The sequence below is a fragment of the Capnocytophaga genosp. AHN8471 genome, from assembly GCF_016806945.1.
Taxonomy (GTDB): Bacteria; Bacteroidota; Bacteroidia; order Flavobacteriales; family Flavobacteriaceae; genus Capnocytophaga; species Capnocytophaga periodontitidis.
Genome location: NZ_JAESPJ010000010.1, coordinates 1 through 57,671 on the forward strand (window position 1 = coordinate 1; position 57,671 = coordinate 57,671).

The window sequence follows — 57,671 nt, forward strand, 5'->3', positions numbered from 1 at the left end:
TAATTAAAATATTTGATATGTAACACTCCTTTTTCTTTATCAAGGTTGCTTTTTGATAGCAATATATATTCTTTTCCAACATATATGTAGAGTTTTTGATATTTACCTTTGTAATAATACTTAACTATGTTGATTTTATTTTTCACTACAAGGTTACCCTCTTCAAAGAAAGCTTTGTAATACTCGTCTTTATTTACAATAACTTTATACTTTCCTCTTAAAGGTTCTTTTGTACGTTTATCTATTCTTATATAATCGTACATAATACTCCCATAGCGTTTAGTAGGAATAAGTCTCTTAACAATCTCTATATCTTTATTGTCTATTTTATTTATAAATAACTGACTATATAGATTCTGAGATATAAAAAAAGTAAATACTATTAAACCGAGTGTTTTTGTTGTCTTATTCATTATCAATTGGTTTTAAATCAGAGTCTTTTATCATTGTTTCCCATTGCTAACAAGCGAAACTAAAAATCTTTTAGAAACGCTTTTATATCTTTCTCTTTTATTAATGGTATGAATATTTTAAGAAATTTTTTTGTACTTTGTTTATCTTTTTCTCTTATAAGAATAGGCTCTTTTTCATCTATATCACTATAATTAAAATATTTGATATGTAACACTCCTTTTTCTTTATCAAGGTTGCTTTTTGATAGCAACGTATATTCTCTTCCAACATATATATATAGTTTCCATAATTTTCCTTTGCAATAATACTTAACTATATTAATATCATTTTTGATTCGAATATTACCCTCTTCAAAGAAGGTTTTGTAATACTCATCTTTATTTACAATAACTTTATACTTTCCTCTTAAAGGTTCTTTTGTACGTTTATCTATTCTTATATAATCGTACATAATACTCCCATAGCGTTTAGTAGGAATAAGTCTCTTAACAATCTCTATATCTTTATTGTCTATTTTATTTATAAATAACTGACTATATAGATTCTGAGATATAAAAAAAGTAAATACTATTAAACCGAGTGTTTTTGTTGTCTTATTCATTATCATTTTGTTTTAAATCAGAGTCTTTTATCATTGAAGCTGTTTAAACTTTTTTAGAGAAGTAAAAGTTCCCGAAAATTAGTAATTTTGTGTTTGAGAAAAAAAGAACACTAAAATTCAGGAACTTTGGGCAAAGATACAATAAATCATTGGATTATTCCCTTTTTAAGTGTAGGAAAAAGAGGATTTAAAAGTAATTTTGATTTAGCTTCAATATTTTTATTGATTCTCAAGAGGTTAAAAACAGGGGTGCAATGGAGAGAACTTCCAATAGGCGCATTTGTGCCTCGTAGGGGTCTTGTTTGCTCTTTCCTACGAGCTCAGCTTTAAGGCTTTCAATTTCCTCTTTAAGGCGGTCTTGCTCGGCGGTTTTATCGTCCTCATAGAAGCTACTGAGCGAACAATGAATATCGCGATACTGCTGCATAGAGGAAGCAATCGCATTGTCCCCTGATGCGCTCCCCCTGCTACCTGCAAGGCTGTTAGGATATGCCTCAGCGGGGAGCGGTTGGGCAGCGGTGGTAAAGTTAGTAGTGGCGGCTTAAAAAGAAAAACAGCAAGCGCGGGGCTTACTGTTTTTTAATTGATTTGGTATTCTTAGGAGAATTATACTGATAATTTATTTTTCAGTTGGGCTATACCAGCGAATGGGCATATCCCAATAGAAAGATTTAAAGACTTCTTGCATTTTCACTAAATTAAAATAACCATCGTCCTCTTTTTTAAACGCAAAGAGGTAACCTGAGTAACGAGGTCCATCAAAAGAAAATTCAAAATAGAAAAAATTATTTCTATAGAGTGCGTTTGTATCCTCATCAATATAGTTAATGCATTTTCCTCTACATTTAACAATAACTTGAACATCATTTGCTAACCAACTGTTTTCTTTTTTTAGAAACGAGATGAGAACATTTTCTGTAAGGTCTCCATCTTTATCTTTAAGGAAGTCAGAGTGGAGTACGACATTTGCTCTTAACTTATTATTATACTTTGACAGCACAAATGTTTTATAAAAACCATTTTCTTTGGGGAAATTTCTCAAGTGTTCTTTAGACAATTTCTGAGCAAAAGATAACGTGCTTATTAGAATGAAACAAAAACTAATTATTTTTGTGAAATTTATCATATCCTATAGCTTCCTTAACTTTGAAGCTGTTTAAACTTTTTCCTATAATAAAATAAAAATTCCCGAAAATTAGTAATTTTGTGTTTGAAAAAAAAGAACACCAAAATTCAGGAACTTTGGGCAAAGATACAATAAATAAATGGATTATTTCCTTTTTAAGTGTAGGAAAAAGAGGATTTAAAAGTAATTTTGATTTAGCTTCAATATTTTTATTGATTCTCAAAAGGTTAAAAACAGGGGTGCAATGGAGAGAACTTCCAATTGAGGTCTATTTTGAAAAAGGAGAAATCTCTTGGCAAAATGTCTATTACTACTTCAACAAATGGAGTAAAGACGGTAGCTTTCAGCATCCCCGAAATGGAAAGCAACCAGATGTTTATTTTGATGGAGAATTGTACAAAAATAGGTTTAAAATTGAACAAGCAAATGGTTGGCTTGACGGATATAAAGGTTTGATAATGAGATATGAGTATCTTGATGTAACTTGGATTGGAATGCTCTTATTAGGGTTTATATCCAAGTTCCTCAAAAAAAGTTTAAACACGTTTTATATTTAAAAACAACCTATATATCTTGAAAAAATCACTTTTGCGGATTGCCCCTTCCCTTCGGGAGGGGGAACGAGGGTAGGCTTTCAAACACAATATTTACATTAAAAACAGATTTATAACAAAAAATCCCTCTTACGGATTGCCTCCCCTCCTTGGGAGAGGGGGAACGGGGGTGAGGACTCCAAATAAAAAAACGTCAATATGAAAAAACAAAAACCTAAAAACCTAACAGAATGTATCCAAATGCTGGATAAGAACCTCAAAAAGGAGGATAAGGAGTATATAAAAACGCTTACCGAAGATGAATTCTTTATGGAAAGTCATTTTACTTTAGGAATGGGCATCCGCAATGAGTGGATTCGCAGTGGAAATCCTGAACTTGTGACCTTTTTTTTAGACCAAGGCGTTAAACATCCCGATGATATGTCGGCTATGATACTTACAAGCTATTATAGACATTTAATAAATTCTAATGATTAATGTTTAATGATTAATTGAGTGATGATACATAGTAACATTGAAATCGTATTAGGAGATATCACTAAGATTTCCGTAGATGCCATTGTGAATGCAGCCAACACGTCTCTACTTGGTGGAGGCGGTGTGGATGGAGCTATTCATAGAGCAGGAGGCAAAGCACTCACTGAAGAATGTGAGAAGATAAGGAATAAACAAGGAGGTTGCAAGGTAGGTAGCGCAGTTATTACTACTGCCGGCAATTTGCCTGCTAAATATGTTATTCACACAGTAGGTCCGGTGTGGAATGGGGGAACACATAATGAAGAAAACCTACTGGCACAAGTTTACATTAGTTGTTTGGAGTTGGCTTTAGAGCATCAAGTAGCTACTATTTCATTTCCTAATATAAGTACTGGGAGGTATAGATTTCCGAAGGAAAAAGCAGCTCAAATAGCACTTCATACAATAGCTCATTTCTTGCAAAAAACGGATAAAATCAAGCAGGTGAAGATAGTTTGTTTTGATCAAGAAAACTACGATATTTATACAAACATACAGAAGGTTTAACAACTCACAAGATAATTAAAAGTCAAAACAATGAACACAAACAAGCAAGAAAAATATGATGAAATAACCGATTTTCACAAGGGCTTTGCTTGTGTAAGGCAAGGTGACAAATGGGGTTACATCAATGAGAAAGGAGAAGAGATGATTCCGTTTATCTATGAAGATACTACCTACTTTCATAAAGATTATGTAGCCGTAAAGAAAGACGGCAAATGGGGCTTTATCAACCAAAAAGGCGAACAAATTATTCCTTTTCTCTATGACGATGCTTCTTATTTTACCGAGGGACTTGCCTTGGTAAAGAAAGGTGCTAAATATGGCTATATCAATGACAAAAACGAAACCGTCTTCCCTTTTATTTATGACGATGGCGCTCTCTTTGAGAATGGTAAAGCGTGGGTACAGATAGGTAACAAACAATTTGAGATTAGTCAATAATTGTGTCTCTACCCCCTCCGCTGATGCGAGCTTATAGCTCGTGCCTGTCACAAAGTCTTAAAATAATCAAAATCAGACCTTATTTTATTCAATTGCTTTCTTTTTTTCTCAAAAATCCTTACTTTTGCCTTTTAAAATTAAAAATATGTATTATACGTTTAGACTATTTATTTTTCTACTTATATTAGTATCTTGTAATACTTCATCACATAGAAAAACGGATTGGGAAGATCAGAATCTTCACGGACAAGTAAAAAGCATAATTGTAACACAATATAAAGTCTATGATTCTATAAAGAATGATGATGGAACTCCTTATATGGATCAAGAAAGATTATCTGTTAGCTCTTTTAACAATAAAGGATTCTTAACAGAATTTACTGACTCTATATCTAACAAGCAAAAAAGTAGGTCGGTTTATTCTTATCTGAAAGATAATATTGTAGAAATTGTTTCGTATAGAGTAGGTAGGAGAACAAGTAAAAATACTTTGAAATACAATGATAAAGGAGAGGTAATAGATGAGGAGATGCTTGTATATGTATTAGTAAATGAAAAAGATAGTTCTTATATCAAAGAGAGAAGTTATAAATTGGTAAATAAATATGATAAAAGAGGGAATAAAATCCGTAAAGAGGAACTAAGTTCAGAGGTTGAGGGGTTAGTAAAAGGTTTTACAGAATTTAAATATGATGAAAAGGGGGATATTATTGAAATTGTTAGTGATTATGAGGAGTATGAGATGAAAAGAAAATTTAAAAGCAATGATAAAAGAGACGTATTATCACTAAAGTTATATGATTTAGAAGATAATTTAATGTCGGAATACCTAATTACGAATTATGTATATGATAAAAATCATAATTGGATATCGAGAAAAATAGAAGTAAGGGATAAAAATAATAATTATAAAGAAACACAAATAGAAAAAAGAATCATTAGCTATTACAAATAAGAGATGTTAAACAGAATTTACCAATATATCACCACTCATAAACTCGCAACCTTCTCATTCTTCACCGCTTGGGCGCTCATTGCTATTTATGGCTTGAGTCAGTTGCGATTTGAAGAGGATATCACCAAAGTACTCCCTCAAAACGACAAAACGAACCTCACTTCCAAGGTACTTAAGCAACTCAATTTCGCCGATAAAATCTCGGTAATGGTAACAGCCGAAAAAGGCGGAACACTCACCGATATGCAGGCAGTTGCCGAAAATCTGCAAGATACGCTCAATGCTTCTATGACGAAGTATATCAAAAGTATTCAGGGGATTATAAACGAAGAAGAGATAGACGAGACTTGGCAGTTTGTAAACGACCACCTACCTCTTTTTCTAAACGATGAAGATTACGCTTATTTAGAACGCCGTTTAGTCCCCGATAGCCTCAAATCAATGGTGGAGAGTCAGTACAAAACGATGCTCACGCCTGCGGGTATGGTGGCACAACAGTTTATCCGCAAAGACCCCTTTGGTCTCACTTTTCGCGGTTTGCGCAAACTTCAAGAACTCAATACAGGCAACGATTTTAAGATTGCCAATGGGTTCCTCACTACTAACGACGAGCAACATATACTCTTCTTTATCAACCCTAAATTCGATGGTAACGACAGCGAGCACAATGCTGCTTTTGTCGCAGATTTAGATGAACTGCAAGACCATCTCAACGCCCAGTATCAAGGAAAAGTGCGTGTAGATTTCTTTGGGGCTCCCTTTATCTCGGTGAGCAATGCTTCTCAAATCAAAACCGATATCCTCACTACGGTACTCATTTCACTATCAGCACTTTATTTATTGCTTGTCTTCTTTTATCGAAGTGTTTATATCCCATTTATCGCGTTTATCCCTTCTGCTTTTGGGGTGCTTTCAGCTTTGGCGACACTCTATGTGCTCAAAGGCAGTATTTCGGCAATTTCTATCAGTTTAGGAGCGGTACTCTTGGGGGTTACAATCGATTATTCACTGCATATTCTCACACATTACAAGGTAGCTAAAAACACCGTCGAGTTGTACCGTGCTGTAACCGTGCCTATATTGCTCAGCAGTATCACTACCGCCATATCATTCCTCTGTTTGCTCTTTGTGCATTCGGAGGTGATGCAAGATTTAGGGATATTTGCTTTCGTGGGCATAATGGTATCAGCCATATTGTCGTTGGTGCTCGTGCCTCATTTCTATCGTGGCAATCGCACTATCGAGGTGCGCAAAACCTTTTTAGATCGCATAGGGGCTTATCCATTTCATCACAACAAGTGGGTAGTTGGAGCTTGCTTACTGCTGATAGCGGTGAGTTGTTTTACTTTTCATAATGTCCGTTTCAATGGCGATATTGCTAATATCAACTATATCAACGAACGTTATAAAGCAGCAGAGCATCAATTAGAGAACATCACCGATAGCGAATACAAATCACTCTATGCTGCTGCTTATGGCAACTCGTTAGAGGAAGCCTTAGAGCGCAATTATACACTATATCAGCAGTTACAAAGTTATAAAGCACACGATAGTATCAAGCAATTCAGTTCTATTGGGGGGATTGTATTGCCTAAAAAAGAACAAGAAGCGCGTTTACAACGATGGAAAGATTTTTGGAATGCCGAAAGACAGCAATTTCTAAAACAACAACTGATAGGAAAAGGGAATGAGGTTGGTTTTAAAGAAGAAACTTACGCACCTTTCTACCAAAGTATAGCAGGTGATTTTAAAGTGATAAACAACCTCGATGCTTATAAAGCGCTTTCAGCCATTCCGTTAGAAGATTTTATTACTGAAAAAGGGGGCTTTTATACTATTGCCAATCTCGTAAAGCTCACTCCCGCCGAGCGAGACTCTTTTATTCATTCAATAGAAAAACGCACGCCTACTGTTGTTATCGACCGCAAGAACCTAAGTGAAACGTTTTTAGGCAAACTCAAAGACGATATATTGTTGTTAGTAAACTATTCGTCTATCGCTATTTTCCTCATACTGCTTTTGTTTTTTAGGCGTGTAGAATTGGTGTTACTCACTCTTATTCCTATTGGGGTTACAGGGGTAGTTACTTCTGCTCTGATGAACTTTTTTGGCATAGAGTTCAATGTGTTTAGTATGATTGTCTGCACTTTGGTATTAGGACATTCAGTAGATTTTAGTATTTTTATGACTTGTGCGCTGCAAAAAGACTATACCGATGGTAAAAATGAACTTCCTGTGTACAAAGTCTCAGTGCTTTTAGCGTCTATTACTACTTTTTTGGCTATCGGTACGCTTATTTTCGCCAAACACCCCGCCTTAAAATCAATTGCATCGGTATCAGTAATAGGTATTTTCACTGCTTTGGCAATAACTTTCGTATTTTACCCTACGATATTTAAGTTTTGTATCTTCCGCCGTTCTGATAAGGGTCGTTCTCCGGTGAGTTTGCGTCTTTTGCTGCAATCCATACTGCTAACTACCTATTATGCACTATCGTCTATTATTCTCTCCAATATAGGTTGGCTACTTGCCAAAATAACTCCTAAACGTACTATGTGGCTCAGACGTTTAGCAGCTTCGCTCACTACTTCAGTGCTTTATGCCAATCCTTTTGTGCGCAAAAAGGTAGAGAATCCACACCATATACAGCTTACAACTTCTTCAGTTGTGATTGCCAATCATACCTCGTGGCTTGATACTTTGGCAATAGGGCTCTTCACACATCGCATCAGCTATATGGTAAATGATTGGGTGTATAAATCGGTAGTATTTGGACGTTATGTACAGTCAATGGGCTTTTTTCCAGCCTCTGAAGGTATAGAAAAAGGAATGCCCTTATTCGAAAAGAACTTGAAAAACGGTATTTCAGTAATGATTTTTCCAGAGGGTAAACGCTCTGATACTAACCAAATACACCGCTTTCACAAAGGTGCTTTCCTGATAGCCGAACATTTCCAAACGCCTCTCGTGCCCGTGTATATTCACGGTTGTTCGGAAGTGCAACCCAAAGGAGATGTGATTATCTACGATGGTGCTATTACGGTAGTAGTAGGCGACCCTATAACACCTGATGATGAGCGTTTTGGCAACACTCCACGCGAAAGAGCCAAACAGATAGGTGCTTTCTATCGCCAGCAATTCCTCGCTTTACGCAAACGATTGGAAGGAGTGGATTACCTAAAGAAGAAACTGTTTTTAAACTATTTATACAAGGAAAATTACGTAGTGCGCGCTGTAAAAGAAGATTATAGAAAGCATCGCGAACACTATCACGAACTCGTGCATTCACTACCCGAAAAAGCCCGTATTTTGCATATCGCCGATGATTATGGTCAGTTAGATTTCTTGCTATTGCTCACTTATCCTGAACGTGAAATCGTATCTGTCATCGCCGATGACGAGAAGCGCGCCATTGCACAACACAGTTACCTCACCAAAATCCGCAAAATACGATACATAAAGTCAATTGACGATGAGCAATTGACAAAGGACAATTTTGATTTTACAATAAATAATTTATATCTTTGCCCTATCAAACACTAAAAACTGAATATTATGCCATATACAATCACAATCACCAATGATAGCCCACAAGCCTTAGACTTTGTGAGATTTATAAAAAATCTTGATTTTGTAAAGGTAACTAAAACAAGAGAAGTACAAAAAACTGCAATTGAACAACCTTTACAGCTTACTACAAAGGAAAAGAAATTACAAAAGAAAATTAGTAGAGGACTAAAAGAACTCGAAGATTTTCGTGCAGGTAAAGTTGAATTACAAGAATTAGACGACTTTTTAGATGAAATATAAGTTTTTTTTAACCAAAGAATTTAAGAAAGACTTTAAAACTCTTTTAAAAAAGTACAAAAGTCTTGCAAAAGATATTAAAGAACTACAAAAAGAGTTCAAAACCAACCCTAATATTGGTGAATCATTAGGTGATGGATTAAGGAAAATACGCCTTAATATTACCTCAAAACGCGCAGGCAAAAGTGGGGGAGGTCGTGTTATTAGTCACGAACTTATTATAAATATAGGAACAGAAGAAGAGACAAAATCCATTGCTTTTATTGCCTTATATGATAAATCAGACTATGAAACTGCTGATACAGATCTTTTAAAGAAAATGGTAAAAGAAATACAAGGCAATATTCCTGCTCCTACTGCTCCTATTAAAAATAAAACTTCCCCAAAGGAAAAATAAACAATCAAACATACCTCTTACCTCATATCTCTTACCTGAACCAACACACTGTCAATTGTTGGTTTTTCAGCTATCACCACATCTTTCCAATAGTGTTGAGCAGCTTCGGCAGTAGTATCCCCTATGCAAAACGCTTTTTCTTCGCCTGCAGGATTACACGAGTGATAACTCTCCACCCCCGACGGACTGAAAAATAGTATCCCGTCTACTTTTTTGTGAATAGTGATAGGTGTTAGTTCTGTTTGATAAGCTGTAATTTCTTCTACATTAGGCAAGTACTTTGCAAAGAACTGTGGGAGCGTTTCTAATCGATGTGTACCCGCAAAAAAAGCAATGCGATGCATTTTTTCAAAATCTTTTAAATTAGCTGAAAGATATTTCGTTAAATCGGTAGCGTAATGGAAAGAACAGCGCACCGTAAAACCGCTTTTTTCAAGTAGTTGTGCGGTACGTTCGCCTACACATAGCACAACACAATCTTTTAAGGTAGTAGCCAAAGGATGCTGCAAAACACTCCTCACCGCATTTTGGCTCGTGAAGATTAAGAGATTATAAGGAAGAGTGAGTTTAGTCGGTAGCAAATTCACACTTACAAAATTGTGTTCAATGAGCTGTATATCAAGTCCTGAAAGCACAGATTGCTGCATTTCAGTTAATATTTTTGTAGAGACAAAGGTTTTCATTTTCTTCTAAGGCTTTAAAATAAAAAAACTCGGCGCACAAGCGCCGAGTTTGGTAATGTTAAAGAGGGGTGCCTTCACTGGTTTTGAATCGATACTCTAAGTAAGTATAGGCATCGCGTGGTAGGATTTTTATCCATCGTTTGTATTTCAAAAACCATTTAAAACGGATAGAGCTAAAGAGCCCTTTGGTTAAATAAGCCGCTATAAAAGGGTGAGCGTTCAGCACAATGCGCCCTTTATAGGCATCCTCCTTAATAATGCTTTCAAGTTCTATGTTGATTTTATCAACCAGAACGATAGGCGCTTCTATTTCGCCTTCTTTGCTTGGGTTCTCTTCTTTTGTTTTGATGTTGAGTTCTTGGCGCACGCGTTGGCGAGTAATTTGTATCAAGCCAAACTTGCTCGGAGGCAATATTTTGTGTTTAGCGCGGTCTTCAGCCATTTCGTTGCGCAGGTGGTCAAATAGGATACGGCGGTTTTCACTATTGCCCATATCGATGAAATCTACAACGATAATACCTCCCATATCTCGCAATCGCAATTGTCGTGCAATTTCGGTAGCGGCAATGAGGTTTACCGATAGTGCAGTGGTCTCTTGATCGTTATTCTTGTTAGAATGGTTACCACTGTTCACATCTATCACGTGTAGAGCTTCGGTGTGTTCTATCACTAAGTAAGCCCCTTTAGGCATTGATACGGTACGACCAAAAGCCGTTTTTATTTGTCGTTCGATATGGAACTTCTCAAATATAGGCACCGATGAGCGGTAGAGTTTTACGATATTCTCTTTTTCAGGAGCAATCTCTTGTACATATTTTTTTATTTGTTCGTAGAGATGCTCGTTATCCACGTGTATACCTGTGAATGTATCGTTGAACATATCGCGAAGTATAGCACCTGTTTTGCTCACTTCACTCATCACCTTTGAGGGGTAAACCGCTTTTTGTATTTTTCTACACATCAAAACCCAACGGTTGAAGAGACCTTGCAAATCCTTGTCGAGTTCCGCTACTTTTTTACCTTCTGCCACAGTGCGTACTATCACACCAAAGCCTTTAGGTTTAATGCCTTGCAAGAGTTTTCTCAAGCGTTCTTTCTCGGCTTTACCTTCTATTTTTTGTGAGATAGAAATACGGTCGGAGAAAGGCACCAGTACGAGGTAGCGCCCCGCGATAGAAAGTTCAGAGCTGATGCGTGGTCCTTTAGTTGAGATAGGTTCTTTTACTATCTGCACTAATATAGGCTGGTTAGGCTTGAGGGTATCGGCTATCGACCCATTTTTGTTGATGTCTGGTTCTAAGGGGAAATCTTTTAGTGAAAAGTCTTTTAGTTTTCCCGAGAGTATCCATTTGAGAAACTTTTGTAAGGAAGCCAATTGAGGTCCCAAGTCGTGATAATGCAAAAAAGCATCCTTTTCGTGCCCTACATTCACAAAGGCTGCATTAAGCCCTTGTATAGGTTTGCGCACTTTGGCTAGCATTATATCACCTACTCCTAATCCATTGGTATCTTCTTCTTTGTGAAGTTCTATGAGCCTACCATCTCTGAGCAAAGCAAAATCTACGTAAGAGGAACCAGAACGAATAATTAATTCTTTGTCCACTTTGTTGGATTTTTTTAGTTAATAATTAATAAATCAAGGTACGATTTGTCTGTTAAAAAGAAAAAGTAGTATTACACTACTTTTTCTTTTTGTGACGATTAGCTCTCGCTCTTTTTTTGCGTTTGTGGTTAGCCACTTTATGTCTTTTTCTTTTTTTTCCGCTTGGCATAACTTTATTATTTTATGTGTTAATTATTCAGTTACTTAAACTAATACAGGGTGTATTACTTTTTAACTTTCACTTTTGCTTTCACCCCTTCTACAAATACTTTTGCTGGCTTAAAGGCAGGAATGTTGTGTGCAGGGATTTTGATAGTAGTGTTTTTTGAGATGTTACGACCTGTTTTTTCAGCTCTTGTTTTGATAATGAAGCTACCAAAACCTCTCAAATACACATTTTGTCCACTTTCTAATGAGCTAATTACCTCATCCATAAAGTTCTCAACGGTAAGTTGTACGTCGTTTCTGTCAAGACCCAATTTGTCGGAAATCTTTGATACAATTTCTGCTTTTGTCATCTTTAATATGTTTTTGTATGAATATTCTTTTTTCTTTTCAGGCGGCAAAGATACAAATTAAATCTTTAATAAACACTATGTTACATTAAAAAAAATAGTATTTATTTTTCTATTTTCTTTCAAAAATAAACTAATACGCTAATTATCAATTATTTATCTTTTTTTTCTAATGCCTCTTACCTCTTATCTCTTATCTGTTTCCTGAAACCTGACACCTGACACCTCTTCCACTTCTTCCCAAAACTCTGGATACGATTTGCTTACCACCTCTTTGTTTTCTATCACTATAGGGGTTTTGAGCATCAAAGGAGCGAAAGCCATTGCCATACGGTGGTCGTTATAAGTCGCAATACTCACCCCCTCACGCAAGTGTTTACAAGAAGCTAAATGCAAACTCTCATCAGTGATATTCACTGTCGCACCGAGTTTTGTCATTTCGTTTTGTAGTGCCTGTAGTCGGTCGGTTTCTTTAATCTTAAGTGTGTGTAATCCGTTGAGGTGTGCTTCTAATCCCAATCCTAAAGCAGTAACAGCTATGGTTTGTGCGATGTCGGGAGTATCGTTCAGCTGAAATTCTAAACGAGTAGAGTAGGGGAGGGTAGTTTTTTCAATGTGCATTGTACTACCTTTAAAAGTAGTGCTTACGCCAAAATGTTTATAGAGTTGTGGTAACGCGCTATCACCCTGCAAACTATCTTCTTTGAAGTGTGTGAGCGTGAGCTGTGTTCCTATAGGTGAGAGTGCCACAAACGAAAACCAATAAGAAGCCGACGACCAATCCGATTCTACTTCCCATATATTGTTTTTTAAAGGTTTATTTATGTGTGAAGCTACTTTCAGCACATTGCCTTCCCATTGTACAACTTCTTCACCCAAACAGTATTGCAGGAAACTCACGGTCATTTTCAGATAAGGTACCGAGGTAAGTTCACCTTCTAGAATCAGCGTAAGTCCATTCGGCAATGAAGGTGCGATGAGCAATAAGGCAGAAAGAAACTGACTGCTCACATCACCGCGAATACGCACTTCTTTTTTGCTAAGTGCTACACCTTTAATATATAAGGGCGGAAATCCATTGCGTTCTCCATAGCAAATATCAGCCCCTAAACGCTGCAGTGCTTCCACTAATAAGTGAATAGGGCGCTCTTTCATCCTTGCCGAGCCAGTGAGTAATACCTCGCGCCCTACTTGGGTAGCAAAATAAGCCGTGAGAAAGCGCATTGCTGTACCTGCGTGGTGAATATCAATAGTTCCCTCTTTTGATTGTAACGCGCGCTGTAAGAGAAGGGTATCATCGGCGGTAGAGAGGTTTTTTATCTGTAATTCGGGGAAGAATGCTTGTAGCAAAAGCGCTCTATTGCTCTCCGATTTTGAGCCCGAGAGCTGTAACGTTTTTCCTGAAACAAGTTGCGATAAAGGAAGGGTGATGTTCATTGCATAACTGTTTAATAACCGCAAAGATACGCGATAATTAGCAAATTAGCAAATTAACAAATATGTAGGGGCGTTTTGCAAACGCCCACAACAAACGCCCGTAACAAACACCGCGTACAAAAAGTTTATTTTTTGCTAATTAATGAGATATTTATCTCTTTCTTATAGGAATATTTCTAACACTCACCCTTATCACAATAACACCCTATTTAAAAATAAAATAGACAAAAATTTGCACATTCAATAAAATATATTACTTTTGCGCGAAATTTATAAAATTCTATTAGTTTATGTATTGGACGTTAGAACTCGCATCTTATTTAAGTGATGCTCCTTGGCCTGCTACCAAAGACGAGCTTATTGATTATGCTATCCGTACAGGCGCTCCTATGGAAGTGGTAGAAAACCTTCAAGAAATAGAAGATGAAGGTGATATGTATGAATCTATCGACGAAATCTGGCCTGATTATCCGTCGGAAGAAGACTACCTATGGAATGAAGATGAATACTAAAAAATAAAAGTCTCTCCAAAGAGACTTTTTTTAATTTGCCAATTTGTAGATTAACCCAAAATTTGCATCGCTACACTTTGTCAAAGTCCTTAATTGCCCGTGCGGCTCGCACCTTTGATAAATTTTATAAACCTGACAATCAGTCTCTTTTATGGTGTGTTGTGTAGGGGCGTTTTGCAAACGCCCTCTTTCGGGGAAGTTTGCGAGAGCAGAGTATGTGGGGGCTTTTTTAAATTACAGATTAGCAAATGAATATAGTGACAAATTGTCAGTTCTCGCCTTTTGGTATATTTATTGACAAATTTGCGGTATGAACTTTGCCAAAGTTTCTAACTGCTTGTCGTGCTACGACTCGTGCTACAACTGAAAAATATATAATTATAAACAAATAAATTAAATACCCCTCATTTGCAGATTGTCCCCCTTCGGGGGTTCGGGGGCAGAGGGGGCTAAATAACTATGAGCATTATCAATTCCCTTATTAAAATTTTCGTTGGCGACAAAGCCAAAAACGACCTAAAAGCTATCCAACCTATCGTTGAGAAAATAAAAACTTACGCCTCTCAGTTAGAAAATATCTCTAATGACGAGTTGCGTGCAAAAACTATTGAGTTCAAACAAAGAATAAAAGACGCTCGCGCCCAGTTCGATACTAAAATAGCTGAACTCGAAGCCCAAGCAAATGCTACCGACGATATCGATGCTAAAGAAGACCTCTATGCTGAAGTAGATAAACTCAATGGCGAAGCCTATCAAGCCTCAGAAAAGGCATTGAACGAAATTCTTCCTGAAGCTTTTGCTACGATGAAGGAAACTACCCGTCGTTTTGCTAATAACGAAACAATTACCGTAACAGCTACCGAGCACGACCGCGAACTATCGGCTACCCACGACTATGTGACGATTGAGGGTGATAAAGCCGTGTGGAAAAACCACTGGGACGCCGCTGGTAAAGATGTTACTTGGGATATGGTACACTACGATGTACAGCTCATTGGAGGTATTGCCCTTCACCAAGGTAAGATTGCCGAAATGCAAACAGGGGAAGGTAAAACCCTTGTGGCTACCTTGCCAGTCTACCTCAATGCCCTAACGGGGAATGGGGTGCACCTCGTAACCGTGAACGACTATTTGGCACGCCGAGATAGTGCCTGGATGGGACCTTTATTTGAGTTCCACGGTTTGCGTGTGGATTGTATCGACAATCACCAACCTAACTCCGAAGCCCGTCGTCGTGCTTACAATGCCGATATTACTTACGGAACTAACAACGAATTTGGTTTCGACTACCTCCGCGACAATATGGCGCACACTCCTGAAGATTTGGTGCAACGCGCTCACAACTATGCCATTGTCGATGAGGTCGACTCTGTATTGATAGACGATGCTCGTACACCGCTCATCATCTCAGGTCCTACCCCTAAAGGCGAATTACACGAGTTCAACGAACTGAAACCTTTAGTAGAAAATTTGGTAAACAAACAGCGTACTTACCTCACCAAAGTATTAGCCGATGCCCGCAAACTCATCGCCGAAGGGGATACCAAAGAAGGAGGATTCCAACTCTTGCGCGTGTATCGTGGTTTACCTAAAAACAAAGCGCTCATCAAATTCCTCAGCGAAGAAGGGGTAAAACAACTGCTCCAAAAAACTGAAAATTACTATATGCAGGATAACAATCGCGAAATGCCAAAGGTAGATGCCGAATTGTACTTCGTGATTGATGAGAAAAACAACCAAATCGAGCTTACTGATAAAGGGTTTGCTGATATTGCCTATGATGGTGATAAAGATTTCTTCGTTTTACCTGATATTGGGGTAGAAATTGCCAATATCGAGAACCAAGGTCTTCCTATTGAAGAAGAAGCTAAACTAAAAGATAAATTATTCCAAGATTTTAGCGTAAAAAGCGAACGCATTCACACACTTAACCAATTGCTCAAAGCCTACACTCTCTTTGAAAAAGATATAGAGTATGTGGTGATTGACAACAAAGTGCTCATCGTCGATGAACAAACAGGTCGTATTATGGACGGTCGTCGTTATTCCGATGGTTTGCACCAAGCAATTGAAGCCAAAGAGAATGTGAAAATTGAGGCTGCTACCCAAACCTATGCGACTATTACCTTGCAAAACTACTTCCGTATGTATAGCAAGTTAGCGGGTATGACGGGTACTGCTATCACCGAAGCGGGTGAGTTCTGGGAAATCTATAAACTCGATGTAATGGAAATCCCTACGAACCGTCCTATTGCTCGTAAAGACCACAACGACCTTATCTATAAAACCAAACGAGAGAAATACAACGCCGTAATCGATGAGGTAGTAAAACTATCCGAAGCTGGTCGCCCTGTGTTGATAGGTACTACTTCTGTGGAAGTATCCGAACTCCTCAGCCGTATGCTTACAATGCGCAAGGTGAAACACAATGTGTTGAACGCTAAATTGCATAAAAAAGAAGCTGAAATTGTAGCCGAAGCCGGACATAGTGGTGTGGTAACCATCGCAACCAATATGGCGGGACGTGGTACCGATATCAAGTTAACCCCCGAAGTAAAAGCTGCAGGAGGTCTGGCAATTATAGGTACCGAACGCCACGACTCTCGCCGTGTCGATCGTCAGTTGCGCGGTCGTTCTGGTCGTCAAGGGGACCCTGGTAGCTCACTCTTCTTCGTTTCTCTCGAAGATAACCTAATGCGCCTCTTCGGTTCTGAACGTATCGCCCGATTAATGGACAGCTTAGGTCATAAAGAAGGTGATGTAATTCAGCACTCTATGATGACCAAACGCATCGAGGCAGCTCAGAAAAAGGTAGAAGAAAACAACTTCGGTATGCGTAAACGTCTGTTGGAGTACGACGACGTGATGAACGCACAACGCAAGCAAATTTATAAACGCCGTCGCCACGCTCTTGAAGGTGAACGCCTAAAAGTGGATTTGGCAAATATGATATTTGATACTTGCGAGAATATAGTAGAAAACAACAAAGGTGGAAATAACTACAAGAATTTCACTTTCGAGCTCATCAAATATTTCTCACTGAAAACACAAATTTCAGAAGCCGAATTTGCTAAACAATCGCCAAACGACCTTACTTTCACCTTGTATCACGAAGCGCTCAAACACTATCAGGAAAAAGCTGAACGCAGTGCCGCTCAAGCCTTCCCAGTGATTAAAGAGGTATACGAAAATCCTAATAATACTTACGAGCGCATCGTCGTGCCTTTCACCGATGGCGAAAAGATGCTCAACATCGTAACCGACCTCAAAGAGGCGTACGAAACCCAAGGTAAGAAACTCGTAAGCGATTTCGAGAAGAATATTACGCTTGGCATCATCGACGAAGAGTGGAAAACGCATCTCCGCCGTATGGACGAGCTTAAACAATCTGTACAATTAGCGGTACACGAACAGAAAGACCCGCTACTCATCTATAAGTTTGAAGCCTATCAGTTGTTCAAAGCTATGGTTGATAAGGTAAACAAAGAGATTATCTCTTTCTTGTTCAAAGCCGAATTGCCTACTCAAAATCCACCCGTACAGGAAGCCCACGCGCCACAACGCACCCGTGAGCACTACCAAACCAATAAGGAAGAAGCCCTCAACAGCGATGAAATGGCACAACGCGCCCGTGAAGTAGGGCAACAAGCCTCACAGCGCCGTTCGGTAGTAGAAACCATCGTACGCGAACAACCTAAAATTGGTCGTAACGACAAGGTAGTAATCCAAAACATCCGTACTGGTGAACGCAAAGAGCTCAAGTTCAAACAAGCTGATCCCCTAATAAACAGCGGAGAGTGGATTTTAGTATCCAATAAATAGATCACTAAGGTAATGGACAACCAAATGAACAACCAAATGGGAATGTTGCTAAGCTCTGGCATATTCTTTCTGTTTGCGCTTGTATTCTTGGTCACTGCTGAGATTAACAAAAGAATTACCGAAAAGAACAAAAAACTATATCAAGGGAAAGCACAAGGAGAGGTATTAGAAATTGTCAAATCAGGCAGTCAAGGTGTAGGAGGTATTGGTTTTAATAATAGGACTTATGTAGTCTATAAGTATACTGTAGGAGAAAATACTTATATTGTAAAACCTCTTGTTCTGAACTCAAACGCCCCTATAAATTTGAAATATGCTAATTCGGCTCATACTTTTTGTGTAACCTATTTTGGGGCTCATAGTGGTAGCCGTCAAACCAATTATCGAGCAGGCGAGAGTATTACAGTAGCTTATTTGCCCGAAACTCCCAGTGAACACCAAATAGTAGACGATAAAGATAAAACGTTTTTTTATAAGGGGTTTCGCATAGCAGGATTTGCAATAATGTCCATTGCAATAATTCTCTTGATTGTTTCCTTTTTTATAAAAAAATAAGCAGAAACACAATATAAATTATTTATTATACTTTGCCAAAGTTTCCTGCCCGTGCGGCTCGCACCTTTGGCAAAGTTTTTTCTTCTTAATTGTCAATTATCAATTGTCAATTGAAAATATTATTGTACCTTTGCGCTTTAAAATACATTAGCAAATTGGCCAATTTGCTAATTTACAAATTGTATTAATGAATTTATTTGAACAATTAGGTCTTGATGAACCTATCCTCAAAGCCATCAGCGATATGGGCTTTGAAACTCCTTCTGAAATTCAGCAAAAAGCCATTCCTACTCTTTTGGCAAATGGTGCTGATATGGTAGCTTTAGCCCAAACGGGTACTGGTAAAACAGCCGCTTTTGGCTTTCCTCTCCTCCAATTGATTGATACTAATAGCCGTGTAACTCAAGGCCTTATCCTTTCACCTACACGCGAACTCTGCTTGCAAATCGCTTCCGAGCTCCGCAATTATGCTAAGTACCTCCCTAAGGTGAACGTAGTGGCGGTATATGGCGGTGCAAGTATTGAGGAACAAGCGCGTAGCCTCAAAAAAGGCGCTCAAATTATCGTGGCTACTCCTGGGCGTATGCAAGATATGATACGCCGTAACTTCGTAGATATCAGTCATATCAACTATTGTGTGCTTGACGAAGCCGACGAAATGCTCAATATGGGCTTCTATGAAGATATTACCGCTATTCTATCGCATACCCCTCAAGAAAAAAACACTTGGCTCTTTTCGGCTACTATGCCTAACGAGGTGGCTAAGATAGCGCGTAAGTTTATGCGTAAGCCTATCGAAATAACAGTAGGAACTCGCAATCAGGCTACTAGCACCGTGCAACACGAGTACTATATAGTGAGCGGTCGTCATAGATACCAAGCCCTAAAACGCCTCGCCGATGCTAACCCCGATATCTTCTCGGTAGTATTTTGCCGTACCAAACGCGATACTCAGGCAGTAGCCGAAAAACTTATCGAAGACGGTTACAACGCTGCTGCTCTTCACGGCGATTTGAGTCAGAATCAGCGGGATTTGGTGATGAAATCTTTCCGCGCACGCCAAATACAAATGCTCGTCGCTACCGATGTTGCTGCCCGCGGTATTGATGTAGACGATATCACCCACGTAATTCACTACCAATTGCCCGATGAAATAGAAACCTACAACCACCGCAGTGGACGTACAGGTCGTGCTGGTAAATCGGGAATTTCGATGGTGATTTTACCAAAAAGTGAGGTGAAGAAAATAAAAACTATCGAAAAGATGATAGGGCAACCTTTTGAGCAGAAACAATTGCCGTCGGGTATGGAAATCTGTGAAATACAGCTCTATCACTTGGCTAACAACCTCAAAAATACAGAAGTAAATCCTGCTATCGACGATTATTTGCCAGCTATCTATAAAGAACTGCAAGAAGTAAATCGTGAAGAGCTCATCAAGAAAATATTCTCAGTAGAGTTTACGCGTTTCTTCAATTATTATAAAAATGCCGAAAACTTATCGGTAGAGAACGAGCGCGAAAGCCGCAGTGGGGGTAATAGCGATGAAGTGCGCTATTTCATCAACATAGGTGAACGCGATGGCTACGACTGGAAATCACTCAAAGATTTCCTCAAAGCAACCCTTAATTTAGGTCGTGATGATGTTTTCAAAGTAGATGTAAAGAACAGTTTTTCTTTCTTCAATACCGATGCCGACCTCTCCGATTTGGTAATGAGCACCTTTACCGACTTCCAAATGGACGGTCGTTTCATCAATGTAGAGCTCTCAACCAAAGGAGCTGGCAGAGACCGTGGCGGACGCAAACGCGGAAATGATGACGGTAGAAAACACGGCAATGATGAGGGTAGAAATCGCAAAAAAGGACAAAGAGAAAGTCGCAAACAAAAGACTGCTGAAGCTCTCCAACAGGCTTTTAGAAAGAAGAAAAAACGTAAATAATGTTAGAATACCTTATAGAAACGGATAAGCAACTGCTCTGTTCCCTCAATAGTTGGGGGACGCCCGAAGCCGATAGCCTTTGGTTAGTAATTACCAATGAACTCTCGTCTATCCCTCTCTATGCTTTTTTGTTATACTTGTGTTTCAAGTATTTCCATTGGAAACGAGCGTTGCTCATCTTGGTATTCATCGCCCTTCTCATCACCACTACCGACCAGCTGGCGAACGTTTTTAAACACGGATTCCAGCGCTTGCGTCCTTGTCACGATGAGAGTCTTATCGGGCAAATGCGAATGGTGATTTGTGGTGGTAAGTATGGGTTCTTCTCAGCTCACGCCGCCAATACAATGGCAATAGCTGTATTTTTTAGTTATTTGCTTAGAAAAAACGCCCGATATATCGTCACTCTATTGCTCTGTTGGTCAATTATTGTGAGTTATAGCCGTATTTATTTAGGCGTGCATTTCCCAGGTGATGTATTGGTAGGTTGGATTTTCGGTATACTCTTAGCTACCCTTTATTATTTTCTTTTTCTATACACAGAAAAAAGATTAAAAATCCCAACTCGAGAATAATTTGCATTGTTACAACCTTTACTAAAATTTTTAGTTGTCCGTCGTGTTACGACCTTTACTAATTAAATAAGCTGGTACTATTTCTTACCTCTTATCTCTTATCTCTTATCTCTTACCTAATCAAAATGAAAGAAGATTTCTTACACTACCTATGGAAATACAAAAAAGTACCTCTCAATACTGTACTTACTACGGGAGAGCGCTTGCAAATTCTCTCATTTGGTGAGTATAATTCTCTTTCAGGTCCTGATTTCCAAAGTGCCCAACTGCTTATAGGTGAGCAGCAATGGGCAGGTAATGTAGAAATGCATCTCAAATCATCGCATTGGTATGTGCACGGTCACGAGAGTGATCCCGCTTATCGCAATGTGATTCTGCACGTAGTTTGGGAACACGATATAGAAGTATTCGATGCTAACAACCAGCCTATTCCCACTTTAGAACTCCGAGGTCTTATCTCCCCCGAACTCTTAGAGCGGTACAATACGACTGTAGCCTCACACTACCAGTTTATTCCTTGTGAAAAAGAATATACCACTGTACCTGCCATTACTTTGCTTTCGTGGAATGAGCGTCTGTTAGTAGAACGTTTAGAAGAAAAAGCCACTGCGGTAAACGAGTTGTGGAAAGCTGCTAATTTCGATTGGGAGAAAGTACTTTTTTGTATGCTCCTCAAGTCTTTTGGAGGCACTGTAAACGGCGAAGCCTTCCTGCAATTGGGCAAACATCTCGATTTTAGTATTATTCGCAAAGAGCGTTCACACCCCTTACATTTAGAAGCACTACTACTGGGGCAAGCAGGCTTACTCCCCGAAGAAACTGAACTCACCTATTCACGTGAACTCTTGCAAAATTATCACTACCTACAACAGAAATACAACCTCTCTGCACCCGTAGTAAAAATACATTTCACCGGTTTGCGTCCGCAAGGTTTTCCCACTATCCGACTCTCGCAACTCGCACAGCTATACGAACTAAATGAAGGTTTGTTTTCACAAATTCTTGAAGTGAATGATTTCAAAAGTATCCAAAAACTCTTTGTCGTAGGAGTCTCCGAGTTTTGGGAAACCCACTATACCTTTACTAAGACTTCTAAAAAAGTAAAAAAGCCTATTAGTACAAGTCTCATCACACTTATTTGGATAAACGTATTCATTCCACTCAAATATGCCTATTACCAAAGTTTAGGCAAGGACGAGAGCGAATCACTCATTGAAGAACTCAAAACAATGACAGCTGAGAGCAACAGCATTATTACCCAATACCAACAATTAGGAGCCTCTGTTGCTACTGCTTTTGATACCCAAGTACTTCTACAACAATACAAACATTATTGCCAATCCAAACGCTGTTTAGATTGTGCTATAGGGATTTCGATTTTAGGGAGGAGATAAAAAAACTTTGATAAAGTCATTGAACTTGCTCACATACCCAGCTTTATTACTTGTTTTACCTATTAGTTGTTTATCTGCTTCAGCGCTTCGTTATAAGCACTCTCAAAAGCGAGCAGGTTCATACCCGTAGGCAGGTGTTGGGCTTGGAAGAAGGTGAGAAGTTTTTCGGTAGGGAGATAGCCACCATAACCTTTGATAGCACTATAAAAACGCGTAGCGCCGGCTTGGTAGGCAGTAGCTAAACTGCTAATAGTAATGCCTTGTTTTGCAATAGCAGGCAGTTCGTCGTCTAAGAGCAGAATTTTAGTTTGGGTATTTGAAAAATCTAAATCTTTGGTTAAGGAGAGGAGGCTGGCTTTGAGAGCAAGACCATAAAAACCAACAGCCAATAAAGATTGTAAATAATCCTCATTGGCTATCGTTACACATTCTATGAGTTGTATGTTACTGTTTGTCATAAAAGTTCTTGCATTGAATGGATAACGCTATCGGCTTGACTTAAATCTTGTCCGCCTGAAAGGGGATTCTGGAGGGCGATACACTGCATATTAGCACTTTTGGCAGCTTTTACGCCATTGGTACTGTCCTCTATCACTGTAAATTGTGTTGCTGGCAAGTGGTACCATTGGGCTACCTTTAGGAATATTTCGGGATTAGGTTTGCTGTATTGCACATCATCGCCACTCATTATCACTTCAAAATAGTGTGCTATATTTGTTTGCTGAGTAAAAATATCGATAAGTTTGCGTCCAGAAGAAGAAGCTAATGATAAGTGCTTTCCTTCATTCTTAAATTTCTCTAACACTTCTTTTACGTGAGGTACTAAGGGAACTTTCACTTCGGGTAATCGTTTGAAAAAGTAATCACGGTGAAACTGCATTAGCTCCTCTACACTTTCTGTTCGCTGGGCATCGCGTTTTACCTTTTCCCACATCGCAAAAGCCGACATACCTGTGAGAGTTTGTATATACGCCTTATCAAACGGAATACCTTTTAACTGAAAAGTCTCATAAATAATCTTTTGGTGCATTGGTTCACTGTCTAATAGCACCCCGTCCATATCAAAGATAATGTAATTCATTAGAAATTAGGAATTAGAAATTAGGAATTAGAAATTAGGAATTAGATTTGAGTTGTCGTCTAAAGTCTTTAAGGAATACATTACCAATACCTACGAGTACTCCTAAGAACGTCCAGATAGCGATAATCATCATTCGTTTGGGTTTAGAGGGAGAGTTTGGTATGCTCACGGGCTCGATAACAGCAAAGATAGGCTGGTCTTCTTTCATCTTGATGCGTTTGGCTTCCAGCTGTTTAGCGAGTTCTGTATATACGTTGAAAGCCAAATTGTACTCTGCTTGTAGTTGTTGCAAACGAGTTTGAGGAAGGTTGCTAAAGAGGTCGCGGTTGCGGTCTTGGAAACCTGCCACAGCGTATTGTTTGTTTTTAAAGTCTTTTTCGGCTTCTACAAAGCGTTTTTGTACAAAGTCGAATTCTTCTTTGGCTTTTTGCAATTTGAAATTGGTTACAGTTTCCTGCAGTACTTTTTGGGCACTTTCGAGCATTTGAGCGGCAGGGAGTGCTTCTCCCATCACAAACGAGAGGGTGAAATAACCGTCTTTTTCGCTCATATCCAATTTGATACGGCTGTCGATACTGTTGAGAATTCCTCTCTCTTGGTCGGTGAGTCGGGTAATATCTGTACTGTCTTGGGCTGCAGGAGCGGGAGCAGGAGTACCTTTAGAAAAACTAAAAATACCCATTACGCGCCCCAACAGACTGGGTCTAGTGTAGTTCTTACAATATTCTTCGTAAGTTACTGGTTTAGGGATGTTAGAAAAAGTGAGTTTAGTCTGTGCTAATTTCTGTTTAAAAGGTACACTCTCAATGATTTTAGCGTAGGTAGTGAGCGGGAGTGTTTCGGAGCCTCCTCCCAAACTGATACCTGCCATTGCTGCCAATCCTCCCAATCCACCAGTTGATTTGCCATCAGTAGTTTGTGGCACCATAATGGTGGTAGCGGTGTATTCTTTAGCTGAGAATAAGGCAATGAGAACTCCTATAACAAAGAAGAGCAAAGTAAATAGCAAAATTGATTTGCGAGCGCTCCATATCTTGCGAATAAGCTGCATCAAATCTATTTCGTCCTCAGCAGTTTCTTCTTCTACAGAGTTGACTACAGGAATCAATTTATTTTCTTCTAAATGATTGGTAACGTCTTCTGAAGTTCTTATTTCTTGATTTTCGTTAATTGCCATAGTTCTAATTTTTTAGTACGTTGTAAATAAGCACTCCCATAGTGGTAATTGCCGAGATAATACCTATACTTTCGCCAGTGCTAAGGCGTTGGCGTTCGGGTTTAGATGGTACGATAATGATAGCACCGGGTTCCAATTTAGGATAGTTTCTAAAGAAAAGAGAATTGCGAGTAGCGCGCACATCGCCATTGGCGTAAAGCACGTAGATGGCGCGCTTTTTAGCTTGATTGCCAAAACCTCCTGCTCTATCGATGTAATCTATCAAAGAAAGTCCTTTTTGGTAACGCACCAATGAAGGGGCTAACACCTCACCGCGTACTTCAATAGTTTGTTTTTCAGAAGGAATGAGCAACACATCACCATCACTGAGGAGTAAATCGTGCTTGCTGTGTTTCTTTTTCAAAATTTTATTAATGTCTATCCCTATACGGTATTCTGAAGTTTTTTTGCTGGCTTTTTTCAGTGATTTAGCAGTTTCACTACTATTGCTTTCTAACTCTACCAATTCTTTTAAAAAATCTTCTTGCTGAATTTCACCCTCATCAGTTTTTTTGCGAATCAAAGTTGCCCCTTCTTTATAGGCAAAAGGAGTAAATCCTCCTACACGCTCTAATAGGTCGGAAATGCGATCGTTCTTGCTTTGGATGCTATAAACACCAGGGTAGACAACCTCTCCCATTACTGAGACTGTTTGCAGAGGGGTAAAACCTTTGATATAGCGCACCGAAACAATGTCGTTAGGTTGCAGGGTGAGTGTATTGGTACCTTCTTCAGGTAAAAGCTCATTGTTAGACGATACTTTGAAAGCTGTACTGAGTCTCTGAAAGCTACCGTCGTTTATTTCTCTAAACACTTCAATAGTCGAGGGGTCAGCACCGTTAGAGAGACCACCCGCCAAGGCAATCACATCTTCCACTTTCATATTCTCCATAAAAGGCAATTCTTTAGGAGAATTTACAGCGCCTTCTACTTTTACAAAGCGTTTGTATTGAAGAGAATCTTTGTAGAAAATATGAATGCTGTCGTTATCCTTCAAAGGGATGTCGTTTTTCTTCTCGATGAGGTCTTTAACCGAAAAGCTAAGCGTTTGGTAATCTACGCGGTTTTCGGTGCGGAAGATGAGTCCGCGATTGAGAGAAGCATCTTTTTTCACACCATTGGCTCTTTCGAGTAAGTCGTGAGCGGTCATTCCTTCTTTAAACTCATAAGTACCAGGTTGATAAACAGCCCCTCCTATGCTCAAGCGGTTGCGGTATTCATTGGTGATAGAATGCACTTTTAGTCGGTCGCCATTTTGCATTTTCATCTTGCCAATTTCGCTAAAAGCAATTTCTTGTACTTCGCGTTTAGCATCCTTAATGCGTTCTAACACAAGAGTATTGGTAAAAGCATCGGAAGTAAAACCTCCAAAGAAAGTAACAAGGTTAGCAAGGGTTTCGTTGTCGAGCATTTCGTACAATCCTTTGCGTTTTACTTTACCCTCTACCCACACGCGGTTTTTGTAGGGTGATACGATGATTACGTCTTGGTCTTGCAAGCCGATATTACCTTTTTCCGAACCGTTAATCAGGAAGTTATACACATCGAAAGTAGCGACTTTCTTGCCTCCTCTAAATACGTTGATATCCCGAAATGAACCGCTTTCTGAGGGGCCTCCGCAGGCGTATAAAGCGTTGAGCACAGTAGAAAGTGAGCTAAGTGAATAAGTGCCAGGCACTACTACCTCGCCAATGATATTTACTTTTACGGTGCGCACTTGGGTGATAGTTACGCCCGTGTAGATTTTAGCATAACTGCCATCGGGGGCTGAAATGCCTGAATAGATGCGTTTTAGATACGAATTTATCTTTGCTTTTACCTCACTGAACGAAAGTCCTGATACGTGTATGCGTCCCACACCATTGAGAAAAATATTACCCTCAGCATCTACTTTTTGTTTGAAAGAACCCTCGGTAGCTCCCCACACTTCCACAAGTAGTTCGTCGCCAGGCCCTACTTGGTAGTTTTCGGGGGTAGGCATATTTAGGTTAGGAGTAAAGGAAATTTTGGGATTTTTGAAGAAACTCATCCCAAAGATAGAGTCTTTTTTCTGTTTGCGGTTGAGGGAATCTTTTTTCTCTCTACCGGTATAACCAAAGATGTCATCACCCTCCGCAGGACGGCGCATTTTGTCATTGGTGTTCTTGTTTTTCGCATTAGATTTTTGAGTGCCAGAATAGCTGTCGAGCTGCATAATGCGCTGGCGCAATTTCATCACTTGCGTTTCTTGCATCCCGCGTGAACGTGCTAAAGCGAGAAATTGGTCTAAGGTATAACCTTGTGCTTGAGCGCGATCCCAATAGGTTTTGATTTGTCCATCGGTGAGATTATCGATGTTTACAGTGGTGATATCAACATTGTTATATTGCTGATTATTACCTATTTGACCTATTACGGGGGCGGTTGTTATAAATAAAAATAAAAGAAGTAATTTAAGTCTCGACATTCTAAAATCTGTTTTGGGGGCAAAATTACGAATAATTTGTTAATTACCCAATGAGTGAATTAGTATTTTTTTCTGTTTAGCCTATTATATTCCTAACAATTCATTCTAATTAAAAAAAAAATCATATCTTTGCCCAAAATAAAACATTTTCAACAAAATGGGGTTGTTTTTCATTCATTGATAAACAGTTGCTTTTGTTAAATATTAATTGTTAATTGAGAATATATGTCTGCAATCTTAAATTCATTATTAGACAACGATTTCTACAAATTCACTATGCAATGTGGCGTAGTGCAGTTATTCCCTAAAAACAAAGCGCGTTACACCTTTATCAACCGCGGCAAACACGAATTCCCCGAAGGCTTTGCCGATGCTATGCGCGAAGAGGTGAACAATATGGCAAAACTGAAACTCACTAAAGCCGAAAAACAGTTTTTGAAAGATAACTGCCCTTATTTGAGTCCGTTGTATTTAGACTTTTTGGAAGGGTATCGCTATGACCCTTCTGAAGTGCATATTGAACAACACGACACCGACTTGCAGGTAACTGTTGAGGGGTATTGGTATCGCACCATCCTTTGGGAAGTACCTCTGCTTTCGGTGATTAGCGAACTTTTCTACAAACTTACCAAAGCGACGGCTTGGACAGATGAGCAGGTGATTGCTAACACCCGTGAAAAAGAATTGTTATACAAAGAATTAGGCGTTGTATTTGCTGAGTTTGGCACCCGTCGTCGCCATTCGTATCACGTACACGACATCGTGATGCACACTTTAATGGAAGGCTACAACCAAACCTTTATAGGCTCCAGCAACGTGCATTTTGCGATGAAATACAAGGTAAAACCCATAGGTACTCACGCTCACGAGTGGTTTATGTTCCACGCAGCTGAGTACAGCTACAAAATGGCTAATGCACTATCATTGGAACACTGGGTAGATGTGTACCGAGGCGACCTTGGGGTAGCCCTTTCCGACACCTATACTACCGATGTGTTTTTCAAGCAGTTCGACAAGAAATTTAGCAAGTTGTTTGACGGTGTGCGTCACGATAGTGGCGACCCTATAGTCTTTGCTGAAAAAACGATTGCTCATTACAAAAAAATGGGGATAGACCCACTCTCTAAATACATTATTTTCTCCGACGGACTTAACCCTCAAAAAGTACAAGCTATTACTGAGGCTTGTAAAGGAAAAATAGGCATTTCATTTGGTATAGGTACCGACCTTACTAATGATGTAGGTTTGCGCCCGATGAACATAGTGATGAAGCTCACCGAAGTACTCACCAGCGACAACGAGTGGGTGCCTACTGTAAAACTCTCCGATGAGCCTAATAAGCACACCGGCGACCCAAGAATGATTGAACTCGCAAAAGGAATATTAGCAATTAGCTAATTAGCTAATTGACAAATTGACAAATCGAATTTATGAATTACATACTAATGATTTTAGGGGTGTTGGTAGCGCTGTCGCGTTATCTGTTCCCCAAATACGACCAAGCGTTACTCATTGGCGGTATAAGCCTATTGATGATAGGTATTTACCGCATTTCGCGTAACCTACCCTCTAAAAACGAGGAAGATTTTCAAGACCCAGCAACGAAAATAAGAAACCCAGAAGATAATTAGCAAATTGGCAAATTAGCAAATTAGCAAATTAACACAGTGAACATAGGAGATTACATAGAAGTATTAGACGATACCATCAAAGGACATATAGTGCGCCTTACGCCTCAGCAGGTAACAGTGCTTACTACTGAAGGCTTTGAGCTCACTTTTCGTCCTGAGGAAATAATAGTTATTGAAGAAGATGCACCTCTAAAAGGAGCTTTCACAAATATAGATGAAGAGAGTTTGCGCAAAGATGTAGTGAGCAAGCGAAAGAACAAATCGCCCCTCACTAAAAAAGAGCGCAACATCCCTCCAATGGAGGTAGATTTGCACATCGAGCAATTGGTTGATTCTACAAGAAATATGACCAATTACGATATGCTTACCCTACAACTCGAAACCGCTCGCCGGCAGTTAGAGTTTGCTATTGCACAGCGCATCCAGCGGGTAGTGTTCATTCACGGCGTGGGAGAGGGGGTATTGCGTACCGAGTTAGAATTCCTCTTGGGGCGTTACTCCAATGTTACTTTCTACGATGCCGAATACGCCAAATACGGCGTAGGCGCTACCGAAGTATATATCTATCAAAATACAAAATAAATGATTCAAGCTACCAATATTTATAAAACTTATAAAGATTTAGAAGTGCTTAAAGGCGTATCGGTAAATGTTGCCAAAGGCGAAATTGTATCGATAGTAGGTGCTTCAGGAGCTGGAAAAACCACCTTGTTACATATTTTAGGTACTTTAGACAGCCCCGATGCCAATAAACCATCATCGTTGGTAATTAATGGCACAGATATATTGTCGTTATCCTCCAAAGCCTTGGCAAAATTCCGCAATGAACATATCGGGTTTATTTTTCAATTTCATCAGTTGTTGCCCGAGTTCACTGCCTTGGAAAATATTTGTATTCCTGCACTCATTAGAGGAATAGGCAAAAAAGAAGCTGAAAAGCGCGCAATGGAGTTATTAGACTTTTTGCATCTCACCTCGCGTGCCGACCATAAGCCTAATGCCCTTTCAGGAGGCGAGCAACAGCGAGTGTCGGTAGCACGTGCCTTGGTGAACTACCCTTCAGTAGTATTTGCCGATGAACCCAGTGGCAACCTCGATTCCGAAAGTGCTGAAAAACTGCACCAACTCTTCTTCCAACTGCGCAATGAGTTCCGACAAACATTTGTAATTGTTACCCATAACGAAGAATTGGCTACTATGGCAGATAGAAAACTCGTAATGGTAGATGGTCGTATAATGACGAGAGACGAATAACGAGGAACAAATAATATTAATCAAAAATGACTTTTTGTTATGAAAGAAAATGTTTTAAGGAAAAAGAGTCTTACTTTTGCTGTAAGGATTGTAAATCTCTCTAAATACTTAAGGGAGAATAAAAAAGAATTTACGCTATCCGACCAAGTTTTACGTAGTGGCACCGCTATAGGGGCTATGATTTGTGAGGCAGAAAGATCTGAGAGTACTCCTGATTTTATTCATAAGATGAAAATAGCTGAAAAAGAAGCTAATGAAACGCTCTATTGGTTGGAATTATTAAAGGAAACACAATACATTACACAAACTGAATACAATAGTATAAATGATAATACGATTGAACTTATTAAAATGTTAGTAAGTAGTATAAAAACAGCAAGAGCAAATTATAAACAACAGCAAAATTCGTAATTCGTAATTATTCCAGATTCTTTAGTATAAATGATAATACGATTGAACTTATTAAAATGTTAGTAAGTAGTATAAAAACAGCAAGAGCAAATTATAAACAACAGCAAAATTCGTCATTCGTAATTTGTCATTCGTAATTATTCCAGATTCTTTAGTATAAATGATAATACGATTGAACTTATTAAAATGTTAGTAAGTAGTATAAAAACAGCAAGAGCAAATTATAAACAACAGCAAAATTCGTCATTCGTCATTCGTAATTCGTAATTATTCCAGATTCTTTCCCAAATTAGGTCTTATCTTTGCAGCGTTAAACTTAAAAACAGATTAAACGATGAAAAAATTAGTATCAATGATCGCCACTTTTTTATTGACAGTAGTGGCAGTACAAAACGTATCGGCTAAGGATATTCCTATTACCTTTGAACAATTGCCTGCTAAGGCTCAAGCTTTTGTGAAACAATACTTTAAAATAGAAGAAATCGCTTCGGTATGGAGAGACGACGATATCCACGACCAAGATTACAAAGTGTATTTCAACGATGGTAGCGAAATTGAATTCTATGCCAATGGCGACTGGGAAGAAGTAAAAACTCGCACTCTGGCTGTACCTGAGAAACTTATTCCTAATGGTATCGCTCAGTACGTAAAGAAAACTTACCCTCAAACAGATATCTACAAAATCCAAAAGAAACGCTATGGCTATGAGATAGAACTCGCTAACGGGCTTGATTTAGAGTTTAATGCTAAAGGACAATTTTTAAGAATAGACGACTAATGAAACAACTCCTTTTTGCTGCTTTTGCAGCCCTTGCACTCAGCTCGTGCGCACGATTGCCACAGCCTGCTCGTGATTTTATTAGCATTCACTTTCCTCATACTTCTGTTAAAGAAGTAGAAAGAGAAGATGATATCAACGGCTATTCAGTAGAACTTAAAGACCGTACCGAGCTGGAGTTTACAGCTAATGGCGACTGGCTAAAAGTAGAAGGCGAGAATAGCAATAGTATCCCTACTACCTTCTTCCCTAAAGAAATATCCGATTACGTTACCCAGCAGGGTTATATCATCGAAGGAATTAGAAAAACCAATATAGGTTATAAAGTAAATCTTATAGGCTCTCACACCGATTTGTTTTTCAATCACAACGGCGATCCCATCGGAAATTATTAATAACTTTACTACAAATAAAGAGGCTGTCCGAAAAGTCTAAAAATCGCTTTTGCATCATAAACTTTGTCAAAGTCCCAAAACTTTGACAAAGTCTATAAACCTGATAATCAATTACTTTTAGAGTATGTTATGTAGGAAAGCCAGCGATAGCTGGGTATGTGCTGCAAACGCCCTCTCAAGAAAAACTTTTAGGACAGCCTCTTTTTATTGAATATCATATTGCTATCTTAACATCTGTTCGGTATAACAGAATGTTGATTTATAACTATTATAAAATATTCACAAAATAATTCACCATTAGGTGAAAATTTGTGAGATAATATAAAGTAAAGAGTTTTATGCAGTCTTAAATTCGTGAAAATTCGTGAAATTCGTGGGAGATTTAAAATATTTTGCTAATTGTTAAACAATTACTTCTGTCAAACTCACATTATGTTGCTACACTTTGCCAAAGTTTCTAATTGCCTGTGCGGCTCGCACTCGCACCTAATTGAAAAATAAGTGAGGAAACAACTGCTCCATCGGTTTTTTAGAAAAAGCAATTTTAAGAGTAGCCTTGAGAAAGCCCCAGCCATAGCTAAAAAACTGCACCAGAAGTGCCCAAACCGAGAGCAACCCTATTTTTACACTGCGGTTTTCACGGGTGCTATCCCAACCTATAAGGATAAAATAACATACATATATGAGCAGCGGGGCTATATACCCCCAAACAAGTAGTAATAACGCCCCACAAAGCCCTAAGGCAAAGCAGGTAGGTAGCCAAAAAGTAAGTTTGCGTGACTCTGGATGCCAATGGTTGAGGATAGCCCGTGTCTGTCCGAATTTACTTACTTGAGTGCGGAATTTTTCCCACGAAATACGACGTTTGTGAAATACAAAAGCAGTAGGGATAAAGGCAGTGTCAAAACCTTGTTCCCAGAGGCGTATCACTAAATCGGGGTCTTCACCAGGGTGTATTTTTCCAAAACCACCTGTCGCCTCAAAAGCCTTACGCGATAATCCCATATTAAAACTACGAGGTTCAAATCGTTGAATGCGCTTTTGGCTACCGCGAATCCCTCCTGTAGTGAGCAAGGACGTCATAGTGTAGTTGATAGCCTTCTGTATATCAGTAAAATCATCAGTAGCGGTATCAGGCCCTCCAAAGCAATCTACATAATGAGTTTGCAGATAATCGTCTACAGCTTCTAAATAGTGAGGAGGCAAGATGCAATCGGAATCTAAAATCAGAAAATAATCGTGTTGAGCGTGTTGCATCCCGTAATTGCGAGAGTCACCAGGGCCTGTGTTGGGTTTAGGAAGATAGGTGATTGATAAATCATTTTTGTATTTCTCGCATACTTCTTTTGAAGGAATAGTAGAACCGTCTTCAATCACTACTACCTCAAAAGTATCTTCGTAAGTTTGTGATACAAGGCTATTTAGTAGTTCATCTAACTCGTCCGGACGGTTGTATATAGGGATGATAAAACTGTACTTCATCTGTTAATATAATGTTAAAATTCAAAGGTTTTGTAACATCTGTGTAAAGCTATACGTATAATAGGGCGTATAAGAATCGACAAAATTAAGGATTTTTTCTGAATGAGACAACTAAAAATTACCAAACAGGTAACCAACCGTGAAACCGCGTCTCTTGATAAGTACTTACAAGAGATTGGGCGTGTAGATTTGATCACTGCCGATGAAGAGGTAGAATTAGCACAACGTATCAAAGCAGGCGATGTAGCTGCTTTAGAAAAACTAACCAAAGCAAATTTGCGCTTCGTAGTATCGGTAGCTAAACAATACCAAAACCAAGGTCTTACTCTTCCTGACCTTATCAACGAAGGGAACTTAGGGCTCATCAAAGCCGCACAGCGATTCGACGAAACTCGTGGGTTTAAGTTTATTTCTTACGCCGTATGGTGGATTCGTCAGTCTATTTTGCAAGCCTTAGCCGAGCAATCGCGTATTGTGCGCTTACCGCTCAACAAAATTGGTTCTATCAACAAAATCAACAAGATGTACGCTTACCTCGAACAGGCGAACGAGCGTGTACCTTCCGCCGAAGAGATTGCACGTGAGTTAGATATGTCCGTAAACGATGTAAAAGAATCAATGAAAAATGCAGGGCGTCATATCTCTATGGATGCGCCTTTGGTTGAAGGAGAAGATTCTAATCTTTACGACGTGATTCGCAGTAACGAATCGCCTAACCCCGATAAGTCGCTTATTTTAGACTCTTTGCGTACCGAAATTGAGCGCGCACTCGAAACACTCACCCCACGGGAAGCCGATGTAGTGCGTTTGTACTTTGGTTTGGGCGACCAGCACGCTATGACCCTTGAGGAAATAGGTGAAACCTTTGATCTCACCCGTGAGCGCGTACGTCAAATCAAAGAAAAAGCCATTCGTCGCCTCAAACACACTTCACGCAGTAAAATTCTAAAAACATACTTAGGATAGTCAATTACAAGTTACGAATTGTGAATTACGACTGTACCTCTACACTTTGCCAAAGTTTCCTGCCTATGTGGCTCGTACCTTTGACAAAGTTTTTTCTTATCTCTTACCTCTTACTTAAATAAAATGAATTACCTTTGGAACTTTAAACCCCTGCCACCGCAAACCACTGTAAAACAGCTACAACAAGAGCTCAACATCAGCGAGCCCTTGGCAATACTCTTAGCCCAACGAGGCATAACCACTTTTCAGCAGGCTAAAGACTTCTTTCGCCCTACCCTATCTCAATTGCATAATCCTTTCTTGATGAAAGGAATGAAAGAAGCTGTTGAGCGTTTAGACCAAGCCTTAAAAAATAATGAAACTATCCTTATCTATGGCGATTACGATGTCGATGGCACTAGTGCGGTTTCTCTGATGGAACGTTATCTCAGCATTTTCACTTCTAAATTGCACACCTACGTCCCCAACCGTTATACCGAGGGCTATGGCATTTCTTTTCAAGGAATAGACTATGCCGAGGCGCAAGGTTGTACCCTCATCATTGCGCTCGACTGCGGTATCAAAGCTATTGATAAAGTGCAATATGCCAAAGAAAAAGGGATTGATTGTATCATTGCCGACCACCACCGCCCGTCAGACCAAGTGCCGGATGCCGTGGCTGTACTCGACCCTCAACAAGCTGATTGCCCTTATCCGTATAAAGAACTCTGTGGCTGTGGTTTAGGCTTTAAATTGGCGCAAGCATATCACGAGTATTTGCAACGCCCGTTCAGTGAACTGATGCCTCTTTTAGATTTAGTCGCCGTCGCCACTGCTGCCGATATTGTGCCAATGGACGGTGAAAATCGCACGCTGATGTACTTCGGTTTAGAAGTGATTAATAAACAGCCCTCAGCAGGAGTAAAAGCGCTCTTTGGCGAACATCAAGGGACTATTACGGTAAGCGATGTAGTGTTTAAGGCTGCCCCGCGTATCAATGCCGCCGGACGTATAGAACACGGCAAATATGCTGTCTCTCTACTCACCGAAACTTCACCTGAACAAGCTTTGCAAAAAGCCAAACAAATAGACGAACTCAACAGCGAACGCAAGGAATTAGATAGCAGTATCGCCGCCGAAGCACTCGACCAAATAGAGCGCAATGGAGAGCAAAATCGCTATACTTCAGTAGTTTTCAGCGAGCAGTGGCACAAAGGGGTGATAGGTATTGTCGCTTCTCGCCTTATCGAACATTACTACCGCCCTACGATAGTATTTACCAAGAGTGGCGATAAGTATGCCGCCTCAGCACGTTCGGTACAAGGGTTTGATATCTATGAGGCCTTGGAGCAGTGCAGCGAACATTTAGAACAGTTCGGCGGACATAAATACGCGGCAGGACTCACGCTCCTCCCCGAGCAATACCCACTCTTCAAAGAGGTGTTTGAAACGGTGGTAAAACAAACCATCGACCCTGAATTGCGCACCCCGAAACTCTCTATAGATACCGCACTTCCCTTGAGTAAACTCACTCAAAAATTCTATAATGTCCTCAAACAGTTCGAGCCTTTCGGGCCTTGCAACCTGCCACCGCTCTTCTATGCCGAAAATGTAGTCGATACAGGTTTTGCAAAACGCATAGGTAAGAATAACGAGCACTTAAAACTCTGTTTGCGCGAAGTGGGCAGTGCCCCGTATTTCGATGCTGTAGGTTTTAGTTTAGGACATAAACTCTCTCTCATCACCTCAGGTAAACCTTTTAGCATTGTCTATTCAGTAGAAGAAAACCTGTGGAATGGCAAGCTAAGTTTGCAGTTGCAAGTCAGAGACATAAAATAATTTGCTAATTTCCAAATTTGCTAATTAACGTCAGTTCGATATAACAAAATATTGATTTACAGCTTTGTAACATAATATATTCACAAAATAATTCACCGTCAGGTGAAAATTCGTGAGATAATAAAAAAATAAAGACTTTTATGCACTCCCAATTTCGTGAAAATTCGTGTAATTCGTGGGAGATTTAAAACATTTTGCTAATTTCCAAATTTCCTAATTTGCTAATTAATATATTTTGGTATTATTTTTGCAGCTATTCTAACGACTAACAACTAAATAATAACTAAAAAAAATGGCAAACATTACATTTCACGATCAGCTTGCACACACTGCTGGCGAACTTCCAAAAGTGGGCGTAGTAGCCCCTGAATTTTCAGCTGTTAAAAACGATTTAGCCGAAGTAAAACTCTCTGATTTCAGAGGTAAAAAAGTAATTTTAAACATTTTTCCCAGTGTAGATACAGGTGTATGTGCTGCTTCAGTGCGTAAATTTCACGTCGAGGCTTCAAAACTCAATAATGTAGCAATCCTTTGTATATCAAAAGATTTGCCTTTTGCACTCACACGTTTCTGTGCAGCCGAAGGTATTGATAATCTTACAATGCTCTCCGATTTCCGCGGTGATTTTGCAGCTCATTATCCTATTGTTTTTACCGATAGTCCACTAAAAGGATTGCTATCTCGTTGTATAGTAGTGCTCGACGAACAAGGCAAAGTAGTATATACCGAGCAAGTAGCCGAAACTACTAACGAACCTAACTACGCTAAAGCACTCCAAGCAATTAACAATTAATAATTGTGTCACAAAAAGGCTGTCCGAAAAGTCTAAAAAATGCTTTTGCATCATAAACTTTGTCAAAGTCCCAAAACTTTGACAAAGTCTATAAGTTTGATAATCAATCACTTTTAGAGTATGTTATGTAGAGGCATTTAGCAAACGCCCACACAAATAAAACTTTTTGGACACCTTCTCTATTGTCAAATCATAGCTTGTTACCTTTTTTATTGCCCAATCGCCAAATTATTCTTATCTTTGCCCCCTCAATAGGCCACCCTCACACCTGTCCCCCTAAACCCTAATAAAAATGGCTAAAAAGAAACAAGATAAAAACAAAGATAGCGATAAATCTTCTACAAAAAACAAAGAGGCTAAAACCGTTAAATCCAAGCAACGCCGCCTGATATGGGGTGGTTTTTTAGTACTACTTACAGTCTATTTGCTTTTTATTTTTACTTCATTTTTCTTTTCTTGGCAAGCCGACCAAAGTGTGTGGGCTGACCTTGCTAATCGTGAAGAAATCGCCGATAACTTAGGCAGTAAAATAGGAGCTTATCTCAGCTATCTATTGATGTACAAAGGCTTTGGTATCGCAACCTTCATCGCCGTATGGCTCATTTTCCTCTCCGGACTCAAATATCTGTTCAATATCAAAATAGCATTGCTCAACCGCTGGTATTGGGGCACTTTGCTAATGGTACTCCTCGCTACTTTTTTAGGCTTTTTGCAAGGAAAATCTACTATCCTTTCAGGAGTTTCTGGCTATGAAGTAAATCATTTTCTGCAAGATTACTTTGGTAAAATAGGTACTTTTTTAATCCTTTTCTTCTTTGCTTTGGTATATGCTATTACCAAATGGCAACTCACCCCCGAGAAGATAATGTCTTTCTTCCAAAATACCTTTACTAAACTGAAACGAGAACACGACGATGAACAAGATGACGATTTTGAAGATGCTGATGATACTCCTCCTACAACCTCTTCTGATATCATAACTGACAATGAAGAGGAACAAGATGTGGAAATCGTTCTTCCTCAAGTAGATGATGAAAAAATCGACCCTTTTACACATAAAAAAGAAATTCCATTCCTCGATGGCAAAGGTGAATTGGAAATTACCAATATCCCTGAAGATGAAGCTCCTGAACTCACCATCACTCCTATAGTGCCGCCTGTAATGGTTGATCCTGAAGATTTAGCCAAGCAATTAGTAGAAAATTACGGCGAATACGACCCGCGTTTAGACCTCAGCGACTATCGTTTCCCTACAATTGAATTGTTGAACGAACCTAAAGATAAAGGTATCATTATCAACGAGGAAGAGCTAAAGGAAAACAACGATACGATTATCAAAACCTTAGCCGATTACAAAATTGAAATCTCCAAAATCAAAGCGACAGTAGGGCCTACTGTTACTCTCTACGAAATTGTACCGGTGGCGGGTACGCGTATTGCGAAAATCAAGAGTTTGGAAGATGATATTGCGCTCTCACTCGCGGCTCTCGGTATTCGTATCATCGCTCCTATCCCCGGCAAAGGAACCATTGGTATTGAGGTACCTAACAAAAAACCGACAATGGTGTATATGCGCTCAATGATTACCGCTCAAAAGTTCCAAAACGCCGAAATGGAACTCCCTATTGCCTTTGGTAAAACCATTAGTAACGAAACTTTCGTCGCCGATCTTACTAAAATGCCACACTTGCTGATGGCGGGAGCTACTGGGCAAGGTAAATCGGTAGGTATCAATGTCGTGCTCACCTCTCTGCTCTACAAAAAACACCCTGCTGAGGTGAAATTCGTGCTCGTCGACCCTAAAAAAGTGGAACTCTCTATCTTCGAGACGATTGAACGCCACTTCCTCGCCAAACTACCCGATAGTGAAGAGGCAATTATCACCGATAACAAAAAAGTGGTGAATACGCTTAACTCCCTCTGTATTGAGATGGACAACCGTTACGAACTGCTAAAAAATGCTCAAGTGCGCAACATCAAAGAGTACAACGCTAAGTTCAAAGCGCGACAACTCAACCCTAACGAGGGACATCGTTTCTTACCTTATATCGTATTGGTAGTAGATGAGTTTGCCGACTTGATTATGACGGCAGGTAAAGAGGTGGAACTCCCTATCGCTCGCTTGGCACAGCTTGCCCGCGCCATTGGTATCCACTTGATTATCGCTACCCAACGTCCATCTACTAACGTAATTACAGGTATTATCAAAGCCAACTTCCCTACACGTGTCGCCTTTAAAGTGAGCTCTAAAATCGACTCTAAAATCATCTTAGATGGCTCTGGGGCCGAGCAGCTCATCGGTCGAGGTGATATGCTCTACTCACAAGGCAATGAGCCCGTGCGCATACAATGTGCTTTTGTCGATACACCTGAAATACAACACATTACCGAGTTTATTGGGGCACAACGCGCCTACCCCGATGCCTACTTGCTACCTGAATATGTAGGCCCCGATAGCGAACCTGTAGATTTAGATTTCGACCCCTCCGAACGTGACCCTATGTTCCGCGAAGCCGCCGAAGTAGTTGTCAATGCGCAACAAGGTTCAGCATCGCTCTTGCAACGCAAACTCAAATTGGGCTACAACCGCGCAGGTCGCCTCATCGACCAGTTAGAACACGCCGGTGTAGTAGGACCTTTTGAGGGTAGTAAAGCCCGCCAAGTGCTTGTGCAAGACATCACAAGCTTAGACCGCCTCTTAGGAGGAAGTGAATAGTGAAAAGTGAATAGTGCAAAGTGAAAAATCCTTTTTGTGGCTTGTCCCCCTTCGGGAAAGTCTGCGAAAGCAGAGTATGTGGGGCCATACACCTATTGCTACACTTTGCTAAAGTTGATTACTCTGACAATCAATCTATTGTAGGGGCGTTTTGCAAACGCCTACACAAATAAAAATAGGCTAAGCCTTTAAATGTGAACACCCTGAGCTACGAAGCTACAAGAATAATCCTGATAATAACAATCAACAATGATAGAACAAAACCTCACCACAAACCTTACCACAAAAACAGCCGACCTCCAAGCAGTACTCCACGCTCACTTTGCCGATTGCTTCAGTAAAGAGGGAAGTTTTGATTTTGAGAAATTTAAAGCAGTATTACAACAAAAAGAAGTAGACTTTTTCACCGAAAGCTATTCCTTGCAATGGCTCGGCAAGCAGTATGCCCGTCTGTTAGCTACCGACCCTGTAACAACGCTCTTGCGCGCCGATGAGGCGCATAACGCCTTGCCTGAAAACGCCCATTCGCAAAACCTACTGCTCAAAGGCGACAACCTCGAAGTACTCAAGCACCTCACCAATGCCTATTACGAAAAGGTGAAAATGATATACATCGATCCGCCTTACAACACAGGCTCTGACGGTTTTGTATATCAGGACGACCGCAAGTTCACTGTACCTCAGCTCGCCCAGTTGGCAGGAGTAAGTGAGGAGGTAGCCCAACGTATTTTGAGTTTCACCCAGAGCAAGAGCAACTCGCATTCCGCTTGGCTTACTTTTATGTATCCCCGCTTATATATTGCCCGCCAATTGCTCAAAGACGATGGTGTCATATTCGTATCTATAGACGATAACGAAGTCGCACAACTGCGTCTACTAATGGATGAAGTGTTTGGTGAGGATAATTTTGTGGGACAATGGAATTGGTTTAAATCTGCTACTCCAGCCAATCTTTCTAAAAAAATAAAGAAAAACATAGAATATATTTTGTGTTACCAAAAAGGTAGCAACTTTGGATTTTTCAAAGGAATTTTAAAACATAGTAAAAGTGAAGATCCTTTTACAAAACCTCAAAATTCATTAAAAACACTTATTTTTCCACCCAATAGTATTAATACAAAATTAGAAGATGGTATTTATAAGGCTGGTACTTATGGAACGGAGAAATTTCCAAATGAACTATTAGAAGATCTCATTATAAAAAACGGGAAAAATGAAAATAATGCTATCTTTAGTAATAGATTTATTTGGCAACAATCCAAATTAGATGAAGAGATAAAGAAAAAAACTCGTATCTCTCTATCTAAACAATTGGTTTTATCGTATAAAAAAGCAGATTATGGAGAAGAGGTTCCTCCTAATCTAATCGATAAAAATGTTGATGTAGAAACCACAGAAAATGCAGGAAATGAATTAGCAAAACTATTTGATAATACTATTGTTTTTAATTATCCAAAACCTATTTCTTTAATTAAATATCTAATTAACTTCTTAGTTGATAAAGATGCTAACGACCTCATTCTCGATTTCTTTGCAGGATCAGGTACTACTGCCGATGCTGTGATGCAACTCAATGCGAAAGACGAGGGCAACCGCCGTTTTATACTTGTACAACTCCCTGAGCTTATCGATAAGAAAAAGAACAAAACTGCTTACGAAGCTGTCTTGTCTTTCCCATCATTCGTCTCTCGTAATTCGTCATTACCCGCCGTGCCTACTATTTTCGATATTACTAAAGAACGTTTGCTAAGAGCAGCTGCTAAACTCAAAGCTGAAAAAAACGACCTTTTTAACACAAAAGCGGTAGACTTCGGCTTCCAAATTTATGAAACTTTCCCTATTTGGGACGACTATGAGTTTGAGGCAAAGGATTTTACCCCTTCTCTTACTCTTTTTGATGAAACAAAACTCACCGATGCCGACCTCCGTGCCTTGTTACTCACTTGGAAAACCTACGATGGCATTCCACTAACAGAAAGTCTTGCTTCTGTAAATTTAGCAGGCTATGAAGCCTATTACGGTTTTGATAAATTGTACTTAATACATCGCGGTTTTACTACCGAAAGCTTAAAAGTATTGCTTGAAATGATGGACAACACCCCCGATTTCAACCCTACGACCATTGTAGTCTTTGGCTATCATTTCGAGAGTGCACACCTGCGCCAAATTGCCGAAAACGTGAAAGCGTATGCCAATAAAAAAAGTATCAGCACCGATTTTATCATAAGGAACTAAGTATGAAGCTCAAATTTGAAAAAAATCTCGACCACCAGTCAAAAGCAGTCAAAAATACGGTGAGTGTTTTTGATGAGTTACACGTGCAGTCGCCTAAAAAACAAGGAGCTGAGTGTATCAACCCTAAGGTGGATAAAAATAGTTATGCTTATGAGCGCAATATTAGGGAGCTGCAAAAAGCCCAAGAAATAGACACGCGTTATTGCGATGCCCGCAGCAATATCATCGATGTGATGATGGAAACAGGTACGGGCAAAACCTATACCTATACTAAAACTATTTTTGAGCTCAACAAAGCCCTCGGCATCTTTAAGTTTGTGATAGTAGTCCCTACCCTCTCTATCAAAGCGGGTACCCTTAGTTTTCTAAAGTCGGAAAGTGCACGTAGCCATTTTATGGACGACTATAGCAAAACCATTGAAGTGCATATAGTCGAAAGTCAAAAGAGTAGCAAGGGCAACAAAAGCGGCTTTCCGCCTGCTGTGCGCAGTTTTGTAGAAGCCACTGCTACACAAAACAAAATACAAGTGCTGCTCATCAATGCAGGGATGCTCAATTCGGATACAATGCAAAAAACGTTCGACCAAACCTTGTTCGACCGTTATGCGATACCCTTTGAAGCCATTGCTGCCACCGCCCCTTTCCTCATCATCGATGAACCTCATAAGTTTGCCCAAGAAAACAAAACGTGGGAAGCCATTAAAAAGATGTCTCCTCAGTTTATTTTCCGCTATGGGGCTACTTTCCCTGATAAAGAACTAAAACGCAAAACAGTATTCGGTACTACCGAAACAATTAAAATAAAAGATTACCACAATTTAGTATACCAACTCACCTCTGTCGATGCTTTCAACAGCAACTTGGTAAAAGGTGTAGTGGGGTATGTTACTGAGTTTTCAGGAAGTAACAATGCCTTGTTGCGCCTTACGGACACCGATGGCAAAGAAGCACATTTTGAGCTGATAGAAAACAATAGTCAAAAGAAAATTGTCTTAACCAAAGGCGATGATTTTGAGAGAGCTCACCCCGCAATGCACGGCTTGCAGATAGTACAACTAAATAAAACTACCGTTCTGTTATCCAATGGTTTAGAACTCAAAAAAGGCGATAAACTCAACCCTTATTCGTATTCGGAAACCTTGCAAGATAGAATGTTGCAAAAAACGATTTTCCATCATTTTGAGTTAGAACGCGAGCTGCTCTGTCGCGAAGTGCGCATCAAACCGCTCACTTTGTTCTTTATCGATAACATCGAGGAATACCGCAATACCGAAGGTCATTTGCGCAAAACGGTAGAACTCCTTATCAAAGCTGAAGCCCAAAGACGTTTGTATTCTGAAGAAAACGAGTTTTATCGCGCTTATCTACAGAAAACCATCGACAATATCGCTGGTACACACGGTGGTTATTTCTCTAAAGATAATTCGGTTAAAGATGAAGAAGTAGAAAAGGAAATCAACGAAATTTTGCACGACAAAGAAGCAATATTGAGTCTGCAAAACCCACGCCGGTTCATCTTTTCCAAATGGACGTTGCGCGAGGGTTGGGATAATCCCAATGTTTTCCAGATATGCAAGTTGCGCAGTAGTGGTAGTGAGATTAGCAAACTGCAAGAAGTAGGGCGTGGCTTGCGCTTGCCTGTGAATGAGTACGGCAATAGGGTGAAGGATAGCAATTTCTTTCTAAACTATTTTGTAGATTTCACCGAAAACCAATTTGTAGACCAATTGGTGAAGGAAATTAACGATAAATCAGGGTCTGTTTCAATTGAAACGCCACTTGATAGTTTGAACGACGATCTTATCAGTCAAATTGTAAAACTGTATCATTTTGATGATAAAAATGCGCTTTTAGAGGAATTAGATGAACACAATGTACTCAAACGCGATAACAGTTTCAAACAAGGTGGTTTAGACTATGTACGAGCACATTTCCCCTTAGCTTTTCAAGGGGTAGATAGCAGCAAGATACGCAAGGCTACCCAGCCTAAAAGAACTATACGTATACGCGCCGATAAATACAGTAAGCTAAAAGAGTTTTGGGAGCAGCTCAACGAAAAAGCGATTTTGGAGTATCAGTTCAAAAACGAACAACAGTTTCAAGATCTCTTTGTAGACTATCTCAAAAACGAAAGTCGCAGTGCTAACCGCTCTTTTGAGAAATGTACTTTAGTAGAAATTGTCAATAGAATACACGTACAAGACAAACGCGCTTATGTATCCGAAGAAAGAGCTGAATACCACGAACGCAAGCAGTCGTTTTCAACAATGAGCTATAGTGATTTCTTAAAAGAACTTTCAAAAATACTCTTTGTGAACATCAAAACCCTACACAAGGCGTTTTACAGCACCCCTACCGACATCAATCTGTATCTAAATATAGCGACGATAAGGGCTATCAAACAAAATTTTGAGTTTTTCTTGTTAGCCAATGCCTTTACTAAATATACAGTAGGCTACCAAAAAGTTAGCAATGCGATACACCCTACCAAGCTCACTAATGCTAAGGGAGAGCCTTTAGCCGAAATACCTGCTGCTGAGGTTGGGATACTTTCCGAAAATCAAACCGTTGCTCATAACTATCTGTTCGATGAACTCTTTTTTGATTCGGAATTAGAGCGCGAAAACATCTTGCAAAATATAGATAGTGTAACCGTATTTACCAAAATACCTAAAAACTCTATCAAAATACCCGTGGCAGGAGGCAAAACCTATTCACCCGATTTCGCTTACATCGTGCAGTACAAAAACCAATCCCAACAACTGCACTTTGTGATAGAGAGCAAGAACGTACCCCATGACAACGCTTTGCGCGAAGAAGAAAAACTGAAAATAAGGCACGCTGTAGCTTTCTTCAAAGGCAAAGTGAATATACATTTCAAAACCCAATTCAGCAACGACAAAATAATGACGGTCTTACAAGAAACCTATTATAACAATTAACAATTGACAATGTTTGCGTCGCTACACTTTGCCAAAGTTAATACACAGGTTTAGACCGCCTCTTAGGAGGAAGTGCAAAGTGAAAAATCTCCTTTGGGGGCTATACATAAAGTGAAATAAATAATTGAACAATGAAAAATATAATCTTATCAATAGGCTTGCTATTTGCAACAGCCTTATCAACAGCCCAAAACGTATTTCAAGCCTCTGGTGAGAGAAGTGTACTACGAACAGAACTACCCAAGTACACCAAAATAGATATCGATAGTAGGTGGGAGGTTACACTGGTAAATGAAAAAAACGACCATATCTATATCGATGCTGATAATGCAATTCACCCTATCATTAAAGCTACTGTTGAAGATGGTACTTTGAAAATATCTTTGGAAACACCTAAAGGCGTGAATTTAGTGCAAACAGGAGGTATAAAACTCAAAATCCCAATTAAAGGAACAAGCGAATTGAAAATGCAAAGTGGCAAAATTCGTTCAGAAGAACCTATTAATATGTCTTCTTATAAAATGCTTCTCGACTTTCTTTCGGAGATTGATTTAAAACTGAATGTCAATGATTTGGATTTAGAAATAGGTAGTTGTAGGGAAGGAAACTTACAGCTCAATTGCCGAAATCTCACTTTCAATGCAGGCTCTCTCACTAAGCTGCCTATTAGTGGAAAAGTAGAAAATCTCAATTTTGTTTCTAACAGAATCATCCAATTAGAAACTTACGATCTAAAAATACAAAATGCTATTTTTAATACTTCGGGTATTGTGAAAGCAAAATTGAGAATTGATGGTACTATACAAGGAAAACCAAGCGGTATTTTTGAACTTCATTACAAAGGTAATGCTACTAATAAAATAGAAACAAACTCAATGATTAAGATCATTAAAGAAGAAAAATAATGAATCAACGACAAGAATTCCTAAAATATCAAGCCCCTACATCGCCTTATCCGCGATTGTTAGAGGTGGAACGCGCCGAAGGTAGCTATATCTACACTACCGATGGCAGGCATTATTTAGATTTTGTGGCAGGTGTATCGGCTTGTACCTTGGGGCATTGTCACCCTGCGGTAGTGAAGGCTATCCAAGAGCAGTGCGCTACCTATATGCACGTGATGGTCTACGGCGAGTACGTACAAAAACCAGCGGTAGACTTCTGCAAACTTCTCGCCGAGCAGTTACCACCTGAACTCAATACCACCTATTTGGTAAATTCTGGTACTGAAGCTATTGAGGGCTCGGTGAAATTAGCCAAACGCGCTACGGGCAGAACTCAACTCATCGCTGCCAAAAATGCTTATCACGGCAATACACAGGGTTCGATGAGCCTAATGGGCTATGAAGAACGCAAACGCGCTTATCGTCCGCTTATCCCTGATGTCGATTTTATAGAGTTCAACAACGAAGCCGATATCCTCAAAATCACCGAACGCACCGCAGGAGTAGTGCTCGAAAGCATCCAAGGAGGAGCTGGGTTTATCGAACCCCAAAACGACTATCTCATCAAGGTAAAACGCCGTTGTGAAGAAGTAGGTGCGCTCCTTATTATCGACGAGATACAACCTGGTTTCGGACGTACCGGCAAACTCTTTGGGTTCCAAAATTATGGCTTTACTCCCGATATCATTGCAATAGGCAAGGGTATGGCAAGCGGTATGCCGGTAGGTGCATTCGTGTCGTCGTATGAGCGTATGCAGCTGTTGGCACACAGTCCTAAAATGGGGCATATTACCACTTTTGGGGGTAATCCCGTGATAGCGGCTGCCTCGTTGGCAACTCTCAACCAGCTCCTCACTACCGACCTGATGGCTCAAACCTTAGAGAAAGAAAAACTCTTCCGCAAGTATTTGCAACATCCACTTATCGAAAGTATCAATGGTCGCGGTTTAATGCTCGCTGTTATCGTGAAAACTGCCGAAATTGCCGATTTTGTGGTGAATTACTGTCAGGATAAAGGATTGATAGTCTATTGGCTTTTATTTGAACACCGCGCCGTACGACTTTCGCCTCCACTTACCCTCACCGATGAAGAAATTAAAGAAGGTTGCGATATCATTATTGAAGCGCTAAACCAATTCAATTAACAATTAAAAATATAACAAAGATGAAAAATATATTACTTTACACTCTATTACTAACTGCTACCCTTGGTTATGGACAGGGGCTGCTACCTGAGGAAAAGGTAAAAAAAGAGTCGCCTGCCCAGCCTGTGCAACAAGCAAAGAAGTATGACTGGAAAGATGAATATTATGAAGGATTAGCAATGGTAAGATTGGGTAAAAAATATGGTTTTATAGATAAAACAGGTAAAGAAGTGATTCCTATAAAGTATGATAATGCTAGGGGTTTTTCAGAAGGATTAGCTTTAGTAAAATTGAATAATAGATATGGTTTTATAGATAAAACAGGTAAAGAAGTGATTCCTATAAAGTATGATGATGCGAGGAGTTTTTCAGAAGGATTAGCAAGCGTGAGTTTGAATGGAGAATATGGTTTTATAGATAAAACAGGTAAAGAAGTGATTCCTATAAAGTATGATTTTGTTGGGGATTTTTCAGAAGGATTAGCAAACGTTAGGCTAAATAACAAATGGGGTTTTATAGATAAAACAGGTAAAGAAGTGATTCCTATAAAGTATGATTATACTTGGCTTTTTTCAGAAGGATTATCAAGCGTTATGCTAAATAACAAATGGGGTTTTATAGATAAAACAGGTAAAGAAGTGACTCCTATAAAGTATGATGATGCTGAAAGTCCTTCAGAAGGATTAGCTGAAGTAAAATTGAATGATAAATATGGCTTTATAGATAAAACAGGCAAAGAAGTGATTCCTATAAAGTATGATGATGTTTGGTTTTTTTCAGAAGGATTAGCAGCCGTAAGTCTAAATAACAAATGGGGTTTTATAGATAAAACAGGTAAAGAAGTGATTCCTATAAAGTATGATGATGCTGAAAGTCCTTCAGAAGGATTAGCTAAAGTAAAATTGAATGATAAATATGGCTTTATAGATAAAACAGGCAAAGAAGTGATTCCTATAAAGTATGATTATGCAGAAGGATTTTCAGAAGGATTAGCACAAGTAAAGCTAAATAACAAATGGTTCTATATAAACCAAAAAGGAGAATGTGTGAAAGACTGTAATAATGCCCCTGCCGACCACCCCATAGCCAAATAACTTTTAAAAAATATTACAAATATGAAAAACATATTACTTTACACTCTATTACTAACTGCTACCCTTAGCTATGGACAAATGAAAAGAACGACCATATCTACATTGATGCCGATAATGCTATTCACCCCATTATCAAAACAACAGTAGAAGAGGGTACTTTAAAAGTAGCTTTAAAACTGCCTAAAGGGGTAAATATGGTGCAAAGCTGAAAATGCCACTTTTGTATCAAACGGAATAGCTGATATAGAAGCATACGATTTGAAAATACAAGATGCTACTTTTGACAACTCATCAATACTAAAAGCTAAATTATATATTAACGGCACTATACAAGGCAAATCTAATGGCTTTTTCGAATTGCGATACAAAGGAAATGCTATTAGCCGTATAGAACCTAGCCCAATGGTTAAAATTATAAAAGAAGAAAAAGAATGACACAAGAAAAAGACTTTCTAAAATATCAAGCTCCCACTTCACCTTATCCGCGATTGTTGGAGGTGGAACGCGCCGAAGGTAGTTATATCTACACTACCGATGGCAAAAAATATTTAGATTTTGTAGCAGGAGTATCGGCTTGTACCTTAGGGCATTGCCACCCTGCAGTAGTGAAAGCCATACAAGAGCAATGCGCTACTTATATGCACGTAATGGTGTATGGCGAGTACATACAAAAGCCTGCGGTAGACTTCTGCAAACTCCTTGCCGAGCAGTTGCCACCTGAACTCAATACCACCTATTTGGTAAACTCTGGTACCGAGGCTATTGAGGGCTCAGTAAAATTAGCCAAACGCGCTACGGGGCGCACCCAACTCATCGCTGCCAAAAATGCCTATCACGGCAATACACAAGGCTCGATGAGCTTAATGGGCTATGAAGAACGCAAACGCGCTTATCGTCCGCTGATTCCAGATGTAGATTTTATAGAGTTCAACAACGAAGCCGATATCCTCAAAATCACCGAACGTACCGCAGGGGTAGTGCTCGAAAGCATCCAAGGGGGAGCTGGGTTTATCGAACCCCAAAACGACTATCTTATTAAGGTAAAACGCCGTTGTGAAGAAGTGGGAGCCCTGCTTATTATCGACGAGATACAACCAGGTTTCGGACGTACCGGCAAACTCTTTGGTTTCCAAAATTATGGCTTTACCCCCGATATTATCGCTATAGGCAAGGGGATGGCAAGCGGTATGCCGGTGGGGGCTTTCGTATCGTCTTACGAGCGTATGCAGCTATTGGCAAACAACCCTAAAATGGGGCATATCACCACCTTTGGTGGTAACCCCGTGATTGCAGCTGCCTCTTTGGCTACCCTCAACCAGCTACTCACCACCGACCTAATGGCTCAAACCTTAGAGAAAGAAAAACTCTTTCGCAAGTATTTGCAACATCCACTTATCGAAAGTATCAATGGTCGCGGTTTAATGCTCGCTGTTATCGTGAAAACTGCCGAAATTGCCGATTTTGTGGTGAATTACTGTCAGGATAAAGGATTGATAGTCTATTGGCTTTTGTTTGAACACCGTGCCGTACGACTTTCGCCTCCACTTACCCTCACCGATGAAGAAATTAAAGAAGGTTGCGATATTATTATTGAAGCGCTAAACCAATTCAATTAACAATTAAAAATAAACAAAAATGGAAAACGGAATTTATGCTAAAATAACTACTAATAAAGGCGTTATTTTACTGCGTCTTACTTACGACAAAACTCCTGCTACGGTAGGTAACTTCGTAGCTCTTGCCGAAGGAAAAATGAAAAATTCACAAAAACCATTAGGCACTCCTTATTACAACGGACTCACCTTTCACCGCGTGATTCCCAATTTTATGATACAAGGTGGCTGTCCGTTAGGTACAGGTACTGGTGACCCTGGTTATCGTTTCGACGATGAGTTCCACCCAGAATTGAAACACAACAAAGCAGGGGTCATTTCTATGGCAAATGCAGGTCCCGGCACTAATGGAAGTCAGTTTTTTATCACGCATTTAGCAACACCTTGGTTGGACAATAAACACACTGTTTTTGGTGAAGTAGTAGAAGGTCAAGAAGTGGTAGATGCAATTGCAAAAGGTGATAAAATTGAAAAAGTTGAAATTTTAAGAGTAGGAGCAGAGGCTGAAAAATGGGACGCTCTCAAGGCTTTTGAAGATTTCAAAGCAGCAAAAACAGCTCGTTTAGCCGAAGAGAAACGCAAAGCTGAAGAAGCCTTAGCTAAAGAAGTAGTAGGTTTTGATAAAACCGACAGCGGTTTGTACTATCAAATCACCCACAAAGGCAATGGCAAAAAAGCAGTAGCCGGACAAAAAGTAGCGGTGCACTATACAGGTATGTTGTTAGATAAAACTGTGTTCGATAGCTCTCATCGCCGTAGAGAACCTTTGCAATTTACCGTAGGGGTAGGTCAAGTGATACAAGGCTGGGACGAAGGTATTTTGCTCCTCAGCGAAGGTGATAAAGCCCGCTTGGTTATCCCTTCAGAGCTCGCTTATGGTAGCCGAGGTGCTGGCGGTGTTATCCCTCCCAATGCGCCTCTCATTTTTGATGTTGAATTAGTTTCAGTAGGATAAAATAATAAAGCCAGCTTTTAAGCTGGCTTTATTATTTTATCTGTTACTTGTTACTTATTATCTATCCAAAGAAGTGTAGCGCTTCAAAACTTACCAAAGTGAGGTATCCTAAAACGAATCCTAAGAGGGCTATCCATAAGATATTTTTTACGTACCAGAAGAAATTAATCTTCTCCATACCCATAGCTACAACTCCCGCCGCCGATCCGATGATAAGCAAGCTACCACCTGTACCCGCTGCATAAGCGATGAAGTGCCAAATACCGTTGTCTATACCTTCTTGGAACATACCCATACTAGCAGCTACCAATGGTACGTTGTCTATAATAGCTGAAGCAAAACCTAAGAGCAAGATTACTACGTTTTTGCTTGGGATAGTTTCATTGAGTGTTTGCGCAAAATTGAAAAGTGTACCAATAGTTTGCAATGAAGCTACTGCCAATAAAATACCTAAGAAGAACAAGATGCTCGAAAACTCGATACGACTCATCGCACGGTGAATACTGAATTTATCCTTATCAGTAAACGAAAGTTCGCTGATAGGTTTCAATTTTTCAGAAATAAACCACATTGTAGCCAAAGCAAAGAGCATTCCTATATAAGGAGGCAAATGAGTGATTGATTTGAAAATAGGAACAAAAATAATAGCGATAAATCCTATAGAGAGCACGGGCATACTGCTTTTGTAAGTAACGCCTTTCTCACTGTTAGAAGTATCGATTTTTCCTTTGAATACAGGTAAAAATGATGCAATGAGCAAAGGTACTACCAAACATACAATAGCAGGGATTAATACGTACTCTACTAATTTAGCAGCAGTTACTTTGCCTTTCACCCAAAGCATAGTAGTAGTTACGTCGCCGATAGGTGACCAAGCACCTCCTGCATTGGCAGCAATTACAATCAGAGAAGCGTACCATATACGTTCTTTTTGGTCTGGGATGAGCTTGCGCAGAATAGTAATGAGGATAATAGTAGTAGTTAGGTTATCGATAATTGCAGAGAGGAAGAAACCGATAATTCCTATAATCCATAGGAGTTTTACCTTACTTTGGGTACGAATCAATCGTTTGATGATTTCAAACCCTCGGTGCATATCGATGATTTCTACGATGGTCATTGCACCGATTAAGAAGAAGAGAATCTCAGCTGTTTCAGCTAAGTGATGTTGTAAAGCTTTGTCGATAGCGGTAGCGTTGTCGGCAGGGTCAGAGGGTACTAATATACCATTTGATACTTCCATTACATCAATGTTAGAAACTTTTAAGAGCGTCCAACAGATAACAGCCATAGCTAAAGCCGAAATAGTTTTGTCCACCTTTATTTGGTGTTCTGTAGTAATACAAAGATAGCCAATAATGAAAATGGCAATAATCCAAGGTTCCATACAATAAATTTTATTTAAAAAAGATTAATGTGGCGCAAATATACTAAATCTTTCTATTATACGCCAAATCTTTTTGTTTAATTTTTATTGTGAAGTGATAGCTTGATATACTACACTTTGTATTTTTTGTCGCACTAATTTGTTAATCAGTAGTTTATTATTTGAAGAGGGGTAGGTGCGGTTAGAGAGAAAAACGATTACAATTTCATTTGTTGGGTCAGCCCAAGCAAAAGTGCCCGTAAAGCCTGTATGCCCAAAACTGTTCATAGGTACACAACCACAAGTTGGTCCTGAGCGGCCTAATTGAGGCTTGTCGAAACCTAAACCACGACGGTTGCCTTCGTTGCAGTAGTTGCAAGTGTTGAAAAGAGCGACGGCTTGAGGTTGCAGAAACCACGTGCCTCCATAATAACCTTTTTGGAGATACATTTGCATCACTTTGGCTACATCATCGGCAGAACCAAAAAGCCCTGCGTGTCCGCCTACTCCTCCCAGCATAGCCGCACCTTGGTCGTGTACATAACCGCGAAGCACTTGGTTGCGAAAGCCTTTTTCATCTTCAGAAGGAGCGATATTTACAGGGGAAAACTTATGTAGAGGCAAGTAGGTGAGTTGGTAAGCTCCTAATCCTCTGTAAAAGTGTTTTTGTACCAACTCTTGTAAAGGCTTTTTTTCTTTCTTCTCTATAAATTTTTTGAAGTAGTAATATGGTAAATCACTGTATAAGTACTTTTTATCTTTGATGAGCTCACTCTCGTCTATACGTTTGTAAATCGTATCGGTATATCCTTCTATGAGGTACATATCTTTGGCTACTTCGGTGGGGAATTCATCGCTTTTCACAGTGCTGTAAAACGCTGTACTCGGCTTTTGTACAGAGTCTAAGGTTCTTTTAAAAAAAGGAATCCAAGCCTGAAATTGTGCGTAATGAGAGAGCACATCTTTCATCGTCATTTCAGCTTTGTTAGTGTGCTTAAGTTTAGGCAGCAAGTCTTCAAAGGTGTCTACAGGTTTGAAATCACCTTTGGTGTATAGACGCATCAGTTCGGGGAGGGTTGCCAATATTTTGGTGAGTGAAGCAAGGTCGTAAATAGTGTTATCGGTAACCTTATTAGCAGGATTGTAATCCAAAGTACCAAAGTTTTTTCGGTATACTGTTTTGCCCTTTTTGGCGACTAATATTTGTATACCAGGGGTCATTTTTTGGTTGATAGCATCTAAGGCAATACTATCAATTTCTTTAAGTTTAGCCGAATTGAGCCCTACACTTTCGGGTAATCCAAAAGCCAATCGTCCTATTTTTTGAGTGCTGATGGAAGTACCTACAGGCAAATTGGGGTGAGCGGTTACGGGCAATACACCTTTGCCTTCAATAGCGCCAAAGATGAGCTGAGCCGTTTTTTCTTGAGCTACTTTGTGGTTTTGGTAAGCAAATACGATTGCCTTGATATGTGCAATATTCTTTACATTGAACATTGCATACGGACGGGTGAAAATAGTTAATATCACTTTCTTCTTTTTGGCGATATGCTCTAACCATTTCAGTTCATTGTCACTGAATTTATAATCGTCCCAAGGAGTTTTGTCGGGTTTGTGCAAACCGATGATAATCGTATCGAAATTCTCTATTGCGTTGTAGAGTTGAGTTTCGTTTTGAGGTTCTATAAGAGTAACTTCAGCGTATTTGCGCAAAGAAGAATAGAATGTCCAACCGCTGTCGTTGCCAAATTTCACGTAAGCAATTTTGCGTTTATCGAGGTCTTTTAAAGGGAGTATATTTTCCTTGTTTTGCCCTATTGTAAGAGCGTTTTCAAAGAGTTCTTCGGTGAGCAAATCATCTTCGAGGGTGTGCAAGCCTTCAGTGATTTTTGTTTCGTCTAAGGGGGTGAAAGTAGTGAGTCCTACTTTGTATTTAGCCATCAGTATTTTTTTTACTGAGTGAGCCAAACGCTCCTCACTGATGCGTTTGTTTTGGTAGGCTTTTTTCATAGCTTCAAAACCTTTGGCTACGTTAGCAGGCATTAGTAAAATGTCGTTTCCAGCCAAGAAGGCTTCCACTTCCACTTCGCCTACAGGCAGATATTCCGATACACCTTTCATACCCAGCGCATCGGTGAAGATGAGTCCTTCATAGCCCATTTTCTTTTTGAGCAAATTGGTAATGATAACCGAAGAAAGAGAAGAAGGCAACCCCGCTTTAGGTTCTAAGGCAGGGACGTTTAGGTGGCCTATCATCACGCTGGCAACTTCTTTGGCAAGAACCTTAAATGGATAGAGTTCTACTTCATCCAATCGAGTGTTGGTAAATGAAATGGTAGGAAGGGTTTTGTGAGAATCTTTAGAAGTATCGCCGTGGCCAGGGAAGTGTTTGGCGCTGCCCAATACCCCCACTGATTGCATTCCGCGGGTAAAAGCGAGTCCTTTTTCGGCGACGTTTAGTTTATCTTCGCCAAAAGAGCGGTTACCGATAATAGGGTTGTCGGGGTTAGTGTTGATATCAATATCGGGTGCGAAATTGAACTGCATACCTAATTGTTTGCAGTGCATCCCGATGCGTTTGCCCGTACGCTCAATAAGTGCATTGTTTTTAATAGCTCCGAGGGTCATATTCCACGGATAGGCATAGGTAGAGTCGAGGCGCATAGCAAGTCCCCACTCGGCATCCATTGCCATAAAAAGAGGTATTTTAGAGAGAGATTGGTACTCATTGGTGAGCTTTGCCTGACGTTTAGGGCCGCCTTTAGAGAAGATAATCCCACCGATGTAGTATTTTTTGATGAAGTCTTTAATTTCTTCAGCCCTTTTGGTGCCTATATGGCTTGAGTAGACTGATACCATAAAGAGTTGCCCTATTTTTTCGTCGAGAGACATCTGGTTGTAAGTATCGTTTACCCATTTTTCTTGGGCTTGAGCATCGGGAGAGCGCAGCGGTGATTGAGCTACTGAAGTAAAGAAAGATACAATAAATAAAGATATAAAAATATAAGTTTTTTTCATTTTTGGTATTCTTCTATTTCTTTGCTAAGAATATCAATATAATGTTGATGTTTGGGTTTATAAATAAAATTAATATAGTGATTTCCTACTGTTTCATTGATGATTTCAGAAGTTTTTATCAATAAATCTTTAGGATTAGCTTTGATAAAAAGTGTATAAAAGAGCTCACTTCTAAAATGTTGGGGAGATAAAAATCGTTTCTTACTATTTCTGTAATATATTTCTGCGTTATCACAATAATAGTATAAAATGACCTCTCTTTTTGAAAGATATTCTTCTATTTCTTTGATGATATAATTGAAAACTTTCAGTGAGTTAGTGGAAGTTACTTGCTTTTTCAAAGCTAAACTTACCTCAACTACTGGGATAGAAATATCAGAAAGAGGTTCATAAACAGAAAACACTAAAGCATACTGATTACCTTTTTCACTCTCAAAAGGTATGTTAATATTCAAGTTCAAAACTAGATTCTTTTGTATTCCTTAAAATCCATTTGCATTATTTCTTCTTTTAGTTTTTTAGATCTTTCAGCTAATTTTTCTATAAAACTCAGAAGTTTCTGATTTGGATTTTTTATAGTTACTTGCGTAGCATTATGTGTTTTTCGTGTTACTACTACTACTTGTTTTTTTGCTGTTCTCATATTTTTATTAGGTTAAAAGAATAAGAAATAAAAGGTAAGAGTAAGTTTTACTTCTTATCCCTTACCTCTTATCTATCTAAAATTCATCGATATTGTAGGCTTTGAGTTTGTTGTAAAGAGTTTTACGTGTAAAGCCTAATAATTTAGCTGCTTCTGTTTTATTGTTATGGGTTTCGTGTAAAGCCCCAATGATAAGCTCACGTTCATTTTCTTTGGTAGAGAATGAGAAGCGTTCAGTAGGGAAATGGCGAGTTTCTACAATCACAGGTTCAGGCAATTCGTTTTCGGTGATGTAATCGCCTTGAGTGAGTAGGGCAGCGCGTTTCACGGTGTTTGATAGCTCACGCAAGTTACCGCTCCAAGTGTATAGAAGCATTTTTTGTACAGCTTTTTCAGTGAATCCTTGTACATTTTTGTGAAGTTTTTCATTAGCTTTTTCCAAGAAATGTGAAGCGAATATCATCAAATCGTCTTTGCGTTCGTTGAGAGAAGGTACTTTTATAGAGAACTCGTTCAAACGGTGATAGAGGTCTTCGCGAAACTCGCCTTTGTTTACAGCAGCGAGTAAATCTTCATTGGTAGCTGCCAATACACGGATATCAACATCAATTTCTTTAGAGCTACCGATAGGTTTGATACGGCGTTCTTGGAGGGCGCGCAATAGCTGGATTTGGTTCTCGTAGCTGAGGTTACCTACCTCGTCGAGGAAGATAGTACCGCCATTGGCTTCTTCAAAGTGTCCTTTTTTATCACCAATAGCCCCTGTAAACGACCCTTTCACGTGACCGAAGAATTCACTTGAAGCGATTTCTTTAGGGATAGCGCCACAATCGACAGCGATAAACGATTTGTTTCGGCGTTCGCTTTTAAGGTGGATAGATTTAGCAACTACCTCTTTACCAGTACCACTTTCACCCATAATAAGCACCGACATATCGGTAGGGGCTACTAAGTTGATAAATTTACTCAAGCGTTTAGAGGCAGGGCTAATACCTTCGATGTAAGGATTATTAGCATCGGTTTCAGGTGCTTTAGTCACCTTGGCAGGGGCGCTATTATCGGTAGCTGATGAGGGAGTACTTTTTTTCGCTACAGCAATGTCTTGTTGTACGGTGCGGGTGCTGCTTTGGGCATTTTTGATAACGTTGAGTACATCTTCTTGCTGGAATGGTTTAGATATATAATCGAAAGCTCCTAATTTCATTGCTTCTACCGCAGTAGAAACCTCGGCGTAGCTGGTCATTACCACTACAGGGAGGTTAGGGAAGCTTTCTTTTACAGATTTTAGGAAATTGATACCATCACCATCAGGAAGTCTTAAATCGGTGAAAACCATACTCAGCGATGCGTTTAGGTTTTTCTCCGCTTCTTCTAACGTATAACACCCTATTACATCATATCCATTGCGTTCTAAAAAACGGCTTAACATTTTGGAAAATACTACATCATCTTCTACTAAAAGAATAGGATTCTTCATATTCGTATGTCTTTAAAATATATAAAATTAATATTTGCTTTTGTTGTTTTTTTTCTTTTATACACAAAAAGCGTGCAAATGTACAAACTTTTTCCGAAATAATTGTAATTAGTCAAAAAAAAAGACTTCCCTATTCAGGAAGTCTTTTCCAATGCATATAATATAAATACTACTACTAACTCCCAAATTTGTTAGTATTTTTAAACTGGCAAAGTCTCTTCGGCAGTTTAAAAGACTATTTTTTACAATAGTTCAATAAATGATTTTGTTTAACAATTAAAATTTTAGCAATGTTTCTTTAAATGAATGTCGTTTCCCAACGATTTTAGTAAAATGAAATGAAATTTAATTTTTTTACACAATTTTGTTTTAATGATTCTTATCTAACAATGTTTCTTTTAGCAATTTTTCTCAGTAATTTAATTTTTAACCAATTTTTGTACTTATGAACAAATCATTCATTATTTAATTATGTATGCATCATAAGTGATTTCTTTTATTCACTCACGCCTTTTCTATTGAAAATATCGTGCCAAACTTGAAAATTATGTTTATAAACTCGTTAATTGCTTTTATTTCAGTGAAATATACTGTTGATAATCTGTTAATAACTATGTTGATACTTTGTTGAAAAACGTATAATTACACAGTTAAAGTGTGTAATAAGTGTGTAATTCTTGTTTACAGTTTTACAGTTTTTTGGATATTTCTCAGTACTAAAAGGTTGTATAATACCCCTAATATTAATAAAATTGTGATGGCGGCTATAAATAGTATGCTTTGTTCGCTGTTGAACTCAAAAAGGGTGTTGAGTTTTTCAGTATAGAGTTTGCGTATGTATAGACTGAGTGCTATTGCTCCTGCAACGGCTATTACTGTAACTATGCTGATGACCCATT

53 protein-coding genes (1 of these 53 running past the window's edge) are annotated in these 57,671 nt (G+C 39.3%); 34 read left to right on the forward strand and 19 right to left on the reverse strand.

Going from position 1 to position 57,671, the window contains the following annotated elements:
• The 4 genes from JMN12_RS04500 to JMN12_RS04515 all read right to left on the reverse strand — a co-directional run.
• Positions 1–413 (reverse strand): hypothetical protein (locus JMN12_RS04500; protein WP_203137479.1); only part of this gene is annotated, 413 nt, incomplete at its 3' end.
• Positions 414–472: 59 nt separating this feature from the next.
• Positions 473–1,015, reverse strand: a complete 543-nt coding sequence (locus JMN12_RS04505; RefSeq protein ID WP_203082035.1) for a hypothetical protein — start codon at positions 1,013–1,015, stop codon at positions 473–475.
• A 229-nt stretch (positions 1,016–1,244) separates the two neighbouring features.
• Positions 1,245–1,442, reverse strand: coding sequence for a hypothetical protein (locus tag JMN12_RS04510; RefSeq protein ID WP_021627352.1), 198 nt, complete (start codon positions 1,440–1,442; stop codon positions 1,245–1,247).
• 192 nt (positions 1,443–1,634) lie between these two features.
• Positions 1,635–2,072, reverse strand: coding sequence for a hypothetical protein (locus JMN12_RS04515; protein WP_155851600.1), 438 nt, complete (start codon positions 2,070–2,072; stop codon positions 1,635–1,637).
• 149 nt (positions 2,073–2,221) lie between these two features.
• On the opposite strand from JMN12_RS04515, the gene JMN12_RS04520 reads away from it, so the two are divergent.
• From JMN12_RS04520 to JMN12_RS04555, 8 genes are all read left to right on the forward strand, one after another.
• Complete coding sequence (locus tag JMN12_RS04520; protein WP_317193371.1) at positions 2,222–2,698, forward strand: transposase; 477 nt, start codon at positions 2,222–2,224, stop codon at positions 2,696–2,698.
• 195 nt (positions 2,699–2,893) lie between these two features.
• The gene (locus JMN12_RS04525; RefSeq protein WP_203082036.1) at positions 2,894–3,172 is read left to right on the forward strand and encodes a DUF6794 domain-containing protein; all 279 of its coding nucleotides are present in this window, start codon (positions 2,894–2,896) and stop codon (positions 3,170–3,172) included.
• 21 nt (positions 3,173–3,193) lie between these two features.
• Complete coding sequence (locus tag JMN12_RS04530; RefSeq protein WP_203137482.1) at positions 3,194–3,718, forward strand: O-acetyl-ADP-ribose deacetylase; 525 nt, start codon at positions 3,194–3,196, stop codon at positions 3,716–3,718.
• A 30-nt stretch (positions 3,719–3,748) separates the two neighbouring features.
• Positions 3,749–4,156, forward strand: coding sequence for a WG repeat-containing protein (locus JMN12_RS04535; RefSeq protein WP_203137484.1), 408 nt, complete (start codon positions 3,749–3,751; stop codon positions 4,154–4,156).
• A gap of 145 nt (positions 4,157–4,301) precedes the next feature.
• Positions 4,302–5,111 (forward strand): hypothetical protein, encoded by an 810-nt coding sequence (locus JMN12_RS04540; protein ID WP_088594985.1) that lies wholly within the window; start codon positions 4,302–4,304, stop codon positions 5,109–5,111.
• Between the two features lie 3 nt (positions 5,112–5,114).
• The gene (locus JMN12_RS04545; protein ID WP_238423816.1) at positions 5,115–8,654 is read left to right on the forward strand and encodes a 1-acyl-sn-glycerol-3-phosphate acyltransferase; all 3,540 of its coding nucleotides are present in this window, start codon (positions 5,115–5,117) and stop codon (positions 8,652–8,654) included.
• 12 nt (positions 8,655–8,666) lie between these two features.
• Positions 8,667–8,921 (forward strand): hypothetical protein, encoded by a 255-nt coding sequence (locus tag JMN12_RS04550; RefSeq protein WP_203082038.1) that lies wholly within the window; start codon positions 8,667–8,669, stop codon positions 8,919–8,921.
• Positions 8,911–9,315 (forward strand): toxin, encoded by a 405-nt coding sequence (locus tag JMN12_RS04555; RefSeq protein ID WP_203082039.1) that lies wholly within the window; start codon positions 8,911–8,913, stop codon positions 9,313–9,315. The genes JMN12_RS04550 and JMN12_RS04555 overlap by 11 nt, the downstream gene beginning before the upstream one ends.
• A gap of 17 nt (positions 9,316–9,332) precedes the next feature.
• On the opposite strand, the gene JMN12_RS04560 is transcribed toward JMN12_RS04555, so the two are convergent.
• From JMN12_RS04560 to JMN12_RS04575, 4 genes are all read right to left on the reverse strand, one after another.
• Positions 9,333–9,998 (reverse strand): uroporphyrinogen-III synthase, encoded by a 666-nt coding sequence (locus tag JMN12_RS04560; RefSeq protein ID WP_203137486.1) that lies wholly within the window; start codon positions 9,996–9,998, stop codon positions 9,333–9,335.
• 58 nt (positions 9,999–10,056) lie between these two features.
• Entirely contained in the window at positions 10,057–11,601 is a 1,545-nt protein-coding gene (locus JMN12_RS04565) for a ribonuclease E/G (RefSeq protein ID WP_198473624.1), read from the reverse strand.
• A 224-nt stretch (positions 11,602–11,825) separates the two neighbouring features.
• Complete coding sequence (locus JMN12_RS04570; RefSeq protein ID WP_034555618.1) at positions 11,826–12,119, reverse strand: HU family DNA-binding protein; 294 nt, start codon at positions 12,117–12,119, stop codon at positions 11,826–11,828.
• Positions 12,120–12,302: 183 nt separating this feature from the next.
• Positions 12,303–13,553, reverse strand: coding sequence for a 3-phosphoshikimate 1-carboxyvinyltransferase (locus JMN12_RS04575; protein ID WP_198466310.1), 1,251 nt, complete (start codon positions 13,551–13,553; stop codon positions 12,303–12,305).
• 290 nt (positions 13,554–13,843) lie between these two features.
• Here JMN12_RS04575 and JMN12_RS04580 point away from each other — a divergent pair, with 290 nt between their 5' ends.
• From JMN12_RS04580 to JMN12_RS04605, 6 genes are all read left to right on the forward strand, one after another.
• Positions 13,844–14,065, forward strand: a complete 222-nt coding sequence (locus JMN12_RS04580) for a DUF2795 domain-containing protein (RefSeq protein WP_002673751.1) — start codon at positions 13,844–13,846, stop codon at positions 14,063–14,065.
• A gap of 459 nt (positions 14,066–14,524) precedes the next feature.
• Positions 14,525–17,887, forward strand: coding sequence for a preprotein translocase subunit SecA (secA, locus tag JMN12_RS04585; protein WP_203137488.1), 3,363 nt, complete (start codon positions 14,525–14,527; stop codon positions 17,885–17,887).
• A 12-nt stretch (positions 17,888–17,899) separates the two neighbouring features.
• Positions 17,900–18,442: a DUF3592 domain-containing protein gene (locus tag JMN12_RS04590; RefSeq protein WP_181831216.1), complete on the forward strand. Its 543-nt coding sequence runs from the start codon at positions 17,900–17,902 to the stop codon at positions 18,440–18,442.
• Positions 18,443–18,629: 187 nt separating this feature from the next.
• Positions 18,630–20,384 carry a DEAD/DEAH box helicase gene (locus tag JMN12_RS04595; RefSeq protein ID WP_203137497.1) on the forward strand — a complete coding sequence of 585 codons (1,755 nt, stop codon included), beginning with the start codon at positions 18,630–18,632 and terminating at the stop codon, positions 20,382–20,384.
• Positions 20,384–20,959 carry a phosphatase PAP2 family protein gene (locus tag JMN12_RS04600; protein ID WP_203137499.1) on the forward strand — a complete coding sequence of 192 codons (576 nt, stop codon included), beginning with the start codon at positions 20,384–20,386 and terminating at the stop codon, positions 20,957–20,959. The genes JMN12_RS04595 and JMN12_RS04600 overlap by 1 nt, the downstream gene beginning before the upstream one ends.
• A gap of 125 nt (positions 20,960–21,084) precedes the next feature.
• On the forward strand, positions 21,085–22,353 hold the full coding sequence (locus JMN12_RS04605) for a DUF2851 family protein (RefSeq protein WP_203137501.1): 1,269 nt from the start codon (positions 21,085–21,087) through the stop codon (positions 22,351–22,353).
• Positions 22,354–22,415: 62 nt separating this feature from the next.
• On the opposite strand, the gene JMN12_RS04610 is transcribed toward JMN12_RS04605, so the two are convergent.
• The 4 genes from JMN12_RS04610 to JMN12_RS04625 are packed head-to-tail and all read right to left on the reverse strand — an operon-like array spanning position 22,416 to position 27,096.
• Positions 22,416–22,811 carry a pyruvate carboxyltransferase gene (locus JMN12_RS04610; protein WP_203137503.1) on the reverse strand — a complete coding sequence of 132 codons (396 nt, stop codon included), beginning with the start codon at positions 22,809–22,811 and terminating at the stop codon, positions 22,416–22,418.
• Positions 22,808–23,434: an HAD family hydrolase gene (locus tag JMN12_RS04615; protein ID WP_203137504.1), complete on the reverse strand. Its 627-nt coding sequence runs from the start codon at positions 23,432–23,434 to the stop codon at positions 22,808–22,810. Before JMN12_RS04615 ends, JMN12_RS04610 begins: the two co-directional genes overlap by 4 nt.
• A gap of 34 nt (positions 23,435–23,468) precedes the next feature.
• Positions 23,469–24,611 (reverse strand): Wzz/FepE/Etk N-terminal domain-containing protein, encoded by a 1,143-nt coding sequence (locus JMN12_RS04620; RefSeq protein ID WP_262896516.1) that lies wholly within the window; start codon positions 24,609–24,611, stop codon positions 23,469–23,471.
• A gap of 4 nt (positions 24,612–24,615) precedes the next feature.
• Positions 24,616–27,096, reverse strand: a complete 2,481-nt coding sequence (locus JMN12_RS04625) for an SLBB domain-containing protein (protein WP_203082053.1) — start codon at positions 27,094–27,096, stop codon at positions 24,616–24,618.
• Positions 27,097–27,321: 225 nt separating this feature from the next.
• Here JMN12_RS04625 and pncB point away from each other — a divergent pair, with 225 nt between their 5' ends.
• The 7 genes from pncB to JMN12_RS04660 all read left to right on the forward strand — a co-directional run bounded on the left by pncB (position 27,322) and on the right by JMN12_RS04660 (position 31,565).
• A complete protein-coding gene (pncB, locus tag JMN12_RS04630) occupies positions 27,322–28,494 on the forward strand; it encodes a nicotinate phosphoribosyltransferase (RefSeq protein ID WP_203137505.1) in 1,173 nt (390 codons plus the stop codon).
• A 32-nt stretch (positions 28,495–28,526) separates the two neighbouring features.
• Positions 28,527–28,727: a hypothetical protein gene (locus JMN12_RS04635; protein WP_009750772.1), complete on the forward strand. Its 201-nt coding sequence runs from the start codon at positions 28,527–28,529 to the stop codon at positions 28,725–28,727.
• A 36-nt stretch (positions 28,728–28,763) separates the two neighbouring features.
• On the forward strand, positions 28,764–29,309 hold the full coding sequence (locus JMN12_RS04640) for a Smr/MutS family protein (protein ID WP_203137506.1): 546 nt from the start codon (positions 28,764–28,766) through the stop codon (positions 29,307–29,309).
• Positions 29,310–29,981, forward strand: coding sequence for an ABC transporter ATP-binding protein (locus JMN12_RS04645; RefSeq protein ID WP_203137507.1), 672 nt, complete (start codon positions 29,310–29,312; stop codon positions 29,979–29,981).
• 39 nt (positions 29,982–30,020) lie between these two features.
• Positions 30,021–30,392: a four helix bundle protein gene (locus tag JMN12_RS04650; protein WP_203137512.1), complete on the forward strand. Its 372-nt coding sequence runs from the start codon at positions 30,021–30,023 to the stop codon at positions 30,390–30,392.
• A 334-nt stretch (positions 30,393–30,726) separates the two neighbouring features.
• Positions 30,727–31,170, forward strand: a complete 444-nt coding sequence (locus JMN12_RS04655; protein ID WP_203082057.1) for a PepSY-like domain-containing protein — start codon at positions 30,727–30,729, stop codon at positions 31,168–31,170.
• On the forward strand, positions 31,170–31,565 hold the full coding sequence (locus JMN12_RS04660) for a PepSY-like domain-containing protein (protein WP_203137522.1): 396 nt from the start codon (positions 31,170–31,172) through the stop codon (positions 31,563–31,565). The genes JMN12_RS04655 and JMN12_RS04660 overlap by 1 nt, the downstream gene beginning before the upstream one ends.
• Positions 31,566–32,051: 486 nt before the next feature.
• Here the strand turns inward: JMN12_RS04660 and JMN12_RS04665 are convergent, their stop codons facing one another.
• Entirely contained in the window at positions 32,052–33,047 is a 996-nt protein-coding gene (locus tag JMN12_RS04665; protein WP_203137524.1) for a glycosyltransferase, read from the reverse strand.
• 102 nt (positions 33,048–33,149) lie between these two features.
• On the opposite strand from JMN12_RS04665, the gene JMN12_RS04670 reads away from it, so the two are divergent.
• The 13 genes from JMN12_RS04670 to JMN12_RS04725 all read left to right on the forward strand — a co-directional run bounded on the left by JMN12_RS04670 (position 33,150) and on the right by JMN12_RS04725 (position 50,268).
• Positions 33,150–34,013: an RNA polymerase sigma factor RpoD/SigA gene (locus tag JMN12_RS04670; RefSeq protein WP_088594954.1), complete on the forward strand. Its 864-nt coding sequence runs from the start codon at positions 33,150–33,152 to the stop codon at positions 34,011–34,013.
• A gap of 123 nt (positions 34,014–34,136) precedes the next feature.
• Positions 34,137–35,831 carry a single-stranded-DNA-specific exonuclease RecJ gene (recJ, locus tag JMN12_RS04675; protein WP_203137527.1) on the forward strand — a complete coding sequence of 565 codons (1,695 nt, stop codon included), beginning with the start codon at positions 34,137–34,139 and terminating at the stop codon, positions 35,829–35,831.
• A 292-nt stretch (positions 35,832–36,123) separates the two neighbouring features.
• The gene (gene tpx / locus JMN12_RS04680) at positions 36,124–36,624 is read left to right on the forward strand and encodes a thiol peroxidase (protein WP_203137529.1); all 501 of its coding nucleotides are present in this window, start codon (positions 36,124–36,126) and stop codon (positions 36,622–36,624) included.
• Positions 36,625–36,916: 292 nt separating this feature from the next.
• The gene (locus JMN12_RS04685) at positions 36,917–39,340 is read left to right on the forward strand and encodes an FtsK/SpoIIIE family DNA translocase (RefSeq protein WP_203137538.1); all 2,424 of its coding nucleotides are present in this window, start codon (positions 36,917–36,919) and stop codon (positions 39,338–39,340) included.
• 249 nt (positions 39,341–39,589) lie between these two features.
• Positions 39,590–41,575 (forward strand): site-specific DNA-methyltransferase, encoded by a 1,986-nt coding sequence (locus JMN12_RS04690; RefSeq protein ID WP_203137540.1) that lies wholly within the window; start codon positions 39,590–39,592, stop codon positions 41,573–41,575.
• Between the two features lie 2 nt (positions 41,576–41,577).
• Positions 41,578–44,517: a type III restriction-modification system endonuclease gene (locus JMN12_RS04695; protein WP_203137542.1), complete on the forward strand. Its 2,940-nt coding sequence runs from the start codon at positions 41,578–41,580 to the stop codon at positions 44,515–44,517.
• A gap of 131 nt (positions 44,518–44,648) precedes the next feature.
• Positions 44,649–45,422, forward strand: a complete 774-nt coding sequence (locus tag JMN12_RS04700; RefSeq protein WP_203137544.1) for a GIN domain-containing protein — start codon at positions 44,649–44,651, stop codon at positions 45,420–45,422.
• Positions 45,422–46,606 (forward strand): aspartate aminotransferase family protein, encoded by a 1,185-nt coding sequence (locus JMN12_RS04705; protein WP_203137546.1) that lies wholly within the window; start codon positions 45,422–45,424, stop codon positions 46,604–46,606. Before JMN12_RS04700 ends, JMN12_RS04705 begins: the two co-directional genes overlap by 1 nt.
• A gap of 20 nt (positions 46,607–46,626) precedes the next feature.
• Positions 46,627–47,700 carry a WG repeat-containing protein gene (locus JMN12_RS04710; RefSeq protein WP_203137548.1) on the forward strand — a complete coding sequence of 358 codons (1,074 nt, stop codon included), beginning with the start codon at positions 46,627–46,629 and terminating at the stop codon, positions 47,698–47,700.
• 21 nt (positions 47,701–47,721) lie between these two features.
• Positions 47,722–47,847: a hypothetical protein gene (locus tag JMN12_RS15460; protein WP_262895893.1), complete on the forward strand. Its 126-nt coding sequence runs from the start codon at positions 47,722–47,724 to the stop codon at positions 47,845–47,847.
• A gap of 111 nt (positions 47,848–47,958) precedes the next feature.
• Complete coding sequence (locus JMN12_RS04715) at positions 47,959–48,135, forward strand: hypothetical protein (protein WP_203137551.1); 177 nt, start codon at positions 47,959–47,961, stop codon at positions 48,133–48,135.
• A complete protein-coding gene (locus JMN12_RS04720) occupies positions 48,132–49,316 on the forward strand; it encodes an aspartate aminotransferase family protein (RefSeq protein WP_203137552.1) in 1,185 nt (394 codons plus the stop codon). Before JMN12_RS04715 ends, JMN12_RS04720 begins: the two co-directional genes overlap by 4 nt.
• Positions 49,317–49,335: 19 nt before the next feature.
• Positions 49,336–50,268 (forward strand): peptidylprolyl isomerase, encoded by a 933-nt coding sequence (locus JMN12_RS04725; RefSeq protein WP_203137554.1) that lies wholly within the window; start codon positions 49,336–49,338, stop codon positions 50,266–50,268.
• A gap of 61 nt (positions 50,269–50,329) precedes the next feature.
• On the opposite strand, the gene nhaD is transcribed toward JMN12_RS04725, so the two are convergent.
• From nhaD to JMN12_RS04755, 6 genes are all read right to left on the reverse strand, one after another.
• On the reverse strand, positions 50,330–51,655 hold the full coding sequence (gene nhaD, locus JMN12_RS04730) for a sodium:proton antiporter NhaD (protein ID WP_203137563.1): 1,326 nt from the start codon (positions 51,653–51,655) through the stop codon (positions 50,330–50,332).
• Between the two features lie 84 nt (positions 51,656–51,739).
• Positions 51,740–54,652: a glycoside hydrolase family 3 N-terminal domain-containing protein gene (locus JMN12_RS04735; protein ID WP_203137565.1), complete on the reverse strand. Its 2,913-nt coding sequence runs from the start codon at positions 54,650–54,652 to the stop codon at positions 51,740–51,742.
• On the reverse strand, positions 54,649–55,113 hold the full coding sequence (locus JMN12_RS04740) for a hypothetical protein (RefSeq protein WP_034555592.1): 465 nt from the start codon (positions 55,111–55,113) through the stop codon (positions 54,649–54,651). Before JMN12_RS04740 ends, JMN12_RS04735 begins: the two co-directional genes overlap by 4 nt.
• A gap of 2 nt (positions 55,114–55,115) precedes the next feature.
• On the reverse strand, positions 55,116–55,295 hold the full coding sequence (locus JMN12_RS04745; protein ID WP_009750798.1) for a hypothetical protein: 180 nt from the start codon (positions 55,293–55,295) through the stop codon (positions 55,116–55,118).
• Between the two features lie 76 nt (positions 55,296–55,371).
• Positions 55,372–56,772 (reverse strand): sigma-54-dependent transcriptional regulator, encoded by a 1,401-nt coding sequence (locus tag JMN12_RS04750; protein ID WP_203137574.1) that lies wholly within the window; start codon positions 56,770–56,772, stop codon positions 55,372–55,374.
• Between the two features lie 681 nt (positions 56,773–57,453).
• A protein-coding gene (locus tag JMN12_RS04755) for an FtsX-like permease family protein (RefSeq protein WP_198466287.1) crosses the window boundary here: on the reverse strand, positions 57,454–57,671 show its end. 967 nt of this gene lie beyond the right edge of the window; only the last 218 of its 1,185 coding nucleotides appear in the window; its start codon lies off the right edge, out of view; its stop codon occupies positions 57,454–57,456.

Excerpts from the sequence above, each read along its gene's own strand:
- JMN12_RS04505 (WP_203082035.1), bottom strand. The coding sequence starts at position 1,015 with ATGAATAAGACAACAAAAACACTCGGTTTAATAGTATTTACTTTTTTT.
- JMN12_RS04510 (WP_021627352.1), bottom strand. The coding sequence starts at position 1,442 with ATGCAGCAGTATCGCGATATTCATTGTTCGCTCAGTAGCTTCTATGAG.
- JMN12_RS04525 (WP_203082036.1), top strand. The coding sequence starts at position 2,894 with ATGAAAAAACAAAAACCTAAAAACCTAACAGAATGTATCCAAATGCTG.
- JMN12_RS04530 (WP_203137482.1), top strand. The coding sequence starts at position 3,194 with ATGATACATAGTAACATTGAAATCGTATTAGGAGATATCACTAAGATT.
- JMN12_RS04535 (WP_203137484.1), top strand. The coding sequence starts at position 3,749 with ATGAACACAAACAAGCAAGAAAAATATGATGAAATAACCGATTTTCAC.
- JMN12_RS04540 (WP_088594985.1), top strand. The coding sequence starts at position 4,302 with ATGTATTATACGTTTAGACTATTTATTTTTCTACTTATATTAGTATCT.
- JMN12_RS04545 (WP_238423816.1), top strand. The coding sequence starts at position 5,115 with ATGTTAAACAGAATTTACCAATATATCACCACTCATAAACTCGCAACC.
- JMN12_RS04550 (WP_203082038.1), top strand. The coding sequence starts at position 8,667 with ATGCCATATACAATCACAATCACCAATGATAGCCCACAAGCCTTAGAC.
- JMN12_RS04555 (WP_203082039.1), top strand. The coding sequence starts at position 8,911 with ATGAAATATAAGTTTTTTTTAACCAAAGAATTTAAGAAAGACTTTAAA.
- JMN12_RS04560 (WP_203137486.1), bottom strand. The coding sequence starts at position 9,998 with ATGAAAACCTTTGTCTCTACAAAAATATTAACTGAAATGCAGCAATCT.
- JMN12_RS04570 (WP_034555618.1), bottom strand. The coding sequence starts at position 12,119 with ATGACAAAAGCAGAAATTGTATCAAAGATTTCCGACAAATTGGGTCTT.
- JMN12_RS04575 (WP_198466310.1), bottom strand. The coding sequence starts at position 13,553 with ATGAACATCACCCTTCCTTTATCGCAACTTGTTTCAGGAAAAACGTTA.
- JMN12_RS04580 (WP_002673751.1), top strand. The coding sequence starts at position 13,844 with ATGTATTGGACGTTAGAACTCGCATCTTATTTAAGTGATGCTCCTTGG.
- secA (WP_203137488.1), top strand. The coding sequence starts at position 14,525 with ATGAGCATTATCAATTCCCTTATTAAAATTTTCGTTGGCGACAAAGCC.
- JMN12_RS04590 (WP_181831216.1), top strand. The coding sequence starts at position 17,900 with ATGGACAACCAAATGAACAACCAAATGGGAATGTTGCTAAGCTCTGGC.
- JMN12_RS04595 (WP_203137497.1), top strand. The coding sequence starts at position 18,630 with ATGAATTTATTTGAACAATTAGGTCTTGATGAACCTATCCTCAAAGCC.
- JMN12_RS04600 (WP_203137499.1), top strand. The coding sequence starts at position 20,384 with ATGTTAGAATACCTTATAGAAACGGATAAGCAACTGCTCTGTTCCCTC.
- JMN12_RS04605 (WP_203137501.1), top strand. The coding sequence starts at position 21,085 with ATGAAAGAAGATTTCTTACACTACCTATGGAAATACAAAAAAGTACCT.
- JMN12_RS04610 (WP_203137503.1), bottom strand. The coding sequence starts at position 22,811 with ATGACAAACAGTAACATACAACTCATAGAATGTGTAACGATAGCCAAT.
- JMN12_RS04615 (WP_203137504.1), bottom strand. The coding sequence starts at position 23,434 with ATGAATTACATTATCTTTGATATGGACGGGGTGCTATTAGACAGTGAA.
- JMN12_RS04620 (WP_262896516.1), bottom strand. The coding sequence starts at position 24,611 with ATGGCAATTAACGAAAATCAAGAAATAAGAACTTCAGAAGACGTTACC.
- JMN12_RS04625 (WP_203082053.1), bottom strand. The coding sequence starts at position 27,096 with ATGTCGAGACTTAAATTACTTCTTTTATTTTTATTTATAACAACCGCC.
- pncB (WP_203137505.1), top strand. The coding sequence starts at position 27,322 with ATGTCTGCAATCTTAAATTCATTATTAGACAACGATTTCTACAAATTC.
- JMN12_RS04635 (WP_009750772.1), top strand. The coding sequence starts at position 28,527 with ATGAATTACATACTAATGATTTTAGGGGTGTTGGTAGCGCTGTCGCGT.
- JMN12_RS04645 (WP_203137507.1), top strand. The coding sequence starts at position 29,310 with ATGATTCAAGCTACCAATATTTATAAAACTTATAAAGATTTAGAAGTG.
- JMN12_RS04650 (WP_203137512.1), top strand. The coding sequence starts at position 30,021 with ATGAAAGAAAATGTTTTAAGGAAAAAGAGTCTTACTTTTGCTGTAAGG.
- JMN12_RS04655 (WP_203082057.1), top strand. The coding sequence starts at position 30,727 with ATGAAAAAATTAGTATCAATGATCGCCACTTTTTTATTGACAGTAGTG.
- JMN12_RS04660 (WP_203137522.1), top strand. The coding sequence starts at position 31,170 with ATGAAACAACTCCTTTTTGCTGCTTTTGCAGCCCTTGCACTCAGCTCG.
- JMN12_RS04665 (WP_203137524.1), bottom strand. The coding sequence starts at position 33,047 with ATGAAGTACAGTTTTATCATCCCTATATACAACCGTCCGGACGAGTTA.
- JMN12_RS04670 (WP_088594954.1), top strand. The coding sequence starts at position 33,150 with ATGAGACAACTAAAAATTACCAAACAGGTAACCAACCGTGAAACCGCG.
- recJ (WP_203137527.1), top strand. The coding sequence starts at position 34,137 with ATGAATTACCTTTGGAACTTTAAACCCCTGCCACCGCAAACCACTGTA.
- tpx (WP_203137529.1), top strand. The coding sequence starts at position 36,124 with ATGGCAAACATTACATTTCACGATCAGCTTGCACACACTGCTGGCGAA.
- JMN12_RS04685 (WP_203137538.1), top strand. The coding sequence starts at position 36,917 with ATGGCTAAAAAGAAACAAGATAAAAACAAAGATAGCGATAAATCTTCT.
- JMN12_RS04690 (WP_203137540.1), top strand. The coding sequence starts at position 39,590 with ATGATAGAACAAAACCTCACCACAAACCTTACCACAAAAACAGCCGAC.
- JMN12_RS04695 (WP_203137542.1), top strand. The coding sequence starts at position 41,578 with ATGAAGCTCAAATTTGAAAAAAATCTCGACCACCAGTCAAAAGCAGTC.
- JMN12_RS04700 (WP_203137544.1), top strand. The coding sequence starts at position 44,649 with ATGAAAAATATAATCTTATCAATAGGCTTGCTATTTGCAACAGCCTTA.
- JMN12_RS04705 (WP_203137546.1), top strand. The coding sequence starts at position 45,422 with ATGAATCAACGACAAGAATTCCTAAAATATCAAGCCCCTACATCGCCT.
- JMN12_RS04710 (WP_203137548.1), top strand. The coding sequence starts at position 46,627 with ATGAAAAATATATTACTTTACACTCTATTACTAACTGCTACCCTTGGT.
- JMN12_RS15460 (WP_262895893.1), top strand. The coding sequence starts at position 47,722 with ATGAAAAACATATTACTTTACACTCTATTACTAACTGCTACCCTTAGC.
- JMN12_RS04720 (WP_203137552.1), top strand. The coding sequence starts at position 48,132 with ATGACACAAGAAAAAGACTTTCTAAAATATCAAGCTCCCACTTCACCT.
- JMN12_RS04725 (WP_203137554.1), top strand. The coding sequence starts at position 49,336 with ATGGAAAACGGAATTTATGCTAAAATAACTACTAATAAAGGCGTTATT.
- nhaD (WP_203137563.1), bottom strand. The coding sequence starts at position 51,655 with ATGGAACCTTGGATTATTGCCATTTTCATTATTGGCTATCTTTGTATT.
- JMN12_RS04735 (WP_203137565.1), bottom strand. The coding sequence starts at position 54,652 with ATGAAAAAAACTTATATTTTTATATCTTTATTTATTGTATCTTTCTTT.
- JMN12_RS04745 (WP_009750798.1), bottom strand. The coding sequence starts at position 55,295 with ATGAGAACAGCAAAAAAACAAGTAGTAGTAGTAACACGAAAAACACAT.
- JMN12_RS04750 (WP_203137574.1), bottom strand. The coding sequence starts at position 56,772 with ATGAAGAATCCTATTCTTTTAGTAGAAGATGATGTAGTATTTTCCAAA.